Source organism: Burkholderia sp. Bp8963 (assembly GCF_003854275.1).
GTDB lineage: Bacteria > Pseudomonadota > Gammaproteobacteria > Burkholderiales > Burkholderiaceae > Burkholderia.
This window is the reverse complement of record NZ_QTQP01000049.1, coordinates 1-52,280: the sequence shown is the minus strand read 5'-3', so window position 1 is coordinate 52,280 and position 52,280 is coordinate 1. Positions and strand designations below refer to the sequence as shown.

Here is a 52,280-nt window from a genome sequence, read left to right as displayed (position 1 = left end):
ACTTTTTTTCTGAGAACCAGCAGCGCCGCCGCTTCGGCCAGTGCCTTCTCCTTGCGCTGCAATTCCTTCTCGAGTTGCTTGATGCGTCGCTTGTCTTCTTTGGAATGTTGACGTTGCTCGCGCGCCTGCTCCGCAGCATTCGCGTTGGCGCCCATACAGGCCGCTCGCCACGCAGCAATCTGCTCGGGATATAGACCTTTGCGACGGCAGTACTCGGCCAGCTCCGCTGCATTGAGCGGAGCTGTTTCCAACACGACGGCAAACTTGTCTTCCGAAGACCATCCTTCGGGATTCTTTCCATCGCCCGGCACGGCCAGTCCTTGCCCTTTCGCCTGTCGGCGCCACGTGTACAACGTCTGTTCGGTGATGCCCGTTTCTCGCGCCAGCGCGGATACCGGAGCGTTTTCCGGCGGCATCATGCGACGCACCAGAGCTTCTCTTCTTTCTGCTGAGTAGGCTTTCATTCATGCCGATTCTACCGCCCCGGACCATGTCTAAGAATCAAACGACACGACAACTATTCTGACGCCGGGGGTGACCGCCGGCTCGTAACTTCTGCAATGTCTTGGCAGCGACATGAACCTCTTTGAGTCCCGGCCAGATGGCTTTTGCGCCGGGTTCGCCGTCGCCCTTGCGGCCGAGGAATCCGCCCAGGCGCAGCACCTCGTTGAGCTTGGGCTTGGCCGGCTGCTTGACGTCGGTCAGCAAATACGCGCCGCGAATTTCATCGGCATCGAAACACAGTTCGGCATCCAGAATCGGGGCAGCTTCGGCCCATATGCATCAGATGGGTGATCCGCCAAGCCACGACCAGATACAGTGCCAACGCGCGTTCGAGCCGTTCGATCGCGCCCAATTGCAGCGCCTCGACACGGCAACGTTCTTCAGCACATTGAACAGAATCTGTCGGGTAAGGAACTGGCGCGGTACGGGTGAGCCCGGCCCGTTTCCAGCCCCTCCCCATAAGAACTGATCGTGAGGTTTTCCCTCAAGCAGCTCACCCAGTAAGATTCATCGCAGGGGTTATGGGTCCTGTCGGTGCGACGGCCACTTTTACGCGAACTCCTCCGCGCCCGACAGCGGACGCGTTTTCCAGTCCCAGTACAAGCCCAAGACACCGTAGAGGTACTCGTTACTCCATCGCCGCCACCCGACACTCCGCTTCTGGCGTCGCTTGCGCCGCGTCAGCAGAGTTCGCACCTTCATCTCCAGATAGTCGCGCACCTCACTGAAGGCGCGACTGGCGTTGCCGACCCGAAAGTAGTTGACCCAACCCGCTACTGCGGCGTTGAGTTTCGCGATCAGCTTCACGGCCGGAGTCGAGCCTCCGTGCCTGATGATGTCGCGAATCTTCGCCTTGATGGCTTGGCGGGCCTTCTTCTTGGTGGTCATCCGAATGAAGTATCCGTTCCCCGCTCGTTTGCGCACGCGACGCAGGTCGAACCCCAGGAACCCAAAGGCGTCCCCGTGCAGCTTGTCCACCACCGTGGTTTTCTCCGTGTTCAACTCGACGCCAAGTGGCACGAGTTGTTCCCGCAGACGCAGCAGGGCGCATTCTGCCCAGCCGCGTTTCGTGTGGTGGCCGCTGACGGTGACGACGATATCGTCAGCAAACCGGTGATAGTTCACTGCCTCGAAAGGTCCCTGCGCCGTCTTGCGGCGAATCTCGTCGAACATCCAGTCGATCTCGTTCAAGTAGATGTTCGCGGCGAGCGGGCTGAACGGACCTCCTTGCGGGACACAGACTTTACCTGCTGTTTTGATAACTTTTCTTATCTCGACAGAATGATTGCATGCCCAAACTCGCGATCGGAGCAACGCATGACCAAGACCACACTTTAGCGGAGCAGACATGCACAGCACGTCCGTTGCACTTGGAACCAGAGATTAAGCAAGTCCCATCCCACGAGTCCGACCGGATGGATCGCCACACCCACCTGGCGCGGGAACTGCCTGAATCACACGTTCAGTAGCCGGTAGACATTTTTCACAGTCCCACGAAATAACGCCTCGCGTTCCTGCGCGCTCGCCTGTGCGGTCAAACGCTTGAACGCATTCCAGCCGTTGCTGTAAGGGTATGAGCCTTTATCGACGGGGAAATTGCTTTCGAACATGCACCTCTCCGCGCCGAAAGCCTCGATACACGTGTACATCCACGGTTTCCACGTCTCGGCGAGGTGGCTCGATGAAGGCGGCCGCTCGCCTCTCTCGAAGTCAAACCCGTTGATGCGCATGCCCAGGCCACCGAGCTTCACATACACGTTGGGCAACTGCGCCAGTTCGCGCATCGAACGTGACCATGCGTCGAACACTTCCTTGCGTTTGTCTGCGTAGCTGGCGATCCGCACGACGCCGCCGCAATGGTTGATGATGAACGGCGTGTCGGGATAGGCCTTCGCCAGATCGAACAGCTCGGGCAATTGGGGGAAGAAAAGCCATGCATCATAGGAGAGACCCAGTGCCCCGAGTTGCGCAACGCCTGCGCGATAGTTCGGATCGAGCAGCAGTCCACGCGGCGCGGCCGACAATGGATTCACGAGCGTTGGGTCTGCGTCCCACGTCACAAGGTGCCGCACGCCACGCAAGCGGTCATCGCCGGCCTGAAGCTCCGCCTCAAGAACCTCGCGCACCTCTGCACCACGACGAAGGTCTGCGTACCCCACGATACCCTTTGCGACCTGTGGCTTGCCGTTCTGCAACGGTGCGGTTGCTTCGACCACGTATTCGATTTCGCCGACCGGGCGCAATGGGTCGGGACCGGATTTCCGGTACCGCGTCAGTGCCTGCATGTACACCGACGCGGTGATGTTGTGGCCCGATCTCGCGTCCTCTAGATATTCGTCGAGCAAGTACGTCCATCCCGAGCGCTCATAGAAGTGATGATGCGCGTCGATGATCGGCATGTCCGGTTCGAGTGCGGCTTCGGTCCCCGAGGCGAGCCACGCCGCGCGAACGGGAAGGTAGTTGCTGGTCGTGCTCATGCTGCGCGTTTCCTCTTTTGCGAGCCCCTGCCGCGCAGTAACGGCGGGGATCATGATCGATGCCGCCGCCACGCCGAGGAGTCGGCGTCGTCGGGGCGAACGAAGCTGTGTCATCGTCACTTCTCCGTGTTGAAGGCGTAGAGCGAGAGGGTCAGCAAGGTCGTGACGAGCAGTACGACCGACAGACCGATCATCCCGGCCGTGAACGTACCGAAGCTGTCCTTGAGATAGCCCACGAGGTACGGTCCCGCAAACCCGCCCAGCGCGCCAATCGAATTGATCAGCGCCAGGCCGCCGGCAGCGGCCTGCCCCGAGAGAAACCTCGCCGGCAACGTATAGAAAATCGTGCGCCCTGCGATCGTACCGATGAGCGCCAGTGTGATGCCGGTCATGGCGGGCACCAATTGATGGAAGTGGGTCGACACGCCTAGCGCCACGGCCCCGATCAAAAGACCCGCCGCCAGATTCGCGACGTGTCCACCGCGTCGATCAACACGCCTGGCCCACCAGAGCAATGCAATGGTTGCAAAGAAATACGGTACCGCCGAAACCCAGCCGGTCTGCGTCACGCTCATGCCGTGAGCCTTGAGCATCTGCGGCAGCCAGATGCCGATACCGTATGAGCCCATCGTGAAACCGAACGAGATCATCGCGAGGATGTACGTGCGCACATCCTTCAACGCGGCAGCGAAGTCCTTCTTCTTCTGACTGGCTGTGCCCTCGCGATCGAAAGCGCTCTGCAGCGCTTGCCGCTCCTGTGCCGAAAGCCACGCGGCATCGGCGGGCTTGTCCGCGAGCATTTTCAGCACGAGGAAGCCGAGCACGCACGCCGGCAAACCCTCCACAATGAACATCCATTTCCAGCCAGCCAGCCCAAGGAAGCCGTCCAACTTGAGCAGCCAGGTCGAAAGCGGACCGCCCACGAGTGACGAGAGCGGCGTGGAGACGGTGAACCATGCGAGCACGCGGGTCCGATAGCTTGCCGGAAACCAGACTGCGAGGAAGAAAATCACGCCGGGAAAAAAGCCGGCTTCGCCGATGCCCAGCAAAAGGCGGATCGCATAGAAGCTGGTCGGTCCCACCGCAAGCGCCGTGGCCGCCGCGAAAAAACCCCACGTGATCATGATGCGCGCCAGCCAGCGCCGCGCGCCGAAGCGATACAGCGCAAGGTTGCTCGGCACTTCGCAGAGACAGTAGCCAGCGAACATGATGCCGGCACCCCAGCCGAACTGCGTGGCGGTCAGACCAAGGTCGCGGTTCATTGTCAGCGCAGCGAAGCCAACACTGGTGCGATCCAGGTAATTGAAGAAGTATGCGAGCGCGAGAAGCGGGATAAAGCGCCACGCAGCCTTTTTCACTGCCTGCTGTTCAAGACTGGAATCGGCAGGACTGTCGGTTGCCAGATTCGAGGATATGGATGTCATGTGTCGTCTCCTGTCGAATCACTGGCCGAGTTGAACCATACCGCCCACGCGCGGCGCAGCGATTCTTTGTGTGCTGTTCGCGTGTCAGGCACTGGCGAGTTCGTTCGCCGACGGGCTCGCCGCATCGCCAGGCTGCCGGTTCTGACACCTGACGACGCCCGCTTCGGTCAGTTGCCTGAGGTCCTCTGACGTGTAACCAAGTTGCATGAGAAGCGCTCGCGTGTCCTGACCGAGTGAGGGCGGTGCTGCACGCAGTTGCAGCCGCTCCCCGCCAAGCGTCAGGGGCAGCAACGCTGTTTTCGTGGATACGGGTTGGCCAGCGCCACTGGCGTCGGACGGCAACGTCACATCGGCAAGCCCCCCGGTTGCAAGCAGATGGGGATCGTCAAACAGATCCTGAGGCTTGGTAATCGGCGCGTACGGCAATCCGCAGCGCTCGAAGATCGCGCTGATCTCGGCTGCAGTGAATGCTTCCATGTGCTTGCGAAGCTGCGGAAGTAACCAGTCGCGCGCCTGCACCCGCTGATTATTCGTCCCGATGCGCTCGTCCGCCTTCAGTGCTGACAGACCAAACGCGTCACAGAAGATCGCCCATTGTGTATCGGACACAACCGCCAGGAAGATCTGTTCGCCGTTCCTGACTGAAAACACGTCGTAGATGGCCCAGGCGGAGATCCGGCTCGGCATCGGCGCTGCAGCTTTTCCTGTCACGGCGAACTGCATCATGTGTTGCGCGACGAGAAACACGTTGTTCTCGAATAGCGCGCTTTGGACCTCCTGGCCGTGTCCGGTGCGATCGCGTTGAGCGAGCGCCGCCATCGCGCCGATTGCGCCAAACATGCCGCCCATGATGTCGTTGACACTCGTGCCAGCCCGCAGCGGACGCCCTTCCGGTCCCGTCATGTAGGCGAGGCCACCCATCATCTGCACGACCTCGTCGAGCGCAGTGCGGTGATCGTAAGGGCCGGGCAGGAACCCCTTGTGCGACACATAGACGAGACGCGGATTGAGCCTGGAAAGCGCCGCATATCCGAGGCCCAGTTTGTCCATCGTGCCGCTCTTGAAGTTTTCGCTGAAGACGTCCGCACCGGCAAGCAGCTTGTGCACGATCTCGACCCCGCGCGCATCCTTCACATCGACGGCAATGCTCTTCTTGTTCCGATTGAAGGTACTGAAGAAGCCGGCTCCGGACCCTCGAAGAGCGCGCGTGCTGTCACCGGCGATCGGTTCAACCTTGATCACTTCCGCACCCAGATCAGCCAGGACCATGCCGCATGTCGGTCCCATTACCATGTGCGTCATCTCGACTACACGTACGCCGCTGTACGGCAGAGATTGATTCGCTTGCACTTCGCTCATTGCGCAACTCCCAACAAACAGCCTTCCGGTTGCGGCGCGCTCGGTACGCGCCCGTCTGAGTACGTGAATCCCTTGGGCAGCCCGGCATCCGGCACGTGTCCGTACAAAGACTCTTCCGGCAAAGATTCGGCCAGAATCGCGCGCGCTGCGATCAGTTTGTCGATGTCCACGCCCGTGTCATAGCCCATGGCTTCCAGCAAGAAGGCAAGATCCTCCGTGACGATGTTTCCGGTAGCGCCCGGCGCATACGGACAGCCGCCAAGACCAGCCTGGCTCGAATCGATCGTGGTGACGCCAACGTCAAGCGCGGCAATCACATTGGCCAGTCCCTGACCGCGCGTGTTATGAAAGTGCGCCCCGCCCGCCTTGGCCCCGAGTTCAGATTGCAATCGGCGGAACAGGCGACGAACCTGCGCCGGGTTGGCGTAGCCGCTGGTATCGGAAAGACCGATCTCGTCCACGCCGCACTCGGCCATCGCGACGCACATGCGCATCGTCTCGTCGTCGGTGACCGTCCCAGCGATCGTGCAGCCAAATGCGACCGACACACCCGCTTCGATCTGCACGCCGGGAAACTGCTCGTTGCGCAATGCGACGATGCTGCGAACCTCTTCGATCATCTGCGCCGTCGTCTTGCGGATATTGGCCATCGAGTGCTCGTTGGTCACGGAGACGGGCAGCGTTACCTTGTGTACACCGGCCTCGAACGCACCTTGCGAACCACGCAGATTCGGCGCGAGGACCGCCACATGCAGGCCCGGAATCGACAGCGCATGAGCCACAACCTCACGGATGTCGGCCATTTGCGGCAGCAGCTTCGGCGGTACGAACGAGCCCACCTCGATCTCCTTCAGCCCAGCGGCGGCCAGCGCGGCGATCCATCGCAGCTTGGCCTCTGTCGGCATGACGCGCTTAATGCTTTGCAGGCCGTCGCGCGGCCCCACTTCGCTGATCAACACCTTGGGATTAGACATACTCACCACCGACTCCTTGTTCTATCTGACAGACCAATGTTCTATCTGAAAGAACTATATGCGTACACTCGTGGTGGGTTAAGGCGGGTAAACCCCCGAATTTCGCAAATAATAGAACTTGAGTTCTGTCAGACGGAACTGTAGAGTGATGCTACGAGCAAGGAGGAAAAACGTGCCTATCAATACGCTTACGACGACAGAGTCGCCGGTCGACGCGTCTGAAACGTCGAGTGGCGTTGCCGTCCTGGATCGAGCGTTCGCGATTCTCAACGCCTTTGGAGCGACTGATGACCAGTTGACGCTAACCGAACTCTCGCGTCGAACCGGCTTGTACAAGAGCACGGTATTGCGCCTGCTCGGTGCTTTGGAGCATGGCGGATTCATACGGAAGCTGAAGGACGGGCAATACGCGATCGGCCACCAACCACTTCGCCTAGCAACGCTCTATCAACGGTCTTTTCAAGTCGGTCCGGTTGTCGAACCTATCCTCCAGCAGTTGAGTCGGGACCTGGGCGAGACGGCATCCTTCTACGTCAGGCAGGGTGACCATCGGTTAGTGCTGTACCGCGTCGAGCCGTCAAGAAGCGTACGGGTCTCGATACGTGTTGGCGAGGAATTCGCGATCGACAAGGGCGCGTCCGGCAAAGTGCTGCTCGCATTCACTGAGTCGCTGGACTCGCGCTGGAATGACGTGCGCGAGCAACTCTGGGCGGTGTCATTCGGCGAACGCGATCCTGAGACAGCGTCAGCATCGGTGCCTGTGTTCGATTCGACAGGTGAACTGGTGGGCGCTCTGACTCTATCAGGACCGAAAGGCAGATTCGACGTTCCATCCACCATCAACGTTGCGCTGAGGGCTTTGCTTGACAGCGCGAAGCGTGCGACGGTCACCCTGGGTGGTACGGGAGCGAGATACGATGCGAGTATCGCCAGATTCGCTCATGAAGACTCTGTCGACAGCAAAACACGGGATGCCGATGCCGGTGGCTAACTTTAGCCGAACGCCGCTGCGTCCGCGACGACGAGGGCAACGCAAGCTGCGTCCGTTAGCTCCTTAACATGTCGCTATCGACCATGGCACTTCGGTTGCTTTACACAGTGGTAGTCGTCCACCCTCATCTGTCAAAGCGCCCCGATGTGCCGAACCCCTTGTATCAACTGGGCTCTGGCTATCTTGAAAAAATCCTGGTGGCGTTACCTGGCAAAATAATAGTGAGATTGACAAGCACAAAAGTAGTGTCATCGCTACAAGATATAAAATAACCGTTTGCGATGACGGCTTGAAGCAGGCTGGGCCATACTCGCTGAACTTTGGGGTAGTCCATGGGAATACGCGTGATGTCCCCAGAAAATTCGTCGGTCTCAAGTCCTTTACGCACCGACGTGCTGATCGTCGGCGCAGGTCCCGTTGGCCTGTTTGCCGCGTTCGAGGCAGGTGTGATCGGTCTCTCGTGCCGGATCGTCGACGGGATCGAATACCCCGGCGGCCAGTGTATCGAGCTATATCCGGACAAGCCGATCTACGATATTCCTGCCATACCATCGTGCACCGCGCGCGATCTCGTCGATCGTCTCGTCGAACAATGCCGGCCCTTCGATCCCCCGATGCATCTCGGGCAGCGCATCGAGACGCTCGATCCGCTCGAGGGCGGTCGATGGCTTGCCCGTACCGATAGGGGCTGCGCGTTTGACGCCGCGGCGATCTTGATTGCTGCCGGCAACGGCGCGTTCGTGCCGCAGCGGCTCACCCTCGACGAGGCTGCGCTCCTTGAGGGCCGGTCCGTCCATTACAGCGTCTCCGACATGAACAGCTTTGCCGGAAAGAACGTCGTGGTCGCGGGCGGCGGTGACTCCGCGCTCGACTGGGCGCTGACGCTGCGCTCGGTCGCGCGACACGTCACGCTCGTCCACCGACGCAGCGGCTTCAGCGCGATGGACTCGAGCGTCGCCCGATTGCATCAGGCGGTCGCGGCAGGTGAGATGGATTTCGTGGTCGGCACGATCGCCGGGCTGAACGCACCAGGGGGAACGCTCGAATCGCTGGAGGTTCGCCAGATCGGCGGCTCGGTGTGCCTCGACGCCGATCAATTACTCGTGCTGTATGGACTCGTCGCGAACCTCGGTCCAATCGCCAACTGGGGGATCGCCGTGCAGGCCGGACGGATCGTCGTCGATACGTCGTGCTACGAGAGCTCACGCCCAGGCATCTTCGCGGCAGGCGACATCGCCGGCTACCCGAACAAACAAAAACTCATCCTGTCCGGGTTTCATGAGGCTTCGCTCGCGCTGCGCAAGGCATACACCTATGCATTTCCCGACAGGAAGCGGGTGCATGTGCATTCGAGCTACGACGCAAAGCTTGCCGAGCGCGTGGCCGCCGTTCGCCCCTGGCAGGGCACCCGGGATTGAGGATGCAGAGACTGAGCCGAAACGAGAGACGACGGCGCGGCTGCGTGCCGCCTGCGCCGTCGCCGTACCTGAGGTTGACTTCGGTCCTCACGGACCGCGTTAGCTGATGGTCTTCGTTCCACTCACGTCTGTCTCCCTCCTTTCGAGACGCAGATAGGTGTCTGCCGCTACCAGTCCGAACACGATGTGGCCAACGAGGCTCATCCAGCCCCTGGCCTCTGCAAACCACGGAAACCACCGGGTCATTCCGTAGAAGTTGACCAGGTATACGGCGGCACCGAATACAGCACCCACCAACGAGGCCATTCCGACGCTCGAATCAAAGCTGAACGGCGCCACGATCACTGACAGAATGAGCGCGAAGACAATCGAAAGTGCAAAGTGGACAACGAGCGCCAGCAGCATGATGCCCAGGTCAAACGTGGCAGGCTGCGCAAGCGCATCACGTCCCAGAGCGATTGCCGCGATCATTCGCGGCGGGCCCCATGGGCTCTGACCCGTGACCCACATGGCAAGGAGTTCGAGCACCACAAGCACCACGCCGGCTGCACATCCGCCGATCACGGCTGTGCGCCAGTCGGGCGTACGGCGAGTGAAATGGTGCGAATGCATGTGAAGTTCCATAGCGACCTCCTTACAGTAAAGCGGCTCACTTGTGCCGCTTGCGCGAGCCATCCTGGACGACAAATGGCGCGTGCTTCCTGATTGGACGAAAACCTACTGCGGCTGCTCGATCATCAGATAGCGAACGACCAGCGCCGGATCGACGATTTCCAGGATAAGGCGACGCACAATGCGATTGCGCATATGGTCCTCATCAAGCATCCATGGACCGCCGACGTCACTCAGATGACGGGAAATCGCGTCGCGCATGGCGTCGGCTTCCAAAGGCGCGTCCAGCCGTACCGCCAGCAGCCTGGCGAGTACATCATCAAGCTCAATGCTCAACGGCGTGGAATCGATCGTCAGATTCAGCTTCATGTTCACCAATCACGCAAATCGTGTCCGACGCACAAGCTGACGGCTCGGACTGGCAACCACGTGATGTCCGCCCGCCGGCTCGCCCGCCACAACCTCGGAACTGCACCAAAGCACGGCATTGCAGTGTCTGCTTACCGCTTCACCTCCTTGAACTCCGCATCCACAACATCGTCCTCTTTTGTCCCGCCATCGGCTGCTTGATCGGTCGGACCACCCGAGCCGCCGGCTGCCTGCGCCTGCACGTCGGCATACAGCTTTTCGCCGAGTTTCTGTGAGCTCGTGGCGAGCGCATGCACTCGGGCATCAATCTCGGTCTTGTCGGATCCCTTGAGCGCCCCTTCAAGCTCCTTGATTGCGGCTTCGATCTTTTCTTTCTCGCCCGGCTCCAGCTTGTCGCCGTACTCGGTGAGCGCCTTCTTCGTGCTGTGCACCAGAGCGTCACCGCGGTTGCGCGCGTCGGCCAGCTCACGCATCCGGTGGTCTTCGGTCGCGTGCGCCTCGGCGTCCTTCACCATCTTCTGTATTTCGTCCTCGGACAGACCTGAATTGGCCCGGATGGTGATCCGTTTTTCCTTGCCAGTCGCCTTGTCTCTGGCCGATACGTGCAGGATGCCATTCGCGTCGATGTCGAACGTCACCTCGATCTGTGGCATGCCACGCGGTGCGGGCGGAATGCCTTCGAGGCTGAACTCGCCCAGCAGCTTGTTGCCGGTGACCATCTCACGCTCGCCCTGATAGACCTTGATCGTCACTGCAGGCTGGTTGTCGTCGGCGGTGGAGAAAGTCTCCGAGAACTTGGTCGGGATGGTCGTGTTCTTCTCGATCATCCTGGTCATCACCCCGCCCTGTGTTTCGATGCCGAGCGACAGCGGGGTAACGTCGAGCAGCAGCACGTCTTTGCGTTCGCCTGTAAGCACCGCGCCCTGGATGGCCGCGCCCACCGCCACGGCTTCGTCCGGGTTGACGTCCCTGCGCGGCTCGCGGCCGAAGAACGCCCTGACCTTGTCCTGCACCCGCGGCATGCGGGTCATCCCGCCCACCAGAATCACGTCATCGATCCGGTCCACCGCCACACCAGCGTCCTTGATGGCGATGCGGCACGGCTCCATCGTGCGCTCGATCAGGTCTTCGACCAGTGCTTCGAGCTTGGCGCGCGTGAGCTTCAGCGTTAGATGCTTTGGCCCACTGGCGTCGGCCGTGATATACGGCAGGTTGATTTCGGTCTGCTGGGTCGACGAGAGTTCGATCTTGGCTTTCTCCGCGGCTTCCTTCAGGCGTTGTAGCGCCAGCACGTCCCTGGACAGATCGACACCCTGGTCTTTTCTGAACTCGCCGATGATGTAGTCGATAACGCGCTGGTCGAAGTCCTCACCGCCCAGAAACGTATCGCCATTGGTCGAGAGCACTTCGAACTGCTTCTCGCCTTGCACGTCGGCGATCTCGATGATGGAGATATCAAAGGTGCCGCCGCCGAGGTCGAACACGGCGATCTTGCGGTCACGGTTTTCCTTCTTGTCCAGGCCGAACGCGAGCGCGGCCGCGGTCGGCTCGTTGATGATCCGCTTCACTTCGAGGCCGGCGATGCGACCGGCGTCCTTGGTGGCCTGGCGCTGGCTGTCATTGAAATAGGCCGGCACCGTGATGACGGCTTCGGTGACGGGTTCGCCCAGGTAATCCTCGGCGGTCTTCTTCATCTTGCGCAGCACCTCCGCCGAAACCTGCGGCGGGGCAAGCTTCTTGTCCTGCGCCTCGACCCATGCGTCGCCGTTGTCAGCCTTGAAAATTCTGAAGGGCATCAGGCCGATGTCCTTCTGCACTTCTTTTTCCTCGTAGCGACGGCCGATCAGCCGCTTGACGGCAAACAGCGTATTCTTTGGATTGGTCACGGCCTGGCGCTTCGCCGGCGCGCCGACGAGCACTTCGTCCTCGTCCATGTAGGCGACGATCGATGGCGTGGTGCGTGCGCCTTCAGAGTTTTCGATCACCTTGACCTGATTGCCTTCCATCAGCGCCACACAGGAGTTCGTGGTGCCGAGGTCAATGCCGATGATCTTTCCCATGATGCCCTCCGCTCCGTACACGCTGCCGCGCGACATCGTGAAACTGCACGTCTTTGGCTGCCATAGGTCCTCCTTGACACGTTGACGACCATCGCCTGATCGCCGGTCGATAAGCCGGATCGGACGCCCTGTTCGAGCCGCCTGATCAACACTCGATCGGGCAATGGAGTCAGTCTCATAAGCGTGCTCCCATGCATTCAACGAGTTTGGCCTTCAGAAACGCATCGGCATGCGCGAGCCAGGTCACGACGTCCTGTTCGCGCGTGCCGAGCGCTTGAGCCGCCGCCGCGGGCGAGAGCGCCTCGATCCGGCAAAGCGCCACGGCGCGGCGCCACGGCGTCGGCAGGTCCGCGAGCAGCGTGTTCACGAGTTGGCGCATCTCCTTGGCGCTCGCAGCGTCCTCGGGAGTCTCATCCGGCGCCGGTACGAGGTCTTCGAGTCGTAGCACTTCGTCGGGCTGCCAATACTCGAAGACAATCTCGTCTTCTCCTTCCTCGGCCTCGTGCGATTGTATCGGCACCCGGCTTTCCAGGGAGACGAAACGTCCCGCGTCGCGCTGCCGGCGGGCGACCTCCTCCGCGAGGAAATCGATCGTGATCTGATAAAGCCATTGAAGCGGTTCGAGCCTGCGCGGGCGCTGTGGCAGCTGCTCGCAAGCACGGGCGAGCGCTTCGTCGATGACCTCGTCTGCAACGGGATCGCCGGGCGCGAGATCGCCGCAGGCCTGCAGGCGAGCCAGTTGGCGTTGAGTGAAGCGCTGGAGTGCAGGCAGCAGCGGACGCACCAGGTCGCGGAAAAGGGTGAACTCCGCTTCCCTGCGCTCGTCCAGCGCAGCCATGAGCTGTCGCAATCCGGTTCGGCGCCCCTTGCGGCGCCAGCTGTCCTGGCGCATTTGCGCACGGTGGTGCTCGAGCTGCCGGCCGAGTCCCACAAAGACGTGGTCGAGCACCTTGCTCAAATCGGGTGACGTGTATGCGCAAGCGAGGATGGCGCGCGGCAGTGCCAGGCGAAGCCTCGTGCGGTAGTGGCCGCGATGACCGCTTCGCTCGAGCGCCACGCGCAGCCGCGCGAGGTCGGGCGGATTGTGTAACAAATACCGCCGCAGGTAGCGAATCGCCAACTTGTCGATCAGACTCTCGCGCTCGGCTGGCCAAAGCGTCGACACGTTCCGATAACAGACTGCCGTTTTCATACAACCCTGCATGCGTCCCGGCGCGGCTCGCCGGGCGCTGCAGCCCAACCATGGTCAAATACACACCACGCTTGATCGGCCTTCCTGCCGCGTGGCGAAGAACAGCAATAGCCGCTTCGCTACGCTCACAACACGCAATAATAAAATTGATTTCGGAAATTTCAAGGTATCAGGACTTCGAAACCGGGATCGTCCATCCCCGCGCAGAGGATCTGTCAGAACCCGGCTTCCAGCTGGCCCGCTTCGTTGGGTTCATCTTCGAACCTGGCCCGACACCGTCTGCCTAACGTGATTTCATAAGACTTTTCCTGGCTGGACAGGTGCTGGACGCCACATCGTCAAGCGCGGGTCACGCCGGTCGCGGCCCCCTTGAAATTTCTGCCGTAGCTCCTATCTTATTTTTCGTCCAGGCAGTCGCGCGATCTGCGCGCGCTGCGTGTTTCGTTTGCCGACAGTCTGGCGGGCGAACAAAGGCGCGTACGTCCGTTCGCCTCCCAGATGCGGGCCAGGAGGATAGGACGATGAGCGATCTACACTTTGGCACTGACGTGTTCAGCGAGTTCGATCGTCTGCATCAGCAGATGATGAACCTGCTCGGCGGCTTCCCCTTCAGTATTCGCGCGAGCGGCTTAGGTGCCTTTCCCCAAGTCAACATCGGTGCGACCGACGAGTCGATCGAGGTCGTCGCGTTCGCCCCGGGCGTCGAAGCGAGCAAGCTCGACGTTTCCGTCGACAAGGGGCTTTTGACGATCAGCGGCGAGCGCGAGCCGGTGACACCGGAAGGCGACGAGGTGCGCACCTACGCGCAGGAACGCTTCAGCGGGAAGTTCCGGCGCATGGTCGAACTGCCGGAGAGCGCCGACCCCGACAAGGTCCAGGCCCGCTACGAAAACGGCTGCCTGATGATCCGCGTCGGCAAGCGCGAAGCGTCGAAGCCGCGGGCCATTACGATCCAGTAAGTCGACGGAGGGTCAGCCATGAACGACACGACTCAACTCACTCAGCGCGAGCAAGGCGCCGTCACGCGCGACGAGCGTGAGGGTGCTGCACGTCCGGTTACCGTAGTACCGGCTGTGGACATTTTCGAGGACAGCCAAGGGATTACGTTATGGGCTGACTTGCCCGGCGTGACGAAGGACAAGCTCGAGGTGAACGTGCACGACAGCAGCCTGTCGATCGAAGCGCAGGCGGTCGTGCCGACGCCGCAAGACTTGCGTCTGCAGTATGCGGAGGTTCGCGTGCCGCATTTCGCACGCACGTTCACGCTCTCACCGGACTTCGACACGTCGAGGATCGACGCCAGCCTTAAGGACGGCGTGATGAAACTTTCGATTCCACGGCGCGAAGAGGCTCGGCCACGGCGCATTGAGATCAAGGCCAGCTAAACAAGGCCAGCGAAAGAGCCTTGAGCAAGCAACACGGGGCCTGGGAGCGGCGCCGCATTCCGGCGCCGCGACGCCCCGAGGGCTGGACGCTGATCGATCGCGGTGCGCTGGGCGAACCCGGCTGCACCTCTGCGCCCGTGGCTTACGGTATCCATGACGTTAAAACCCGGTCACAGGGAAACGGAGGACATGATGAATATGGATCTGCAGAAGTGGAACCCGTTCAAGTTCCTGCGCAACACGGATGAAAAGCCCGATGCCGCCGGAAAGGGCAACTCGACTGCATTGACATCCTGGTTGTCCGACTGGCCCGACATCTCGCGGCTCATGTCACTCGATCCATGGCGCATGGCAAACGAGTTCTCCCATGACCCGTTTGCGGGCTTTGGTGCGCTCGACCGATGGTTCGGTGACTTTACGCCGACGCGTTTTCAGCCGCGAATCGATGTCGTTGACGACGGGGATGCCTTGCGCGTGACAGCAGAGTTGCCAGGCGTGGAGCGCGAAGACCTGCAAACGACGATTGAAAACGGCTCGCTCGTCGTGCGCGGTGAAAAAAAGGCCGATAAGCGCAGCGAGGAAAATGGCTGTTATCGGCTCGAACGCGCATATGGTGCCTTCATGCGCACGATTCCGCTGCCGGAAGACGTCGATTTCGAGAAGGTCGATGCCAAATTCGACAAGGGCGTGCTGACATTGCGCATGCCGAAGACCGGAGCGACCAAGTCGAGCGCACGCAAGATCGAGATCAAATAGAGAAAGCGCAGCGGAATCACGGAATCGTCCGCCATGTCCGGCATCTCGGCGCATGGGCGGCGTCGGAGGGCGGATCGCAAGCCTGAGCAAATGCGTCGCCCCGTCTCCGCTTACCTGGCGATGGAATGATCTGTGCCGATGCGGGACCCGGCAGAGCGTGCGCTGGGGTGTGGCACCTGGGCTACGCTCGACGCACGTAGTGGTCGGACACGACATTGCGGCGGTCGATCCATGCCATCGCAAGCTCGGTCGCCTGATCCCGGGCTTCGTCTGCTTCAGCGAAATCGCCGTCGACGCCGAGCGTTCGCGCCTCGCCCGTCCGGTCGGCGACGATGGCTGCAGCCGCGTAGCGGCCGCCTTCCATGAAAGTTACGAGCGAACGGACCAGGAAACCACGGTATTCCGTGACGTGTTCGATTTGCATTTCATTCTCCCGAGAGACAGCGCACACGCCGCGCTGATCTGCACCTCGAATTGCAATCCCATTCCTTGAGATTACGACCGAAATGAGACAAGGAGTTCCCTTGCGATGAGCGTGCGGTTCCTTGACACACCGGACACGGGGCGGACGCCACGCCAGGCGGCTGGTGCGCACGCTATCATCGGGGATCTCGGGGAAACATCAAGGCTGTCCGATCGTGCAATCCAACTCGGCGGTCAACGCATCAAGGGACGGGACATAAGTGAGTGTGTCAGAGCGCTCATTCTGCCCACTGTGCGCTTTCTCCAATTCATGGCTCAACACGAAGACCGGCAAAGGTAAGGCCGCACGCTGCACCAGGTTAATGAATCGCGCTTCGCCCCTCAATGCAGGCTCTATGTAGGCGACGATTGCAATATAGGGTCGCTTCCGCCGCGCGGGCCGTAACGCGCTTAACGTGCCAACGGCGTCTATCGTGTAGCCGCGGACCCGGAGCAACACCGCGAGCGAGCACCTGTATGCTTCCAGGCGGCTATAGACCAGCAGGCATTTTGACTGATGCAACGCACTCGTTCCGGCGATCTCGCCACTTCGTCTACGAAGTTCGTCTGACAAGCGTACCAGCCTGGCCAACTCGCGCGATTCGCGAACGCGATGGTCGTCAAGCGCCTCGTCAGGCCGTGTACGACTCGCGACCCGAGGTTCCACGGACTCCGCTTTCAGCTCTTTCGAACGGCCGGCAGATTGCCGTTCCTGCAATTGGTCATTGGCGGTCGACGTGCCCATGACTGTTCGGACGGTGCATACCTATAGATTGACTGTAGTAAGACCGTCTCAGTTTTCCATTTGGTCGTTTTGATCGCCGCATTGTTGCGATAAGGTCAAGCCGTTCGGTCCGCAATCGCTGTGCGGATGTCCTCTGCACGTCCGGCCGGATCGCTGCCATCAGTACGACCATTTCTGGCCGGACGACGAACTTCACGTTGCGATGTGTGAGCCGTTGGTCGACCGACACAACAAGCCGTGTTCGCGCTCGACAGTTTTGCCAATGATCAGACGGTGAAGAATAAAGCTCCGAAGAATCGCGTGCATCGTGGAGAGCAAATCCTCGGCAAGTTGCGTATCAAGTCCCGCCGCCCGGTGTCGCGCGATCCGGTCTTCCTGAGCCGAAATGAGGTAGACCGCGACGCGCAGATGATCGTTGGCAGCGTGCAGGTGAGAATGTTCGTCGGCAGGCGTGAACATCGAGGCTCCGCTCTCGCGGCATCTTTAGCCACTATGGCTTGCCAAGATTTCCGAGCATCGGAAGAACTCCGCTACTCCCCAGTACTTCGGGCAAGTGGCCATCCCACTTGGCGACTGCCTGCTGCTGAATGATCTCAGGCGTTATCGTCTGCTGGAGTAGTTTTTGCGCTTCGGCCTGCGCGTGCGCCTCGACTATCTTCTGATCAGCAAGCACCCGCGCTTTCTGCAACTCGTATTGCGCCTGCTGTGCGCGCTGCTGCGCTACCTGCTTTTGTTCGATAGCCTGCGCGAACTGCGTACTAAAGTGGAAGTCGGTGATGTTCACCGAATCCACCACCAGGCGATATGGTTTGAGTTCGGCGGTGATTTGCGCCTCGATCTGTCCACGCACGTGATCGCGGTGGGTAATCAGATCTTCGGCGTTGTAATGGGCAGTCACCGCTTTCACCGAGTTGCTGATCGCCGGCTTGATGATCTTGACGACTAGAGCGGATTCGTTGCCGATGCGCTGATAGACCCACTCTGCGTCGGCGGGCAGAATGTGCCAGTTCGTCGCTACCGTGGTCGTCACATCCTGCAGATCAAGGCTCGCCGCCGTTTCCGCATCCTGGGAGTTCTGCACCTGAACGTCCATCTTGGCGACCGACTGCGCGATTGGGACCTTCAAATGCAGGCCCGGGTCGAGTACGCCCGGTTCGACGGCCCCCCATGTCATAAGCACTCCGCGTTGCCCAGGGCCGACGGTCACGAAAGCGCCGGAAACCAGTGCGAAAACAAAAAAGACGATCACAGCGAAGCCGGCAGCGCGAGGCTTGGTTGGCATATTCACTTGTACGCTCATTGTTGTTTTCTCTATTTTGAAGTAGCGGAAACTTCGCTCACCTGCAGCCCAGTTGACCCGCGTTGATTTCAATTGCTTTCATGGTGAGATGAATTGAATGTCGATGTACGCGTTGTAGGGCCAATAGCGTGTCCGTTGCCATCGACATCATCGATACCCTTTCAGTTGCCATTCGATATCACGTCGGTACGCTGCCGCGATCACAAGTGGTAAAAATGATAGATGATCGATGACCGAAAAGGAAAGAAGTGCATGCGTCTCAGTTGGTCCGATTCACCGCCCGATTCGATCGCAGTGGCTGCTTCGCGCCGTTCGCGCGAGGAGACGTCCAGGTAGAGAAAGTCGGCGACGATCGCGCGTCACAGTCCGCTGCAGAAAATGGCCGTTAGCAAGAGGGGGACTACTTCGTGAATGACAGCGCTGCTGCCGGCCTTGCGCGCGTGCGCTTCGACTGACTCGGCGGCGCCGACTACTACCGCGCCATAGGCCGAGTCTGTAATTGGCTGACCATCTCCGCGTTTGAACAGTGCATCACCGTGCTCATACCCGAGGACCGCATAGACGCGAAATCCGAATGCCGTCAAGTTGCTACCGTGCGCCGGTCGAAATGCGTTGACTGAGTTCGCTTCGACGCGCATCGGTTTCGGATCGATATACCGATCCTTTACCAGCGGGGCGATGAACGCATGTGCGTTCGACCGACAGTCGAGTTGCGGATCGAGCTCGTAGGCGTAGGACGAGGCCGGCAGCAGGCCGGAGGCAAGCACAGTAAGCACCGCTGCCCATGCATAGATTGCAGACACCTTCATCAGCCTCTCCGCTTAATCGAGCTTGTTCCCCTGTGTGAGCGAACACGATCTGACACCAGCGTGTCATGTACCCGTTCCAATTTCACGGCCAGCGGCCAGATTCGCATTCCGGGTCCGAGTTTGAACCTCCTCAGCGCTCCGGCCATTTATTCAGGATGACGAAGGCTCCTCGCATAAGTCGATCCCACATCGACGCACATCGGACCCGTCAGCATTCGCCAACGCCGATTCCAAAGACTGTACGAAACGCTGGAATGCATCCAGGGTTCCATGGACGCTTCGGTACTCGGTTCGACCGATTCTGCCATCGAGGACGACCAGCATTCCGGCATCCGCCGCCAATTTCAGGATGTTCATTTCGTCCTCCTCAGGTCGCCTGAGTATCGACCGATCGGTCGCTCACGCCGCAAGCGGGTAAGCGCGCATCGCCGGCGTACTCGCCTTTGCCGGGAACACGTTCCACGAGCCGTCTTCGTGCCGGAAGAAGACGATAGTCAAACCTCCGTCCGCCCGCACCACGCCGATGCGTACGTAGCGCCTTCGATCCGTTTGTGTGCGACCGAATTCCATTACGCGTACCGTCGCCAACGCAGAAGGGCCAAACCACTTGCCGACCAGCGTTCGCAAGCACTTCTCGCCGGAACCCATCTCGCTCTCCTCTGACTGCCACGCGACCATCGTGCCCCGCCACTTCCTGGCTCGAACGTCTTGTCGGTTACCCTACCGTCAAATATAGGTTAGATAACCTATATGTAAACCCGAAAATTTCGGGATCCGGGTAAACGATGTCGACCGCGGCAGCCTTTATCCATAGGATGTTTGGTGTGTAGGTTCCTGGGAAAACCCGGTTCCCCAACCTATACTTGGGTAAGGTTGGATAACCTATTACGTGACGCGATTCCGGAGCAGCCGAAGCACCCGCGCAGCGCGCAATACACGATGCCCAGGAAATGCAGATCTGCGATGTTGATTGGTGACCCGCCGGGCAAGCGCGCCTCCACGGTCCGTTGCCGGACGCTAACTTTGAGCTGCACTGCGAAACAGTCAGTGCCTCAGAACGGAGTACACGTGAAAAAACTGACCCTCACTTCCGAAGCGCTATTTGACCCGAAAGCCGTCGCACCCGTACGACGGCGCGGCAATCGGGAGACCCGAGTGCCCGAGATCATCGATGTATCGATCAATGTCCTGATTGCCGCGGGGTACGCAGGGTACACGATCAACCGCGTGGCCAACGATGCGGGCATTCGTCTGAGCACGCTACAGCACTATTTTTCAACCCGGGAAGCACTGTTGCGCGCCACAATCGAGGAGATCGCAAGCCGGTACTTCGAACGCTTTCGAGGGTTTGCCGAGAACAGAAACCGTTCCCCGCAGGCGCGGCTCGAGTCGATCATCGACGACGCTTTCGCCGACTTTGTCGAACCGGGATTGGTAGCAGGCGTGATCGAAAGTTGGGGATTGGCACAGCACGAGCCATTCGCGCGCGATGTCGTCACGGAGGCACAGAAGCGGTTCACGAGTCTCTTTGCGCTGCTTATCGGCGAAATCAATCCGGAACTGTCGACGGAAGAGCGGGAATTGCGCGGCGCATTGATCGTGTCCAGTTGCCAAGGCCTCGCTATCTTCCTTCGCTGGAGCGAAGACGATGCTTCGCGATTGCATGCGTTCCGCAAAGCCGTCAAGGTCGTATGGAGTGGCATCGGCGTGGCTGGCGAATGAGCATAATTGTGCAGATAGCACCTGGCAACGCAAACGCGCCGTACCCCCACCCGAACTTGTATGCAGAAAACCATACGCTGGAATCTTGGCGTACGTCAGCGGAAGTGAGGCTCAGGCTCGAGCTGTTCATCATGTTTGCTGCCACGTGGGCCGAAGATACTTCGCGAGTATTGCATGGTGTTGGCCGACGCGGGCGCCTTTGGCAGGACAAAAAAGTGCTGCAGTCACGGTTTTCGCGTCCCTCGTCGTACCCGCTCCAGGTATTTTCCTGAGGCGACTTCGATTCGAACCGTGTCCTCTTCTTTAATGAACTGAGGAACGAGCACTTCCATGCCGTTTTCGAGCGTGGCTGTCTTGAAGGTGGAGGTTTCATGCTCGTGCAGGCCGGGCGGCGTGGATACGACGCTCAACTCGACCGCCGCGGGAAATGCAATGCTGACGGGCTCGCCCTCGTAGAGCTGCACCGGGATTCGCATATTGGGCTGAAGAAACTTTTCGTATGCGCCGATGGTTTCCGACGGAAAACTGATCTGTTCGAAGGTGTCGGGATTCATGAAGTAGAAGGCGACACCATCCGTGTACAGATATTCCATCTCCTTGCGATCGAGCGCGAACTCTTCGAGCTTGTCGCTCGTGTGAAGCCGCAGCTCCTTGATGTGACCGGTCTTCAGGTTCTTGACCTTGGCAAAGACTGCGCTACTCTGCTGGCCGCCGCCGGCGTGGTACCCAGCGCTGACGACGCTGTGAAGTTCACCTCCAAGCATGACGACCATGCCCGACTTCAGTTCGGAAGCTTCGACCATTTGCTTTTCTCCGCCTGGCTGGAAAGATGACGCCTTCAGCCTAGCACTGCAGCGGAGCGCCAACAACCGGTCCGCTGCCGCAGCTGTCGTTCGTTCAGGCGAGCGTCGAGAACCGAAAGCGGGACCCTGTCGATTCAGTTCGCCGTGCGGGACTCGATCGACGATCTCGGGATACCAGGCGGCGCACCCCGAGATACATCTTCATGGACGACGAGTGCGAATCAAGCAAACATCGCCGTTGCCATCACTCGATAGCCTCGTACGGCAAACCAACGTAGTTTTCCGCGATCGTCTTCAGTCCCGCTTCGGAAGTCCTGTAATAGTCGTAGTCGGTACGCTGCATGCGCTTGTCGAACGCGTCGCGCTCCGAGAACTCGTGCAGGAGATTCGTCATGAACCACGAGAAACGTTCTGCCTTCCACACGCGACGCAGTGCGATCTGCGAGTACTTTTCCAGTAGATCGGTGCGGCCATCGCGATAGACGCGGTTCAGAATCCGATACAGCGTGCTCACGTCGCTCGCAGCGAGATTCAGGCCCTTCGCGCCGGTCGGCGGCACGATATGTGCCGCGTCGCCAACGAGAAACAGCTTGCCGTACTGCATCGGCTCAACGACGTAACTGCGCAGCGGCGCGATGCTCTTCTCGAGCGACGGACCCGTGACCACCTTCTCCGCCACGTCCTCCGGCAGGCGCGTCTTCAACTCTTCCCAGAAGCGTTCGTCGGACCAGTCCTCGACCTTCTCGGTCAATGGCACTTGCAGGTAGTAACGGCTGCGCGTCGCCGAACGCTGGCTGCATAGCACAAAACCCCGTTCGTGATGCGCGTAAATCAGTTCGTGATTGACAGGCGGTGTGTCGGCGAGCAGGCCGAGCCAGCCAAATGGATAGACACGCTCATAGTGCGTGAGCACGTCCGCAGGAATCGTCTTGCGTGAAACGCCATGAAAGCCGTCGCAGCCCGCGATGTAATCGCAATCCAGACGGCATGTCTCGCCGTTTTTTTCGAATGTGACGTATGGCGCTTCGCCTTTCACGTCGTACAACTGAACGTTGGTCGCTTCATAAATCGTGGTCGCGCCGCTGGCCTCGCGCGCCGCCATCAGATCGCGCGTCACTTCGGTCTGGCCATATACCAATACCGACGAACCACCGGTGAGCGCCTTCAGGTCGATCCGGTCGCGTCGCCCACCGAAAACGAGTTCGATGCCGTCGTGAACCAACCCTTCCGCATCCATGCGCTCGCTCACACCCGCTTCGCGCATCAGGTCGACCGTGCCCTGCTCGAGCACGCCCGCGCGGATTCGGCCGAGCACGTATTCGCCGCTCTGGCGTTCAATAATGACGTTGTCGATGCCCGCCTTGTGCAGCAACTGTCCCAAAAGCAGGCCGGACGGCCCCGCACCGATGATCGCTACTTGGGTCTTCATGACCGATGTCTCCTGTATTCCTTTACACCGTGACCTTTCTGCCTTGCTCTTCGAGCCCCACTCATTGGCGCCACGGTTGAATTGCATTTTTCTGGAAAACTGAACCGCTGGTAAGGCAATTTTCTCGATTAAAATTGGACTTTTAGAAAGTCCCTTGCGGGCCGATATACGTGTGACGAAACCATGAAACAGCCAGCGCAACACGACATCCCCGTCTTCAAGCTATATGGAGAGGAACCTGACTGGAGCACGCTCGACTTGCTGCACTGCGAGTCGATACCTGAGCGCAGCAGCTTGCACGACTGGGAAATCCGGCGACACACGCACGCGGACCTCGTGCAACTCCTGTATGTCCAGAAAGGCGTCGCGGAGCTGGAAATCGAGGGCGAGAAAACCCGGATAAACACGCCATCCGTCCAGGTCGTACCGCCGATGTGCGTACACGGCTTCCAGTTCTCTCCGGAGGTCGACGGTTACGTGATCACGATCGCCGCGCCCCTGGTGAACTGGCTTCAGCAGCAGATCGATGCGCCTCGCCGCGTGCTGGAGCATCCGGGCTGCTATTCGGTCGGCAACGACCTGCCTTACCTGAACACCCTGTGCAGCCAGCTGAATCAGGAATACAGCTTCCCTGCGCCTTCAAGGGACTTGCTGCTTCGCTCGCTCGTGAGCGCGCTCGTCGTATGGGTCAGCCGCCAGGATCAACAGGGCGAGGAACGGGCCGAATCTCAGGATCGTGGCCAGGCCCACCTGAAGGCCTTCTCCGGCTTGATCGAGAAGCACTACCGCGAACATTTTCCCATCAGCCGCTACGCCGAACGCCTGGGCGTGACGCCGGTGTATTTGAATATGGTCTGCCAGCGAATGGCAGGCAAGAGCGCGCTCGCTCTGGTCCATCAGAGATTGTTGCTCGAGGCGAAGCGCAGTCTCACCTACACCTCGCTCAATATCAATCAGGTATCCGACTTTCTGGGCTTCACGGAGCCGGCGTATTTCACGCGATTCTTCAAGAGATTCACTGGCGTTACGCCAAACGCTTTCCGCAAGCGAAAATGACTTCGCTGTTGCCCGCCCGACGGGTTGGGTCGCACTAACGCGATCCGGTAGAACCTGTCGTACCGAAGTCGTATCGAAGCAGGCTTCGGAGGGCAGTCCACGGCCGGACTGCCCTGCCGCGCGATCAAGACGAGCGCGCATCCCGGCGCAAGGACACGCGCCCAAGCGATACCCCTGTTCGACTGGTGTAAGAATCGGCTTGTGCGTGCAGCGATGCGTCAGAACCGGTGGCGAATCGCGGCGCGCACGAGCGCCTGGCGGCTGTTCGACGAGTCGCCGGCATTGCCGATGTTGGCCACCGCAGGCGCACCGGTGGACGACGTACCCGCCGCGATCTGGTACGCGCCCTCGGCGTAGAGATCGGTTTGCTTCGAAAGAAAGTAATCGGCGATCACGCTGAACTGGTTGAAATGCTGATTGCCGACGTTTGCACCATCCGGCGTGCGGACGTTGCTGCCCTTCGCGTAATCGTAGGCCGCGCCGAGACTGAATGCCGGCGTGACCATCCACTTGACACCCGCATCAATGTTATTGAACCTCGCACTCGCCCCGCCCAGTGCCACGATATTGCCGTACTCGACGTTCGACCACGACGCGCCAATCTGCACCGGTCCGACTGTGTACAGCGCGCCCGCGACCGCCACCTGATAAGAATTCGCACTTGCATAACCCTTGTTCAGGATACCGATCAACTGCGTCCCGCTGCCGTTGCTCGTGAAGAAACCCTGGCCCGCGGTGGCGGCGGTCGGATTCTTGAAGTACAGGTAAGCGGCCGCGAGGGTCACCACGCCGTTGGAGTATGCCGCACCGGCCGAATAGCCGCCGTTACCGCTGATATTGCCGGGTTGGCCGCCCACGCTCCACTCGGCGCCAAACGTGAGTCCATTGATGTTCGGGCTCGCGTAGCGAATCGAGTTGTTGGTGCGCAGCGAGTTCGCGCTGTTGTCGAAGTCGCCTGGATGCTGGAAAACTTCGCTGGCCAGATAGCCCTGGATCGTGACGGCCTGCGCATAGTTGACGACCGAATCGTACTGCCGCCCGAGCGTGATGTCGCCGAAGCGACGGTCGCTCACGCCAACGGCCGCCTGCCGTCCGAACATGAGCCCACCTTGCCCGGCGGCTCCCGTATTCAGGTTCACGCCGGATTCAAGCGTGAAGATGGCACGCATCCCCCCGCCGAGGTCTTCGGCTCCCTTCATGCCCCAGCGGCTGCCATACATGCCATTGAGCGAGTCGAGGTACCACTTGTGCCCGCCCTGCGACGGGCCGGTGGCGACGTTGCTGTTGAACATGATCCCTTCGTCCAGCACGCCGTATAGTGTCAGACTGCTTTGCGCGCACGCCGATGCACCATACAGACAAAGCGGAGCCAATGCGAGAATCGCTTTTTTCATCCATGTATCTCCATAACCGATTTATTACTTTGTATATCTAATTTATTTTTATTCAGAATGAACGGCGGCGAATCAAACAGCGCCCCCTCGCTAGTGCATGGATACGCTTCCACGCGCGCCCGGCTGGGCCAGGCTGCCGCCGCGCCCGATCATCGCGAACAGCGCGAACGAGGACACGAGAGCCGGGAGCGCGAGCAGGCTGAATACCGATCCGAACTGCCAGCCGAAGCCCATCAACGCCGCACCGACCAGCGCTCCGGCCACCCCGCCGATGCGCCCGACGCCGAGCATCCATGCGACGCCTGTCGCCCGCCCATGCGTCGGATAAAAGGCGGCAGCGAGCGCGGACATCGACGTCACTGCGCTCGTCACCAGTGTGCCGGTCAAAAAGACGAGCGTGCCGAGCCACAACTGATGTCCGACACCGCGCCCCACCAGCAGGACCATCAGTGCGGCCAGCACATACGTTGCCGCAATCACGCGGTTGGCGTTGAGACGGTCCATGACCCAGCCCACGCAGAGGTTGCCGAGCACACCGCCGAGCGGGAACAGCGACGTCATGAGCGCAGCGCGCTCGCCGGAGAAGCCGGTGTCGCGAAAGAGCGTAGGCAGCCAATTGGTCAGCAGATAGTAGATCAGCAGGCCCATGAAGTACGCGAGCCACAACATCAGCGTGCCGAAGCGATACTGGCGCGACAGCACGACGCGAATGGCCGATTCGCACTTCGTGCTGTCGCTGCCCTCCGGGGTGACGAAACGGCAGCCTTCAAGTAACGCGCCACGTGCGATGCGGCCGAGAATGCGCGCGATTTTTGCGTCGGCGCGCCGACGCACCGCCATGAACTGAACCGACTCCGGCAACAGCAGAATCAGCAGAACCGTCAGCACGATCGGCCCGATACCGCCCGCGACCAGCACGCTTTGCCAGCCAAAATGCGGAATCATCCATGCGGACGCGAATCCGCCGAGCGCGAGGCCTGTGGAAAATCCACAAAACATCGCATTGACGACGACCGCGCGCACGCGCGTCGGCGCATATTCGGACATCAGCGTGACGGCGTTCGGCATCGCCGCGCCGAGTCCGAGCCCGGTGCAGAAGCGCAGGACGGTCAGTGACTCAACCGAGTTGGCGAATGCCGCCGCAAGACTCCACAGTCCGAAAAACGCCACGGAAAGCACCAGCACGGTCTTGCGCCCGAGACGGTCGGCGAGCGGGCCGGCCAGTACCGCACCGATGCCGAGCCCGACCAGCGCCGCGCTCATCACCGGACCGAGCGCGACTCGCGCAATGCCCCACTGCTGCACGAGCGACGGCGCGATGAAGCCGATGGCTGCCGTGTCGTAGCCGTCGGCCGCGACAACGAGAAAGCACAGCACGAGGATGACCCATTGAAATGGCGAGAACCGTTGGCCGTCAATGAAGGCCTGGGTATCGACGACGCGTTCGAAGGTCTTCATTGCTGCCCTCCAGCCACGTGATGGACGAACGGGGGCAGCGCGCCGGCGGGGCCGGTGCGATCGAGCATTTCCATTGCGATGTCTCCAGAGATTGATATGGTTTTATTGCGGCGCCGTAGCCGCGGGCGCCGTTCGTCGAGAACCTTGCCTTCGGCTTACCCTGCGACACTATCCAGCGCGGCGGCACGAACGAGTCGTGTCTCCTGTGCCGTGATCAGATGGCCCGATGCCTTCAGATAGGCCGGGAAATCCGGATGCGTATCGCGCGCAAGGCATCGTCGTTCGTAGTCCGCCAGATCGTCATACCCCCACAAGTGGGTGAACTGGTTCTGCGGCCCGACCAGACTTGTCCAAAAGCCGAGCGGATGTCCAAGCGTATCGAGCAGGATTGGCATGGCGAGCCTGTCAAACACCTCGAGAAACTCGGGCATCTTGCGCAGCGCGATGGTGTAGACCCGCAAATCGACGAGGGGCTTTGCCAGATACATCGGGTGGGTGCTCATGCGCATACCTTCTCTTTGCAGGCCCTGGCTTTGGCAGCGATGGCGCTACCTGTGACATAGCCGAAAGTCATATTGGGCCCATGGGTGATACCGGCGCCCGGATAGTTGCCGCCCATCACGCTACGCCGGTCATTGCCGACCGCGTAAAGGCCGTCGATCTGGCTGCCGTCGGCCCGCAGCACCTCGCCGGTGACGCTGGTCCTGAGGCCGTCGAACGTGCCCAGATCGCCCATCACCACCTTCACCGCATAGAAGGGGCCGGTCGCGATCGGCGCAACGCATGGATTGGGCTTGTTGTCCGGATCGGCGAGATAACGGTTGAACGATGTGCGACCGCGATGGAACGCCGGGTCTTCTCCGCGCTCGGCATCGAGGTTGTAGGCACGGACCGTCATCTCGAGCGCATCAGGCGCAATCCCGCAATTGCGCGCCAGCTCGCCGATCGTCTCGCCCTTGACGAGGTAGCCTTTGCGTAGCAACGGCCCCACCGGCATCGGTGCGGGCTTGGCATAGCCCAGTCCATACTTGCCCAGCGCCACCTTGTCGCAGATCAGCCACATCGCCGTCTCCCGCTCACCCTCGCAGGCGCGGATCAGCGCCGCGCCAACATCGTGGTAGGAGTTCGATTCATTGGTGAAGCGCTGGCCGTTCCGCAGTACGCCGATCACGCCGGGCTTATAGCGGTCGAGCAGATGCGGGAATACGCCTGTGCGGCCGTTGCCGAAGGGCACCTTCGAGACAGGCATCCAGGCCGACGCATCGGGGAAGCCGAGGTCCACGGCAGCCCCCACCTTCTCGGCCATGGTCAGCCCGTCGCCCGTATTGCCGACGGGCGTGGGCGACAGATGCTCGCCCCCACGCTTCACATGCGGATAGACCTGCGCGATGCGCCCGAGATCGTGCGGGAAGCCGCCACAAGCCAGCACGACGCCGTGCCGGGCGGTTATCCGAAGGTCACCTTCCGTTGCGCTCGCGTGCACACCGACCACCTGGCCGTTCTCGCTCAACAGTTCCTTGACGGGCGTCGAAGTGAGGATCGGAATGTCGATCGCCAGCGCCGACTTCGCGAGCCTCGCGGCGAGCGCGTTGCCGCTCGTTACGTTGATCCCGCGCCGGTAGAGCGCCAGCTCCTTGACGTGCGTAGCCAGACGCCGGGCCACGTAGAAGAACGAAACAATGGACTTGGTCGCACGGAAGAAGTGCTTGAGGTCCGCATTCGAGGAATTGAACATCATTCCCATGAAGGTGATCGTCTCGAGCGGCGGCTTGAGGCGGCGCATGTCCTTGCCCAGCCCGCGAATGTCATAGGGCGCGGCGAGGATCGAGCGGCCGATGTCGACGCCGCCGGGCGCATCCGGGTGATAGTCCGGATAGAGCGTGGGCACGAACTTCATCTCGGTCTCGCGCTCGAAGAACTCGACCATTCCCGGCCCGTTCTCGATAAAGCACTGAACCGAGGCGGCATCGTAGTGGTTGCCCGTCTCGCTCATCATGTATTCGCGCACACGCTCGACCGTGTCCGCCGGGTTCTGCTGTCGGCCATATTTGCTCAGCGGAATCCACAAGACCCCGCCCGACAGCGCGGTGGTACCACCGAACACGGGCTCCTTTTCCAGCACGATGACATCGAGGCCGCGCTTGCGTGCCGTGATTGCGGTGGCGAGGCCCGCAGCACCCGATCCGACCACGACCAGATCGCAAGTGATCTCCTTGGCCATATCCACTCTCCTTTTCGTTATGGTGTGATGGAACTCACGCAGCCTGGGTGGCGTTGAAGCCCGGGCGCGGGACCATGTCCATCAGCATGCAATCGAGCCCGCCGTCGACAAGCACCTCCGCGCCATTGACGTAGGCAGCCAGGTCAGAGGCGAGAAACAGGGCCGGGCCGGCGAGGTCCTCCGGCTCGCCGATGCGGCGGCTCGCGGTGGCGGCGGCGCGGCGAGCCTCGAAGCCGGGCTCCTCGTAGAACTTCGCGGACAGCGCGGTGCGGATCATGCCGGGCAGCACGCAGTTGCTGCGCACGCCGCGTGGCCCCCACTCCGCCGCCAACTGCCGCGAGAGCAGCAGCACGCCCGCCTTGCTCGGGCTATAGGAACCGCTATTGGTCTGCGGACTGAGCGCCGCAATCGACGCAACGTGGACGATACTGCCCTTGCCTGCCGCCAGCATGTCGCGCCCGAAAGCTCGAGCACACAGTAGATAGCCGGTCAGGTTCACGGCGATGGCCTGGTTCCAGTCCTCGATCGAGACCGTCTCGAGCGGTCCGGCGCGCAGAAGCCCTGCATTGTTGACGAGCACGCTGGCCGGCCCGAGCGCTGCGCGAACCTCGCCGGCAGCTGCGGCAACCGAGGCTTCGTCCGACACGTCGCAGCCGATCGCCTGTGCCACCGCACCGGCCTTCCGAAGTTCGGCGGCGACTGCTTCAGCGCCGGCAAGATTCCGATCCACGAGTGCCACATGCGCGCCGACATCGGCGAACGCGCGCGCGATGCCGGCTCCAATGCCACTGCCCGCCCCCGTGACCACGCAGACCTTTCCGTCCAGGTTCAGCCGGTATGGGGTCGAGGCCGCGGTGCGATTTTCAAGTTCCTGTCCCATGTAGTTAACGCTCCTAATATTTTCTGTGCGATTACGCGTCGCGAAATTGGTATCGTCATTGAACGCTTCAAGCGCCTATGGAACAATGGACAGAGATCACATACAGCAGGACATAACGTGCATCATGGCCCATGATCAACAGCAACGCCGCACCGTTCTCCATTTCGCACTCTATGGTGCGGAAGCCGACTCATCCTGGGTCGACATGGTCCATTACGAACGCATTCCCCTGCGTGCCGGCCGTTTCGACTTCGACATCAAGCCGCACGTCCACGACGCGCTGATCCAGGTGCTCTACGTCACCGCCGGGGGCGGCAAGACCTTCATCGACGGCAAGACCTGGGCAGTCGAAGCGCCATGCCTGGTCGTCGTGCCAGCGCGCTCGGTCCACGGCTTTCACTTCCGCAGCGACATCGACGGTCACGTCATCACCGCCGCGCAGTCCGCGCTGGAATCGCTGGCGATGACGGCCGCGCCCGAGCTGCTGGAATTCATTCGCACGCCTACGGTGCTGTCGATCGATCCCGCCGTCGAGCGCGGCACATCGTTGGACACCCTGTTTCAGTCGATCGGACACGAGGCGGAGAGCCACGAGCGCTGGCAGTTCACCGCAGGCGCAGCCCTGACGATCATCCTGTTCGTCAAGATCGGGCGCCTCAGCGAGAGCGCACGGCTTTCGGCCAGTTCCGAGCAACGGACGATGGCCGCGCGGATCGAGCGGTTCCGCGCGCTGCTCGACCGCCATTGCCGCGAGCGGCGGCCGGTCGCCAGCTATGCCGACGAGATGGGCGTGACCACCGGCCAGCTCTCCCGCATCTGCCGTGCCACCTTCGGGGTCTCGGCAATCGAGGCAATCGATGCACGCTCGATTCACGAGGCCAAGCGGCTGCTCGGCTATTCGACGCTCAGCGTGAAACAGATCGCCAGTGAGCTGGGCTTTCAGGACGAGGCCTATTTCGGCCGCTTCTTCCGCAAACAGACGGGGCTCCGGCCGACCGAATACCGCTCTGCGGCCCACGACCGATCCTTGCCGCATGAAAAGGGGGGAGCGGGCTGACCCAGCCTCGCCCCCGTCATCCGGTTCAGGCCGACAAGCCGCGGAGCTTGACGAACAGGTGTTCCGGCCCGGAGTTGGTCAGGTTGTTGCCCCGCACATACTGGATCGGCCTTGCCGGATCGAGCGCGATATCGCCAATCTTGCGGGCCAGTGCCTTCGCCGCAGTCAGCGTCTCCAGCTTGGCGAGCGGCGCGCCAAGGCATTTGTGCATGCCGTTGCCGAAACCCAGATGGCCGCTGGAATCGCGGTCGATGTCGAACGTCTCGCCCTCGGCAAACTTGCGGCTGTCGCGGTTCGCAGCCGACAGCAGCAATCGCACCACCGCACCCTTGGGCAGATCGACACCCGCGATGGTGGTCGGCTCAGTGGTGATGCGGCTTACGCGCTGGACGGTACCCCGATAGCGCGCCACCTCCTCGACGAATCGGTCGGCGTCGGCGGGGTTTTCGCGGATACGTCCCAGCAGAGTCGGCTGCTCGGCGAACATGCGAAACGCGTTGGCGACAAGGATGGTCGTCGTGTCGTGCCCGGCGATGAAGACGAACGCGCACAGCTCCTTCGCTTCCTTTTCCGACAGCAACCCGTCCTTCCACATGCGCGCGATATGCCCGCCAATCGACTGGCTGTCGGTGAGCGCAAGCCGCTCCATCGCTTCCTTCAGGTAAGCGAAGAAAGCCTGCGCACTCTGCTCGTCGGTGCCGGTCCCCGGCGCATTGCGGGCGAGACGCCCGAAGTAGCTAAAGGTCTCGTCCGACCAGAACTTCATCTTCTCCTCATCCTCGTTCGGCACATCGATCATCGCGGAGATGGTCGAGATGCTGAGCGGAATGGCGAAATCGTTGACGACATCACCGCCGCCCTTCGCGATCATTGCGTCAAGCAGATCCTCCGCCCGTTGCGCGATCTGGTCGACAAAGGGATCGAGCGCCAGCGGCAGGAAGGACGGCTGGACGACCTTGCGTAACCGCGAATGGTCAGGCGCATCGAACAGCGTCAGGAACGTCAGCGGTGGCGGGCTGACGACCTCGGAGGAAAACAGCTTCGGATTACGGATCGCCTGGTAGACATCGTCGTAGCGCGAGAGGAACCACACGTCCGAAGTCGCCGACTGGCAACGCAGCACCGGCGCGTGCTCCCGCATCCAGCGGTAGTGCTCGTAAGGGTCGCCTTGCGAGCCGTCATCGACCACCTTGAATGGCTCCAGCCCATCGGGCCAGTCCAGTTCGTGTGAATAGGCCGGAAGGGTCCTGGCCGTGAACGGGCAGATCTGTGGCGCACTCTCCGGCACGGCAGACGGGAGAGAGACAGGCGCCGCGGCCGTGGGTGCCGTCTTGCCCATCGCCATACGCTCCAGCGCCCGGCTCATCGTGGCCTTGGAATGGCGCGCATGCAGCGCAATCACATCCCGCGCCGCGTTCAGGTCGCCCAGCTCGAAGGCGGCGACAATGTCCCGGTGCTGCTGGACGATATCGCCGACGATCTCGATCTGGTCGGTCAGCGCGCGCGCGATGTAGTCCTGCACGGCCAGTTGCCGGTAGAGCGCGATCAGCTGGGCGTTCCCCGAAGCTTCGATCGTGAACATGTGGAACGCGTGGTTTGCGTCGATGTAGCGCGGAACGTCAGTAAAGCGCCGCCCGGACACGAACTGCGCCGTTGCCTCCGCGAGCTGGCGGAAGATGATCAATTGCTCGCTCGACAGCCGGCCCATGGTCAGCTGAGCCGCCCCCAGTTCGAGAGCCATGCGCAGGTCGAACGCTTCATCGACGTCAACAGGAGCAATGCGCTCCTCGCCAGTCTGGACCACCAGGCCGGTGCCGGCGAACTTCTCATAATAGAAATTGCGCGGCGTCAGCCCTTCGGACGACAGAAAATTGCGCACCGCATCAACCATCGGCGGCGGGCCGCAGAGGTAGACATCCGCATCGCCACCGTTGAGCTGCGACGCGCTGATGTGGTGAGTCACATAGCCCTTGTTGGGATGGGCACTGTCGGGGCTGGAGACGGTGCAGGCATAGGTAAAGTTCGACAGGCGCTGCGCATAGACCTCGAGCCGGTCGACGCCGACGAGATCCTCGTCACTGTTCACGCCCAGGATCATATGGATCGGATACGGGCTGCCGCCGTCCTCGACGATCTTGTCCAGCATCGAGAGAAACGGCGCGAGGCCCGTGCCACCTGCCAGAAACAGCACCGGCCGCTCAATGGGGCGCAGGTAGAAGCTTCCCATCGGGCCGCGAAACTCGATCAGGTCCCCTGCTTTGGCGGTTTCGCAGAGCCAGGTCGACATCACCCCTTGACGCACGTTGCGCACAAGGAAGGACAAATGCGGCTCGGACGGCCCCGAGCTGAAGGAGTAGGAGCGTGTCTGATCGGTGCCGGGCACCCGGATGTTGACATACTGCCCAGGAAGGAAGCCGAGATCTGCGCGGTTCTCGAGCTCGACCGAGAAGGCGATCGTGCTGTCGGACGCGCGTTGGCAGGCGACGATCCGTCCCCTGTGGGAGCACGGGCCGGTACCCGAGACATCGGAGTTCGTTGCGATCTGGATCACGCAGTCCGAACGTGGGCTCATCTGGCAGGTGAGCACCTTGCGGGCGCTCGCCTCCTCCGGGCTAAGCGCATCTTCCACGCAGTCGCCCAGCACATACTCGCCGGACTCGCAGACCGCCTTGCAGGTGCCACACACACCATCACGGCAATCGAGTGGAATATTGAGCTTGGCGCGAATGGCGGCATCGGTGACGCGCTCGCCCTCCTCGCACTCGATGAAGCGGGTCACTCCGTCCTCAAAACGGAGGGTTATCTGATGGGCCATGGCGGTGTCTCCTCTAAAGCCGCCCGGGCATACCGTTGCGCTGACGGCATGCCCGGGCGGGCGGCGCGCGAGATAACGTTGTTACTCGCAAGCGCCCGGTGGGTTTAATGACGCCAATTTAGAGCCTGAGCCGCGTTCCCCTCAATGGACAGAGACGACGTTATCCCGGACAAAACGTGCATGGTGACGAACGCCCGATGACCGTAGGCATCTCGATACCGGCGCAGAATCTACAACGTGATGTCTGCAGGGTGGCGAGAATCGCGGGGAGGGCTCGCTGGCCTATTTGCCAATTGCGTTGTAATTTTTCTGAACGACCACGATGCGCTGACGCGTTCCGCCCCGCTTTGTCAGGATGCCGAACGCATTCGTATGTCGAGACGGCCCCCCATTTGCAAAGCCCCTTGCACTGGCGCCGCCCCGCATGCCGCCAGGCAACCGCGACGGTGCGTGGGCCTTTCGCATTCATGTGACGAGCATGCGGGAGCGCGAATTGCTTCATCGTTTCCATCAAGCGCAACCTGGGAGTGAACAATGCGCATCGGCCACACCGTCGGCAAGACGGCCGCGTGGCTTTCCGTTATCGTCGCCCTGGCAATTGCGGCGCTGGTCGTCTTCATTGCGACGTTCGACTGGAACCGCGCGCGGCCTTGGGTCGATGACAAGGTGTCGGACGCGATCGGACGACAGTTCACCATCAACGGCGATCTACGTATCGGGTGGCGCCGGCCCGTGAGCGAGCAGGGTTGGCGGGCCTGGGTGCCGTGGCCGCGATTTAGCGCACACGATGTCACGATCGCCAACCCGGACTGGGCGCGCACGAAGTATTTCGTCACGCTGGATGCAATCAGCTTCGAAATCGAGGCGCTGCCGCTGATCGCACACCACATCGTGATTCCGGCAGTCGATCTGGTCAATCCATCGGTCGATCTCGAACGCCTCAAGGACGGGCGCGCCAACTGGACGTTCAAGCTCAAGCGGTTCGGGCATCCGGGCCAATGGACCCTCGACTTGCACGATATCGCGTTCGCACAAGGCAATCTCGGCTACTACGACCAACAAAAACAATTCGATCTGAGTGCCGTGATCGACACGCTCGGCCAGCCGATCCCGTTCGGCGATGCCGTAAGACAGCAGCAGGCGCTGGCGCGTCACGAATCGGCCCAGGCCGTCGGCCAGGCGGGCCAAAAGAAGCTCGCGGCCCAGGCCCATCGAGGTTCGGCGCGATCGGGTGTGCCTGCCTCCGGTGCCGAGGCGGCATCCCGCGCATCGGCCGCGGCTTCGCAGGCGTTGGCTGCGGCTTCGCATGCGCCGACGAAGAGATCCGGTGCTGCAACGGCCTCGACGGCTTCGACGGCATCAGGCGCAGCGGCTTCGTCGAACGCGCCCGCGCCAGCCGCACCGGGCGTACCGGCCTCGGCGACAACGAGCGCGTCAGCAGGCTCCGCGTCTGGTGTGGCAAGTGTGCAGCCGCCCACAGTATCCGCAGGCGTCGGCGCCTATACGATCGGCTTGACCGTCAAGGGAACCTACAGGAAGGGCCGTGTGGACGGCAACGGAAAGATCGGCAGTGTGCTGGCGGTGCAGGACGCGCAACGCCCGTTCCCGATTCAGGCCGATCTGCGCTTTGGCGACACCCGGCTGGCGCTCGTCGGCACACTCACCGATCCGGCGCACCTGGCAGCGGTCGATCTGCGTCTGTGGATCGCGGGCACCAGCGCGGCCCATCTGTATGAGGTCACCGGCATCACGCTACCCGAGACGCCGCCCTATGCGACCGACGGCCGGCTGATCGGGCAATTCCGTGCGTCCGGCAATGTCTTCAAGTACGAGGATTTCACGGGACGCGTCGGTGGCAGCGATGTCAACGGCTCGCTGACATACGTCTCGCGCGAACCGAGGCCGCTCTTGTCGGGCACGCTGGAGTCGAAGCTGCTGCAGTTCTCCGATCTTGCGCCGCTCATCGGCGCCGACACGAATGCGAGCAAAACCCGGCGGGGCGCCGCCGCAGCGCAGCCCGCGAACAAAGCGCTGCCGGTCGAGGCGTTCCGCACGGCGCGCTGGAAGAAGATCGACGCGGACGTCCGGTTCACCGGACGGCGCATCGTCAAGACCGCGAGCCTGCCGATTACCGACCTGTCGACCCACGTCATCATGCAGGACGGTGTGCTGACGCTCGACCCGCTGAACTTCGGCGTCGCGGGCGGTACGCTCGCCGCGAACATCCACCTGGACGGCAGCGGCGAGCCGCTCAAGGGGCGGTTCTCATTGCAGGCGCGACATCTGAAACTCAAGCAGTTGTTCCCGACATTCGCGGTGATGCAGACAGCGCTCGGCGAGGTCAATGGCAATGCGGCGCTATCGGCCACCGGCAACTCGCCGGCGGCACTCGCCGCGACTTCCAACGGCGAGGTGAAGACGTTGGTCACCGACGGCACGGTGAGCCTCTTGCTGATGGAAGCCGCCGGGCTGAATGTAGCAAACGTGGTGTACGAGAAGTTGTTCGGCACGCGTGACGTGAAGATCAACTGCGGGGTGGCCGACTTCGTCGCCACCAATGGCGTGCTCGACTCGCGCGTATTTGCGCTTGACACCGACGATGCGGTGATCGGCATGGACGGTAACGTGGACCTGCGAGACGAGACCATGAATCTGACGGTTCATCCGCATACCAAGGGGTTCAGGGTGATATCGCTGCGCTCGCCGCTGGTTGTCACCGGAACATTCAAGCAGCCGCACGTCGGGGTGAAGGCCGAGGCACTGATCGCGCGTGGTGGCGCGGCGGTTGGGCTGGGCTTGCTGAATCCGCTCGCCAGTCTGCTCGCGCTGCTGCAGCCAGGCCGCAATCGGCCGTTGCCGTGCCAGCAGATGCTGACCGACATGGCGCGGCGCCCGACGGCGCCACCGCCGGGAATACGCGAGAAAACGAAGGCGGCACCGGCATACATGAGCGCGCCGTCGGCTGCTTCAGCGGCTTCCGCGCCCGCGAGTGCAGGACGCGAGCATGCGGGGCGAGCGAACGGGGCCGCCTCTCCCGACCGGTGATGTTGCCGCCTCGACGCCGGCCTCCTCCGGGTCTTCGCCACATACTGCTCAGACACCCGTGCTTGCCGCGAGCGATCACGCCGTGTGCAGATGTCAAGTGCTGGCGGCGAGACGCGGGCCCGTGCTACAGGAAATAGACTCGGCTTCAGGCCGTTGCGACGGCAGCGGGTGTACCCACGGATCGATTCCCTGCTGCTGCACTTCCTCGAGGAACGCAACGCGCGTGCGCCAGTAGTCGGCTTGTAATTTTGCATCGATGACGCGCTGCTCGGCGGCGAACAACTCCATGCGTGCAGTCACCAGCATTGACGCCGCGGTTTTCTCCGGCGTCGGGGCGTGCCGCATCGCCCAACGACTGAACCAGTTCACCATACTCACCCCCGTGAAAATGGACGAACCCGCATCGGGCAATCGAGATCGGCTGCGCGCCTGACTCAAGCGCCGCGACCGCTGCCAAACCTTGGCACCCGGGTTCCACGCGTCACCGACACCCCGTATCGATGGCGATCGCCGCGGCATGTGTGCCCGCAGTTTACTTATCCTAGGAATACTTGCCGGTTTGCGCGATACGGGTTTGCCTGCTTTCACACCTCCCGCGGCGCACGATCGCGCTGGCGGTATCGACGCAGGCGGCCAGCACGAGCATCGCGAAGACGACCGTGCATGCCTCGGGCAGACGGAAAAGGGAGAGTTCGTAGTACAGCATTTGCCCGAGTCCGCCGGCGCCGACGAAGCCCAGGATTGCCGCCATGCGGATGTTCGTTTCCCAGCGATACATGATGTAGGCGACGAACTGCTCCCGCACGCAAGGCAACGTCCCGTACACAAAGGCCAGCGCCGAGGAGGTCCCGGCTTCCGCCAGGGCGCGCGCGGGCGCGGGCGGCGCATTCTCCAGCGATTCCGCGAACAGGCGGCCCAGCACGCCGGCGGTGTGCAGCGCCAGCGCAAGCGTGCCGGCGAACGGCCCGAGACCGGCAGCGAGCACGGTGACGGTCGCCCACACGAGCTCGGGAATCGAGCGCAACAGGTTCAGCAGGAAACGCGACACCGCGCGCAGCGCAGCGCCGTACATGCCGGAAGCCGGCAGCGCCAGCACGAAGGCCAGCACCGCCGCGCAGAGCGTGCCGATGGCGGAGACCGCGAAGGTTTCGAGCATGCTGCCGGCCGTCCTGGCGAGGAACCCGGCCGACAGCTCGGGCGGGAAGAACGACAGCAGGAAGCGCAGCATCTGGCGGGCCGCGTCGCGGGAAACGAGTTGACCGAGATCGAGCGACAGATAGGCAAAGCTGAGCGAGATCGCAATCGCGATGGCGATCATCGTGAGCACGCAGCTCATGCAGATCTGGACGGCTTTGGCCTTGTTCGTCATGGTTCAGGCCATCAGCTTGCGCAGCCGGGCGCTGAGCGTGTCCGCCAGCAGGACCAGCAACAGGAAGACCAGCAGAATCGTCGCGGTCTCGCCGCCATCGAGCATCTTCATCGCCTGGTCCATCAGCTGGCCGAGCCCGCCGGCGCCGACGAAGCCCATGACCACTGACGCGCGGATCGCGCACTCCCAGCGATAGACCGTATACGAGACCAGCTCCTGCGCCGCGTTCGGCAGCAGCCCGTAGGCCAGCGCCGCGAGGCGTCCGCTGCCGCCGCCGAGCAATGCGTCCACCGCGCGCTTGTCGCTGGATTCGAGAATCTCGGCGTAGACCTTCGCCAGCATGCCGCCGTAGGTGACCGCGAGCGCCAACACGCCCGCCGTCGCGCCGAGGCCCAGCGCGCGCACGAAGACCAGCGCCCACACCAGCTCCGGGACGCCGCGCAGCAGGAGCACGAGGCCGCGCACGCCGACGCGCAATGCCGCACGTGGCCGGTGCCCCGGGCCCGGACCGATGCGCGAAATCGAGAGGCTGCCGGTCATCGCCACCGCCAGCGGCGCGGCAATGACAAACGCGAGGGTGATGCCGGCGGTGGCAATCGCAAGCGTCTCAAGCGTCGCCTTCGCGATGTAGCCGAGAAACTCCGCCGACACCTCCGGCGGCAAGAACGTGCGCAGAAAGCCGCCGATGACTTTCAGGTTGCCGGCCTCGAACAGGGTCGACGGGCTGAACCGGGACAGCGTCAGCAGCGGCCACAGCACGAGCAGTGCCACGAGCAGGCCGCTGGCCCGCCGAAGCGCGTGCGGGTCGCGAGGGTGGACGATCATCGGCAGGCGGCCCGATTGGCCGGGGCCCTGCCCACCGCCGCCAAGGGAAAGTCGTCCTTGCCCTGCACCGGCGGCAGCTCGCTTTCGGACGCGTAGAGCTCGCGCAGCAGCGCGTCGGTGACGCGCTCGGCCGGCAGATCGAAGGCAACCTCGCCGGCCTTCAGGCCGACGATGCGGGGAAACCAGCGCAATGCGAGATCCACCGCGTGCAGGCTGGCGATCATCGTCACGGAGCGCGTGCCGGCTTGCCGGCACAGTTCGCCCAGCGCAAGGTTGGCCAGCGCGGGATCCATCGCCGAGACGGGCTCGTCGGCCAGAATCAGCTCCGGGCTCTGGTACAGCACGCGCGCGATGCCCACGCGCTGCAGCTGGCCGCCAGACAGCTGGTCGCAGCGCTCGAACAGGCGGTCGGCCAGCTCGAGGCGAGCGAGCTGCTCGCCGGCGCCGGTGATATCCGCCGGGTAGATCAACGAAAGCACGGACTTCCACGCAGGCCATACGCCGAGGCGCCCGGCCAGGACGGCGGTCACGACACGCTGGCGCGGCGGCATCGGCGGCGCCTGGTGCACCATGCCGATGCGGCAGCGCAGCCGCCGCAGGCGCGCGGCGGACAAGGCCCACGGGCTGAGCCCGAGCACCTCGACGCGACCCTCGGTCGGACGCAGCGACGTCGCCAGCAGGCGCAGCATCGAAGTCTTGCCGGCGCCCGACGGACCGATCAGCGCGATGCGTTCGCCGCTGTCCGCGGACAACGCAATCTGGCTGAGTGCGCGCTGCCCGTTCGGGTAGCTGACGCTGGCGGCGTCGAGCAGGAAGCTCACTTGATCAGGCCTGCGGTGCGCGCCGCAGCCTCGATGCCGGCATAGTTCTCCGCCTTGGTGGGGATATATTTGACCGTGCGCTGCAATGACATGATTTCCCGCTGTTCCGGATTGCGCGGGTCGAGGCGGAGGAACGCGTCGGTCAACGTCTTGCGCAACGCCGGATCGAGCCCGCCGCGCACGGTCCAGTTGTAGTCGTAGTATGGCGGGGTGACCGCAAACACCCGGACCTTGTCGGGGTCGATCTTGTGTTGCTCGACCAGCTTGTCCCACACCGACGCGTTGAGCACGCCGGCGTCGGCCCGGCCGGACTGGACGAAGGCGGCCGTCGCGTCGTGCGCGCCCGAAAAGGCGACGGTCTTGAAGTCCTTGTCCGGATCGATGCCGGCCTGCAGCAGGAAGTAGCGCGGCATCAGGTGACCGGACGTCGAGGACGGCGCACCGAACACGAACGTGTGGCCCTTGAGATCCGGGAGCAATTTGATCTTCGGGTCGGCGGTGATGAACTTGCTGGTAAACGTCGCGTCTTCCTGCCGCTGGACGATCGGAATGGTGGCGCCGTTCGTCCGGATCTTGCTCTGGATATAGGTGAAGCCGCCCAACCAGGCCATATCGATCTTGCCGGTCGCCAGCGACTCGACGACCGCTGCGTAGTCCGTGACGGGCACGAACTCCACCTTCATCCCGGTTTCCTTTTCCAGATACTTGCCGAGCGGCGCGAACTTGCGCTGCAGCTCGGTCGGCGCCTCGTCGGGGATGGCGGAGACCCTCAGTACGCCTTGCTCCGCCCGCACCGACGGGAGACAGGCAAGACCCAGCAGGGCGATCGCGGCGAAGCGCTTCAGGAAACGCGGGATGGAGATCGGGAACATGTCTGGACGTGTCGGATGTTGGAAGTACGAAAGGTGGAATCGATAACCGCGCTACGACGCGCCTGGCGGATCGCGCTGGCATGGCACCGGTCGGCTCTGCATACGCCGGCGTGGTCAGAGAAGCGGATTCTAGCGCTGTCTGGCTGGTCCACGGCAGAGGTTCCCGGTTATGCCGATCGAAGGGCTCCGGCGACAAGTTTAATCGCTTCTGCGCGCCGCCGATGTGGGGCAGGCGCACGCGCGAAATTTCTTGCCGCGTCTGACCTTCGCAGCCAGATCGGGCAACGCCGGTAAAGCGCACCAAAATCGCGGGTAGGCCTACTCGTGCCCTTCCAGCTCCGCAAACAGCCAGTCCTGGAAGCACCTCAGCTTCGGCAAATCTGCGCGCGACTTCAGCAGATTGAGCGTGTAGCCATTCACTCTCAATCCCTCCAACCCTAACGGTGCCACCAGCGTGCCCATCTCCAGTTCGCGCTGCACGAGCAGCAGGCTTTCCAGGCACACGCCCATCCCGTCCACCGCTGCGCTGATTGCCATGAACGAACGATCGAAACGCGGCCCGCGCGTGATATCGAGCACGACCTTGCGATGCAGCCGCATCCAGTCCCGCCATCCCACGAGGCAGCCTTCGCTGTGGATCAGCGCGTGATGCCGCAAATCCGCGACCGTGCGGATCGGATGCTCGCCATTCACGAGTCGTGGCGAGCATAGCGGCACGATCGTTTCGAGCGGCAGGTCCAGCACCATCGTGCCGGCCGGCTGCAGTCGGCGCGCGCCGTAGCGGATATCGATATCGACGGATTCCTTGATCAGGTCGACCGGCGCCGACGACGCATTGAGGCGCACGTCGATATCCGGATGCAACGCACTGAAACGGGCGAGCCGCGGCATCAGCCATTGCGTTGCGATGCTCGGCGTCGCATGCACGGTCAGGATGTCGCTCTTCTCGACGCGCCCGATGTCGCGCGTCGCCTTGTCGATGCGCGCGAACGCCGCGCCGATTTCCTCCGCATATTGCCGCCCCGTGTCGGTGAGGACCACCGCGCGATGCACGCGATGAAAGAGCCGCACGCTCAACTGGTCCTCCAGCAGCTTGATCTGATGGCTGATCGCGGAGGGTGTCACGAACAGTTCGTCTGCTGCGAGCGCGAACGACGAAAGCCGCGCCGCGGCCTCGAACGCCTGTATCGACTTGAGTGTGACCCGATTGTGCATTGCAGCGCTCACATGAATTGAATTCAGCGATGAGCCACTTTAATTCGTTTGAGCCCATCGATTCAAGCAGATACGCTTTTCCTCACTCGCAGCACACCTGAAGCAAGGGATTACCCGAATCTGCGAGCAGGACGAAACATCCCGCCACGAATCACCGGGCGTCCGGCCGTCAACAGGCCGGACGCCGCAAGAAGGAGACACGCGTGAATACGAGCGAAGCCGGGCGCACCGCCCAACTCGCGGCACACGCCTACCGCATCCGCCGCAATGCGCTGCTGATGGGCGAAGTACAGGGCCAAGGCTATATCGGCCAGGCGCTCGACATCGCGGACGTGCTGTCCGTCGCCTACTTCGGCGCGATGCGCTACCGCCCCGACGATCCCGAATGGGAAGGACGCGACCGCTTCCTGCTGTCGAACGGTCACTACGCGATCGCGCTGTACGCCGCGCTGTTCGAAGCCGGCATCCTGCCCGCCGACGAACTCGAAACCTATGGCAGCGACGACAGCCGCCTGCCGATGTCCGGCATGGCGAGCTACACGCCCGGCATGGAAATGTCCGGCGGCTCGCTCGGCCAGGGCCTGACGATCGCCGTCGGCCGCTGTCTCGGCCTCAAGCGCAAGGGCTCGGACGCGTTCGTCTACACGCTCTTCTCCGACGGCGAACTCGATGAAGGCGCGATCTGGGAAGGCCTCATGTCGGCCGCGCACTGGAAGCTCGACAACCTGATCGCGATCGTCGACGTGAACAACCAGCAGGCCGACGGTCCGTCGACGCAGATCATGGCGTTCGAGCCGCTCGTCGACAAACTCGAAGCGTTCGGCTGGTACACGCAACGCGTGAACGGCAACGACATCGAAGCCGTCGCGCGCGCGTTCGACAACGCCCGCCAGCACACGGGGGCGCAGCCCCGCATCATCGTCTGCGATACGAAGATGGGCTGCGGCGTGCCGTTCCTCGAAGCACGCGAGAAGAACCATTTCATCCGCGTCGACGCGCACGAGTGGCAGCTCGCGCTCGACGCGCTCGACGCCGGGAGGCAAGCATGAGCACCGTCGCGAAGAAGCCGCGCCTGAAAACCTCCGCGATGATCGCGTCGATCGCGGGCGAAGGCCAGATCACGCGCGCGGCGCCGTTCGGTCATGCGCTGTCGCAACTGGCGCGCGTGAAGACGAACGTGATCGGCATGACGGCCGACCTCGGCAAGTACACCGACCTGCACATCTTCGCGAAGGCGTTTCCCGAGCGTTACTACCAGATGGGCATGGCCGAACAGTTGCTGATGGGCGCGGCGGCCGGTTTCGCGCACGAAGGCGCGCAGCCGTTCGTCACGACCTACGCCGTGTTCGCGACGCGCCGCGCCTACGACTTCATCCATCAGACCATCGCGGAAGACAACCTCGACGTGAAGATCGTCTGCGCGCTGCCGGGTCTCACGACCGGCTACGGCCCGAGCCACCAGGCCGCCGAAGACCTCGCGCTGATGCGCGCGATGCCGAACATGACGGTGATCGATCCGTGCGATGCGCTCGACATCGAGCAGATGGTGCCAGCGATCGCCGCGCACAAGGGCCCCGTGTACGCGCGCCTGTTGCGCGGCAACGTGCCCGCCGTGCTCGACGAGTACGACTACCGGTTCGAGCTCGGCAAGGCGAAGCTGCTGCGCGACGGCAACGATGTGCTGCTGATCTCGTCCGGGATCATGACGATGCGCTCGCTGGAAGTCGCGAAGGCGCTGGAGGAAGACAACATCGGCGTCGGCGTGCTGCATGTGCCGACCATCAAGCCACTCGATACCGCAACCATCCTGCGCGAAGCGAAGCGCACGGGCCGCATGGTGATCGTTGCCGAGAACCATACGGTGATCGGCGGCCTCGGCGAAGCGGTCGCGCGCGCGTTGCTCGGCGCCGGCGTCACGCCGCCGTTCCGGCAGATCGCGCTGCCCGACGCATTCCTCGACGCGGGCGCACTGCCGACGCTGCACGACCGCTACGGCATCTCGACGGAAACGATGAGCGACACCATCAAGGGCTGGCTCGGCTGAACCGTGCAACCCGCGATCACGACAACCCATACCGAACGCAATATCAGGAGAACCGCATCATGTCAGAGTTTCGTCTTCTCGACGGCAAGGTCGCCGTCATTTCCGGCGCGGCATCGCCGCGCGGCATCGGCATGGCCACCGCGCGCATGTTCGCGAAGCACGGCGCGAAGATCGCGATCCTCGATCTCGACGCATCGGCGGCACGCGATGCGGCCGCGTCGATCGGCGCCGAGCATCGCGGCTACGCGTGCAACGTGACCGACCGGCAGGCTTGCCAGGCCGCCGTCGAGCAGATCGTCGCCGATTTCGGCTCGATCGACGTGCTGATCAACAACGCGGGTATCACGCAAGCCGTGAAACTGCTCGACATCGATTCCGAGAGCTGGGATCGCGTCCTCGACGTGAACCTGCGCGGCGTGCTGTATCTGTCGCAGGCCGTCGTGCCGCAGATGAAGAAGCAGAAGAGCGGATCGATCGGCTGCATGTCGTCGGTCTCCGCGCAGCGCGGCGGCGGCATTCTCGGTGGCCCGCATTACTCGGCGGCGAAGGCGGGCGTGCTCGGCCTCGCGAAAGCGATGGCGCGCGAACTCGGCGCCGACGGCATTCGCGTGAACTGCGTGACGCCCGGCCTGATCCAGACCGACATCAACGCCGGCAAGATCAGCGACGACAAGCGCGACGAGATCCTCGCCGGCATTCCGCTGAACCGTCTCGGCGTGCCCGACGACGTTGCGGGCGCATTCCTGTTTCTCGCGTCGCCGATCTCGTCGTACATCACGGGCGCCGTCATCGACGTGAATGGCGGCATGCTGATTCACGGATGATTCACGGCTGACATACACAAGACACGCGGCCGGGGTCCGGCCGGCCGCGCGCGACAGGCAGTCGCCGGGCGAAGGCAAACGCGCCAGAGAGCGTGTTGTCCGGGTAAAACGAACCGATACATCACAAATCCGTATTGGAGGAGCACATCATGAGCAATCGCTCGACCACCCGCAGCGGCATCGACCGACGCGCCTTCCTGAAAGCAGGTGCGACCGTCGCCGCGGCGGCGCCGCTCTGGGGCCTGTCGATTCGCAGTGCGGCGGCCGCCGAATTCTCGTACAAGCTCGCGACGGGCCAGGACCCGACGCACCCGGTCAACATCCGCGCGCAACAGGCCTGCGACAAGATTCGCGCGGCGACGGGCGGCAAGCTCGACATCAAGGTCTTCCCCGCGAACCAGCTCGGCTCGGATACCGACCTGCTGTCGCAAGTGCGAAGCGGCGGCGTCGAGTTCTTCAACCAGGCGTCGTCGGTGCTCGCGACGCTCGCGCCCGCCGCCGGCATCGTCAACACGGGCTTCGCGTTCCCCGACTACGACACCGTCTGGAAAGCAATGGACGGCGATCTCGGCGCCTACGTCCGCGCGCAGATCGAGAAGACCGGCATCGTCACCGTGTCGCGCCCGTGGGACAACGGCTTCCGCCAGGTCAGTTCGTCGACGCGCGTGATCCGCAAGCCGGAAGACCTGAAGGGCTTCAAGATCCGCGTGCCGCAGGCGCCGATGCTCACGTCGCTGTTCAAGGCGCTCGATGCCGGCCCTGCCCCGATCAACTTCAACGAGCTGTATTCGGCGTTGCAAACGGGTGTCGTCGAGGGACAGGAAAACGCGCTGCCGATCATCGCGACGGCCAAGCTCTACGAAGTGCAGAAATCGATCAGCCTCACGTCGCATGTGTGGGACGGCTACTGGATTCTCGGCAATCGCCGCGCGTGGGAAAAGCTGCCTGCCGACATGCGCGCGATCGTCACCCGCGAATTCGAAGCGGCCGGGATGCTGCAGCGCGCGGACATCGCGAAGCTGAACGGCACCTTGCGCAACGACCTGAAGGCCAAGGGCATCAACGTCGTCGACGTAGACCGCCAGGCGTTCCGCGACGCGTTGCGCAAGACGAGCTTCTATGGCGACTGGAAAGCGAAGTACGGTGACCAGGGCTGGAACCTGCTCGAAAAGTACGTCGGCAAACTGGTATGAACACCATGCATACGATTACTTTCCCTCACCCGTCGCCGCGCCGCATCGTCGACGCGATCGACACCGTGCTCGGGCACCTCGTCGAAATTCCGGCCGCGCTGCTGGTGGTTGCCGAGATCGTCGTGCTGCTGGCGGGCGTCACGAGCCGCTACCTGCTGCATACGCCGCTCGTCTGGTCCGACGAACTCGCGTCGATGCTGTTCTTGTGGCTTGCGATGCTCGGCGCGGCAGTTGCATTGCGGCGCGGCGAGCATATGCGGATGACGGCGCTGGTCGGCAAGGCTTCGCCCTCCGCTCGCGCATTTCTCGACGTGGTCGCGATCGCCGCGCCGGTCGCGTTCCTCGTGCTGGTGATCGGCCCGGCCGTCGAGTTCGCGCAGGACGAAGGCATCATCACGACGCCCGCGCTCGACATCTCGAACACGTGGCGCGCCGCGGCACTGCCGGTCGGCTCGATCTTGATGCTCGCCGTCGCGTGCCTGCGGCTGATCCGCACGGCCAACTGGCAGATGACGCTCGCAGCGCTCGCGCTGGTGACGGCGATCGGCGGTGGCTTCGTGGCCGTGAGCCCGTTGCTGCAGGATCTCGGCAACCTGAACCTGCTGATCTTCTTCGTCGGCCTCGTTGCGCTGTGCGTGCTGTCCGGCGTGCCGATCGCGTTCTCGTTCGGGCTCGCGACCTTCGGCTATCTGGCGCTCACGACGAGCACGCCGCTCAGCGTGGTGGTCGGCCGGATGGACGAAGGCATGTCGCACCTGATCCTGCTGTCGGTGCCGCTCTTCGTGTTTCTCGGGCAACTGATCGAGATGACGGGGATGGCCAACGCGATGATCGCCTTCCTCGCGAGCCTGCTCGGCCACGTGCGCGGCGGTCTGTCGTACGTGCTGGTCGGCGCGATGTACCTGGTGTCGGGCATCTCCGGCTCGAAGGCCGCCGACATGGCCGCCGTCGCGCCCGTGCTGTTCCCGGAGATGAAGGCACGCGGCGCGAAGCCCGGCGACCTGGTCGCGCTGCTCGCGGCCACCGGCGCACAGACAGAGACGATTCCGCCTAGTCTCGTGCTGATCACGCTTGGCTCGGTGACGGGCGTGTCGATCTCGGCGCTCTTCACGGGCGGCATGCTGCCGGGCATCGTGCTCGGGATCACGCTGTGCACCGTCGTCTGGTGGCGCTATCGCGGCGACGACCTGTCGGGCGTGCGCCGTGCGACACGCGGCGAGATCCTGCGCAAGCTGGTCGTCGCGCTGCCCGCACTGGCGTTGCCGTTCGTGATTCGGCTTGCTGTCGTCGAAGGCGTCGCGACGGCGACGGAAGTGTCGACGATCGGCATCGCGTATGCCGTGCTCGCTGGCCTGCTGATCTACCGGCGCTTCGAGTGGGCGCGCCTGAAGCCGATGCTGATCGACACCGCCGCATTGTCCGGTGCGATCCTGCTGATCATCGGCGCAGCCACGAGCATGGCATGGGCGCTCACGCAGTCCGGCTTCTCCGGGCAGCTCGCGCAATCGATGGCGGCCCTGCCTGGTGGCGCGATGATGTTCATGGCGGCGTCGATCCTCGTCTTCGTCGTGCTCGGCAGCGTGCTCGAAGGCATTCCCGCGATTGTCCTGTTCGGCCCGCTGATGTTCCCGATCGCGCGGCAGATGGGCATTCACGACGTCCACTACGCGATGGTCGTGATCCTGTCGATGGGCGTGGGCCTCTTCGCGCCGCCGTTCGGCGTCGGCTACTACTCGGCCTGCGCGGTCAGCCGCATCCATCCGGACGAAGGCATGAAGCCGATCGTCGGCTATATCGTAGCGCTCGTGATCGGCCTGATCGTCGTCGCCGCCGTGCCGTGGATCTCGATCGGGTTCCTGCACTGACGCATTGTGCTGCATCCGGAAAACGGACGCAGCACGCTTCCCTCTTTCCACTCTTGCTCATGCGATAGCCGCCGCCTGACAGGCGACGCGGCAAGGAGAAGTCATGTCCGCAATCATGCCGTTGCGCGAAACGCGACCGCTCGCCAACGCGATCCGGTTTCTTGCCATCGATGCCATCGTGCGCGCCGGCGAAGGCCATCAGGGCGTGCCGCTCGGCATGGCCGAAATCGCGACGGCGCTGTTCACGCAGCATCTGAAGTTCAATCCCGCCGACCCGCAATGGCCCGACCGCGACCGTTTCGTGCTGTCCAACGGGCACGGCTCGATGCTCCTGTATGCCCTGCTGCATCTGACGGGTTACGCGCAATTCGGCATCGATCAGATCAGGACCTTCCGCGAGATGGGCTCGCATTGCGAGGGGCATCCCGAATTCGATCCGGCCGCGGGCATCGAAGTCACGACCGGCCCGCTTGGACAGGGTATTGCAAACGCATTCGGCATGGCCGTCGCCGAGGCCTACCTGAACGCCAGATTCGGCGACGGCATCGTGAATCATCACACGTATGCGTTTGTCGGCGACGGCTGTCTGCAAGAAGGCGTCGGCCAGGAGATGATTTCGCTCGCCGGGCACCTGAAGCTCGGCAAGCTGATTCTCTGCTGGGATGACAATCGCATCACCGATGACGGCAGCACGTCGCTGTCGATCAGCGAGGACGTGAGCGAGCGGTTTCGCATCGCGGGCTGGCACGTAATCGAAGTCGACGGGCATGACATCGAAGCCGTCGCGACGGCGCTCGCCGAAGCCAGGCGCGATCCACGCCCGTCGCTGCTCGCGTGCCGCACGGTCATTGCGCGCGGCATCGCGCGGCTGCAGGGGCAACGCGGCGGACACAGCGGCAAGCTGTTCGAAACCGACGCCGATGCCGCACGCAACGAACTCGGCTGGCCGCATGCGCCGTTCGACATTCCGCGCGACGTGCTCGAAAGCTGGCGCGCAGCCGGCCGGCGCAGCGAGGCCGAATATCTCGCGTGGCACGAACGGCTCGCCGCATTGCCCGGCGATGCGCGTGCCGAATTCGAGCGCATTCAGGCAGGTCGATTGCCCGACGGATGGCAACGCGTGCTCGACGACTATCGAAAACAGGCTATCGACCGCGGCGAAGGCCAGGCAGGCATCATGATTTCCGCAGAGATCAACGACCTGCTTGCTCAGTTGCCGGAACGCATGGTCGGTTGCGCGGACCTCGAGGCGCCGACGAGCCACAAGCGCAGCCTGCAGGCGTTCACCGCCGAGGATCGCGGCGGCGCGTACGTGCATTGCGGCGTGCGCGAGCACGTGATGGGCGCGATGGCAAACGGCATGGCCGCCCACGGTGGCGTGATCCCGCTTGCCGTCACCTACCTCGCCTTTTCCGACTACGAGCGGCCCGCGATGCGCATGGCCGCACTGATGGGGCTCCCCGTGAAGTTCGTGTTCAGCCACGATTCGATCGGCGTCGGCAGGAATGGGCCGACGCATCAGCCGGTGGAAATCCTTGCTTCGTTGCGCGCGATGCCGAACATGCGCGTCTTCCGGCCCGCCGACGCTGTCGAGGCGGCCGAATGCTGGGCGCTTGCCTACGAACATCGCAGCGGACCCAGCACGATGGTGTTCGCGCGTCAGACGCTGCCGCTCGTGCGCACGCGCCACGTCACCGACAATCTGTGTGCGCGCGGCGGCTATGTGCTTGCGGAAGCCGAAGGCGGCAGGCGTCTCGTCACATTGCTGGCGACGGGCTCGGAAGTGGCGCTGGCGGTTGCGGCGCGCGAACGTCTGCAACAGGACGGCATTCCGACAGCCGTCGTCTCGCTGCCGTGCTGGGAATTGTTTGACGAGCAGGACGGCGCCTATCGTCACGCCGTGCTCGGCGCGGACACGGTGCGCATCGGTGTCGAAGCCGCGGTGCGGTTCGGCTGGGATCGCTACCTCGGCGAGCGCGGCGGGTTTGTCGGCATGACGGGGTTCGGTGCATCGGGCCCCGCGGAAGCGCTGTATGAACACTTCGGCATCACGCCCGCGCATATCGTCGCCGAAGCGAAACGCCGTCTCTGAACCGCCCCGACTCATTTCCTTCCGCTCAACAGGAATCGACATGCAGAAGATCGTCTTTCTCGACCGGGCGACGCTTGCACCGCAAGTCAAGCTCGCGCGCCCGGCATTCGAACACGAACTCGTCGAGTACGACCATACGCAAGCCGACCAGGTCGCCGCGCGTCTGGACGGCGCGACCATCGCGATCACCAACAAGGTGCCGTTGACGGCAGACGTGATCGCGCAACTGCCTGCGCTGAAACTCGTTGCCGTCGCCGCGACGGGCACCGATTGCCTCGACAAGGCCGCGTGCGAACGGCACGGCATCCGGGTTTCGAATATTCGCGGATACGCGGTGAACACCGTGCCCGAGCATACGTTCGCGTTGATGCTCGCGTTGCGGCGCAACTTGATCGCGTATCGCGACGACGTGCTGAATGGCGAATGGCAGAAATCCGGCCAGTTCTGCTTCTTCAATCACGCGATACACGACCTGGGCGGCATGACGCTCGGCATCATCGGCGAAGGCGTGCTCGGTCAGCGCGTGGCGGAGATTGCGAAAGCGTTCGGCATGCGCGCGCTTTTCGCCGCACACAAGGGCCGCGAGGGGCTCGGTCCGCTCTACACGCCGTGGGACGAGCTACTCGAAACCAGCGATGTCATCACGATCCACAGTCCGCTCACGCCGCAAACGCGCGGCATGCTCGCGATGCCCGAGTTTCGCAAGATGAAGCGCAAGCCACTCATCATCAATACGGCGCGAGGCGGACTGGTCGATGAAGCCGCGCTCGTGAACGCACTCGATGAAGGGCTGATTGGCGGCATTGGCTTCGATGTGCTGTCGACCGAGCCGCCCGGTGACGACAATCCGCTGATGCGGATCGCGCAACGGCCGAACGTGATCGTGACGCCACATGTCGCGTGGGCGTCGGACGAGGCGCAACAGTCGCTTGCCGATCAGTTGATGCGCAACATCGAGAGCTTCGTGAACGGTACACCGGTGAATGTCGTGGTGTGACGTGAGATCGACCGCGCGCGTTGGCGGGTATTCGATCCAGGTACGCGGCGCCGCACGGTCGGTCGATCGTATGACTTGCCGTCGCGGAGCCGTTCGAGCCGCTCCATTGCTTCCGCGAAGCGACGCCCGACGATGAATGACACAGCGTTCAACTGGGTGATCGGAACGGATTGACTACGGTCAGCCGGTCAAAGATCACTTGGCCGTGTTGCATGTCTTCGCTGTAGAGAACTTCGCAATCTTCAAGCAACGCGAAGGCGATGATGCACGAATCGTAGAACCGGAATCCGTAGTGTGCGGCGACAATGCGTGCTTCCTTGTGGACTTCGAGCGTCAGTGGCACGATCTCGCAAAACGCCTCCAGATCACCCAGGAGGACGTTGATCTCCGGCCACGACAGGCCCATCTTACGGCTCATGACGAGCGTGACCTCGTTCATGACCTGCGTGCTGATGACGGGCTTCGGAGTCCCCTGCACCACCAGCGCCTCGGCCCTGTCAGCCTTCGCGGCGTCGCCGGAGAACAGATAGGCAATGACGTTGCTGTCGACGGCAAATCGAGTCGGTGCCTCAACGGTCATTCAGCGTTTCCCCTTTCGCTGAGCGATTCCCGATCAAACTTGAAGTCGGCAGGCAGTCGACCGCGGTACTTGCGCAGCCGCTCGATCCGCTCATCGACTGTCGGCTTTTTGCTGATCGAGAATGCGCCGGATTGGTCGGCATAGATCTCGATGTCGTCGCCCTCCTTCAAACCGAGTGCATCGACGACGCTCGCGGGCAGCCGGACGGCAAGGCTGTTGCCCCATTTTGCGACTTGCATGATCACCCCTCCATTGGATACACGTAAGTCACATTGTATATCCATCCCGATGTTTTTCAAGTCCGATGGCGGTTCCGTTGATCACCCCGGAGGCGACCAGCCGGCACGTCGCTCGCAAGCGTACGAATAGCACAATCCGGCCGAGACGAACTCAGCGCCTAGTACAACATCCCTCAAATAAGTTTAATAATTATCGGGCTGTAAATATGGCTGCAGGAGCGTGACGATCACATCGGCCATTTCGTCGAGTGAACCCATGCCCGGCAGCGGCTCCCAACGCCCACTGTGGCTGCGAAAGGCGGCGCCATATCGATTGCGGCCGAGTTCGGTTAGCCGCGCCACGACAGTTGACTCATCGTCGTCCAGACGTTTGATCAGCAAGTGACGCCCGTAGGCTTGTGTGACGATCTGCTCATGGCCGAGCAGGCTGCGCAGTTGACGCTGCAGTTCAGCGGCGTGGTGTTTGGCGGGTAAAGCTGGCATCTGCGTCTCTCGATTACGAAGCATCGCCTTGCAGCGGATAGCCCCGGAAACTCCATTTGAAGGGGCGGGCGACCTGATTGTGCTCGCCGACGAACTGCTCGGTGCGCTCGCGCAGGTGCGCGGTGCTGGTGTGGCTGGCATGGC

General features: G+C 62.5%; 50 protein-coding genes and 1 pseudogene. 16 read left to right on the top strand and 35 right to left on the bottom strand.

The features are described from left to right. The 7 genes and pseudogenes from DID96_RS29815 to DID96_RS29785 all read right to left on the bottom strand — a co-directional run. A partial coding sequence (locus DID96_RS29815; RefSeq protein ID WP_148094521.1) for a transposase occupies positions 1–464 on the bottom strand: 464 nt, incomplete at its 3' end. A 37-nt stretch (positions 465–501) separates the two neighbouring features. Continuing rightward, positions 502–906 (bottom strand): annotated as a pseudogene (locus DID96_RS29810) (IS4 family transposase); the annotation flags it as partial. A gap of 147 nt (positions 907–1,053) precedes the next feature. Further along, entirely contained in the window at positions 1,054–1,854 is an 801-nt protein-coding gene (locus tag DID96_RS29805; protein ID WP_260464044.1) for a group II intron maturase-specific domain-containing protein, read from the bottom strand. A 104-nt stretch (positions 1,855–1,958) separates the two neighbouring features. Beyond that, complete coding sequence (locus DID96_RS29800) at positions 1,959–3,095, bottom strand: amidohydrolase (RefSeq protein ID WP_185732403.1); 1,137 nt, start codon at positions 3,093–3,095, stop codon at positions 1,959–1,961. A gap of 2 nt (positions 3,096–3,097) precedes the next feature. Next, positions 3,098–4,405 carry an MFS transporter gene (locus DID96_RS29795; RefSeq protein WP_124602817.1) on the bottom strand — a complete coding sequence of 436 codons (1,308 nt, stop codon included), beginning with the start codon at positions 4,403–4,405 and terminating at the stop codon, positions 3,098–3,100. Between the two features lie 84 nt (positions 4,406–4,489). Continuing rightward, entirely contained in the window at positions 4,490–5,764 is a 1,275-nt protein-coding gene (locus tag DID96_RS29790) for a CaiB/BaiF CoA-transferase family protein (protein ID WP_124602816.1), read from the bottom strand. Beyond that, on the bottom strand, positions 5,761–6,738 hold the full coding sequence (locus DID96_RS29785) for a hydroxymethylglutaryl-CoA lyase (protein WP_124602815.1): 978 nt from the start codon (positions 6,736–6,738) through the stop codon (positions 5,761–5,763). Before DID96_RS29785 ends, DID96_RS29790 begins: the two co-directional genes overlap by 4 nt. Positions 6,739–6,910: 172 nt before the next feature. On the opposite strand from DID96_RS29785, the gene DID96_RS29780 reads away from it, so the two are divergent. Together DID96_RS29780 and DID96_RS29775 are read left to right on the top strand one after the other, a co-directional pair. After that, positions 6,911–7,729 carry an IclR family transcriptional regulator gene (locus DID96_RS29780; protein WP_409333827.1) on the top strand — a complete coding sequence of 273 codons (819 nt, stop codon included), beginning with the start codon at positions 6,911–6,913 and terminating at the stop codon, positions 7,727–7,729. A gap of 344 nt (positions 7,730–8,073) precedes the next feature. Further along, on the top strand, positions 8,074–9,147 hold the full coding sequence (locus tag DID96_RS29775) for an NAD(P)/FAD-dependent oxidoreductase (protein ID WP_124602814.1): 1,074 nt from the start codon (positions 8,074–8,076) through the stop codon (positions 9,145–9,147). A 99-nt stretch (positions 9,148–9,246) separates the two neighbouring features. On the opposite strand, the gene DID96_RS29770 is transcribed toward DID96_RS29775, so the two are convergent. From DID96_RS29770 to DID96_RS29755, 4 genes are all read right to left on the bottom strand, one after another. Further along, positions 9,247–9,771, bottom strand: coding sequence for a hypothetical protein (locus DID96_RS29770; protein ID WP_124602813.1), 525 nt, complete (start codon positions 9,769–9,771; stop codon positions 9,247–9,249). Between the two features lie 93 nt (positions 9,772–9,864). Then, positions 9,865–10,128 (bottom strand): hypothetical protein, encoded by a 264-nt coding sequence (locus DID96_RS29765; protein ID WP_124602812.1) that lies wholly within the window; start codon positions 10,126–10,128, stop codon positions 9,865–9,867. 131 nt (positions 10,129–10,259) lie between these two features. Then, entirely contained in the window at positions 10,260–12,188 is a 1,929-nt protein-coding gene (gene dnaK / locus DID96_RS29760; protein WP_124602811.1) for a molecular chaperone DnaK, read from the bottom strand. A 175-nt stretch (positions 12,189–12,363) separates the two neighbouring features. Then, positions 12,364–13,380, bottom strand: a complete 1,017-nt coding sequence (locus tag DID96_RS29755) for an RNA polymerase sigma factor (protein ID WP_124602810.1) — start codon at positions 13,378–13,380, stop codon at positions 12,364–12,366. 521 nt (positions 13,381–13,901) lie between these two features. Between DID96_RS29755 and DID96_RS29750 the strand changes: the two genes are divergently transcribed. From DID96_RS29750 to DID96_RS29740, 3 genes are all read left to right on the top strand, one after another. Next, positions 13,902–14,339, top strand: coding sequence for an Hsp20/alpha crystallin family protein (locus DID96_RS29750; RefSeq protein ID WP_124602809.1), 438 nt, complete (start codon positions 13,902–13,904; stop codon positions 14,337–14,339). A gap of 18 nt (positions 14,340–14,357) precedes the next feature. Further along, positions 14,358–14,765, top strand: a complete 408-nt coding sequence (locus DID96_RS29745; protein ID WP_124602808.1) for an Hsp20/alpha crystallin family protein — start codon at positions 14,358–14,360, stop codon at positions 14,763–14,765. Between the two features lie 192 nt (positions 14,766–14,957). Then, positions 14,958–15,521: an Hsp20/alpha crystallin family protein gene (locus DID96_RS29740; protein ID WP_124602807.1), complete on the top strand. Its 564-nt coding sequence runs from the start codon at positions 14,958–14,960 to the stop codon at positions 15,519–15,521. A 181-nt stretch (positions 15,522–15,702) separates the two neighbouring features. Here DID96_RS29740 and DID96_RS29735 read toward each other — a convergent pair whose 3' ends face one another. The 7 genes from DID96_RS29735 to DID96_RS29705 form a co-directional block, all read right to left on the bottom strand. Beyond that, positions 15,703–15,945, bottom strand: a complete 243-nt coding sequence (locus tag DID96_RS29735; RefSeq protein WP_124602806.1) for a hypothetical protein — start codon at positions 15,943–15,945, stop codon at positions 15,703–15,705. Between the two features lie 198 nt (positions 15,946–16,143). Then, positions 16,144–16,728: a hypothetical protein gene (locus DID96_RS29730; RefSeq protein WP_124602805.1), complete on the bottom strand. Its 585-nt coding sequence runs from the start codon at positions 16,726–16,728 to the stop codon at positions 16,144–16,146. 192 nt (positions 16,729–16,920) lie between these two features. Continuing rightward, entirely contained in the window at positions 16,921–17,187 is a 267-nt protein-coding gene (locus tag DID96_RS29725; RefSeq protein ID WP_124602804.1) for a hypothetical protein, read from the bottom strand. A 31-nt stretch (positions 17,188–17,218) separates the two neighbouring features. Next, a complete protein-coding gene (locus DID96_RS29720) occupies positions 17,219–18,028 on the bottom strand; it encodes a prohibitin family protein (protein ID WP_124602803.1) in 810 nt (269 codons plus the stop codon). A gap of 359 nt (positions 18,029–18,387) precedes the next feature. Then, positions 18,388–18,837: a hypothetical protein gene (locus DID96_RS29715; RefSeq protein WP_124602802.1), complete on the bottom strand. Its 450-nt coding sequence runs from the start codon at positions 18,835–18,837 to the stop codon at positions 18,388–18,390. 150 nt (positions 18,838–18,987) lie between these two features. After that, a complete protein-coding gene (locus DID96_RS29710) occupies positions 18,988–19,194 on the bottom strand; it encodes a hypothetical protein (protein WP_124602801.1) in 207 nt (68 codons plus the stop codon). A 42-nt stretch (positions 19,195–19,236) separates the two neighbouring features. Continuing rightward, the gene (locus DID96_RS29705) at positions 19,237–19,485 is read right to left on the bottom strand and encodes a hypothetical protein (RefSeq protein ID WP_124602800.1); all 249 of its coding nucleotides are present in this window, start codon (positions 19,483–19,485) and stop codon (positions 19,237–19,239) included. A gap of 420 nt (positions 19,486–19,905) precedes the next feature. Between DID96_RS29705 and DID96_RS29700 the strand changes: the two genes are divergently transcribed. Further along, the gene (locus DID96_RS29700) at positions 19,906–20,559 is read left to right on the top strand and encodes a TetR/AcrR family transcriptional regulator (RefSeq protein WP_124602799.1); all 654 of its coding nucleotides are present in this window, start codon (positions 19,906–19,908) and stop codon (positions 20,557–20,559) included. A gap of 224 nt (positions 20,560–20,783) precedes the next feature. Here DID96_RS29700 and DID96_RS29695 read toward each other — a convergent pair whose 3' ends face one another. Both DID96_RS29695 and pobA read right to left on the bottom strand, forming a co-directional pair. Beyond that, positions 20,784–21,362, bottom strand: a complete 579-nt coding sequence (locus DID96_RS29695) for an elongation factor P (RefSeq protein ID WP_124602798.1) — start codon at positions 21,360–21,362, stop codon at positions 20,784–20,786. 244 nt (positions 21,363–21,606) lie between these two features. Continuing rightward, positions 21,607–22,791: a 4-hydroxybenzoate 3-monooxygenase gene (gene pobA / locus DID96_RS29690; protein WP_124602821.1), complete on the bottom strand. Its 1,185-nt coding sequence runs from the start codon at positions 22,789–22,791 to the stop codon at positions 21,607–21,609. Positions 22,792–22,974: 183 nt separating this feature from the next. On the opposite strand from pobA, the gene DID96_RS29685 reads away from it, so the two are divergent. After that, positions 22,975–23,847: a helix-turn-helix domain-containing protein gene (locus tag DID96_RS29685; RefSeq protein WP_124602797.1), complete on the top strand. Its 873-nt coding sequence runs from the start codon at positions 22,975–22,977 to the stop codon at positions 23,845–23,847. Between the two features lie 218 nt (positions 23,848–24,065). On the opposite strand, the gene DID96_RS29680 is transcribed toward DID96_RS29685, so the two are convergent. The 5 genes from DID96_RS29680 to DID96_RS29660 form a co-directional block, all read right to left on the bottom strand. Then, positions 24,066–25,241, bottom strand: coding sequence for a porin (locus tag DID96_RS29680; RefSeq protein ID WP_124602796.1), 1,176 nt, complete (start codon positions 25,239–25,241; stop codon positions 24,066–24,068). A gap of 90 nt (positions 25,242–25,331) precedes the next feature. Then, the gene (locus DID96_RS29675; RefSeq protein WP_124602795.1) at positions 25,332–26,699 is read right to left on the bottom strand and encodes an aromatic acid/H+ symport family MFS transporter; all 1,368 of its coding nucleotides are present in this window, start codon (positions 26,697–26,699) and stop codon (positions 25,332–25,334) included. A 155-nt stretch (positions 26,700–26,854) separates the two neighbouring features. Then, the gene (locus DID96_RS29670) at positions 26,855–27,202 is read right to left on the bottom strand and encodes an NIPSNAP family protein (protein ID WP_124602794.1); all 348 of its coding nucleotides are present in this window, start codon (positions 27,200–27,202) and stop codon (positions 26,855–26,857) included. Then, positions 27,199–28,941 (bottom strand): FAD-dependent oxidoreductase, encoded by a 1,743-nt coding sequence (locus DID96_RS29665; RefSeq protein ID WP_260464045.1) that lies wholly within the window; start codon positions 28,939–28,941, stop codon positions 27,199–27,201. Before DID96_RS29665 ends, DID96_RS29670 begins: the two co-directional genes overlap by 4 nt. Before the next feature lie 13 nt (positions 28,942–28,954). Then, positions 28,955–29,800 (bottom strand): SDR family NAD(P)-dependent oxidoreductase, encoded by an 846-nt coding sequence (locus DID96_RS29660; RefSeq protein ID WP_124602792.1) that lies wholly within the window; start codon positions 29,798–29,800, stop codon positions 28,955–28,957. 124 nt (positions 29,801–29,924) lie between these two features. Between DID96_RS29660 and DID96_RS29655 the strand changes: the two genes are divergently transcribed. Continuing rightward, complete coding sequence (locus DID96_RS29655) at positions 29,925–30,857, top strand: helix-turn-helix domain-containing protein (RefSeq protein WP_124602791.1); 933 nt, start codon at positions 29,925–29,927, stop codon at positions 30,855–30,857. 25 nt (positions 30,858–30,882) lie between these two features. Here DID96_RS29655 and benC read toward each other — a convergent pair whose 3' ends face one another. Then, on the bottom strand, positions 30,883–33,672 hold the full coding sequence (gene benC / locus DID96_RS29650; protein ID WP_124602790.1) for a benzoate 1,2-dioxygenase electron transfer component BenC: 2,790 nt from the start codon (positions 33,670–33,672) through the stop codon (positions 30,883–30,885). Positions 33,673–34,206: 534 nt separating this feature from the next. Between benC and DID96_RS29645 the strand changes: the two genes are divergently transcribed. Beyond that, a complete protein-coding gene (locus DID96_RS29645) occupies positions 34,207–36,717 on the top strand; it encodes an AsmA family protein (protein ID WP_124602789.1) in 2,511 nt (836 codons plus the stop codon). A gap of 93 nt (positions 36,718–36,810) precedes the next feature. Here DID96_RS29645 and DID96_RS29640 read toward each other — a convergent pair whose 3' ends face one another. From DID96_RS29640 to gcvA, 6 genes are all read right to left on the bottom strand, one after another. After that, a complete protein-coding gene (locus DID96_RS29640) occupies positions 36,811–37,089 on the bottom strand; it encodes a hypothetical protein (RefSeq protein WP_124602788.1) in 279 nt (92 codons plus the stop codon). A 169-nt stretch (positions 37,090–37,258) separates the two neighbouring features. After that, the gene (gene phnE, locus DID96_RS29635; RefSeq protein WP_221624623.1) at positions 37,259–38,086 is read right to left on the bottom strand and encodes a phosphonate ABC transporter, permease protein PhnE; all 828 of its coding nucleotides are present in this window, start codon (positions 38,084–38,086) and stop codon (positions 37,259–37,261) included. Positions 38,087–38,089: 3 nt separating this feature from the next. Further along, on the bottom strand, positions 38,090–38,911 hold the full coding sequence (locus DID96_RS29630; RefSeq protein WP_124602787.1) for an ABC transporter permease: 822 nt from the start codon (positions 38,909–38,911) through the stop codon (positions 38,090–38,092). Continuing rightward, positions 38,908–39,732, bottom strand: coding sequence for a phosphonate ABC transporter ATP-binding protein (locus DID96_RS29625; RefSeq protein ID WP_124602786.1), 825 nt, complete (start codon positions 39,730–39,732; stop codon positions 38,908–38,910). The genes DID96_RS29630 and DID96_RS29625 overlap by 4 nt, the downstream gene beginning before the upstream one ends. Beyond that, on the bottom strand, positions 39,729–40,604 hold the full coding sequence (locus tag DID96_RS29620; RefSeq protein ID WP_124602785.1) for a putative selenate ABC transporter substrate-binding protein: 876 nt from the start codon (positions 40,602–40,604) through the stop codon (positions 39,729–39,731). Before DID96_RS29620 ends, DID96_RS29625 begins: the two co-directional genes overlap by 4 nt. 318 nt (positions 40,605–40,922) lie before the next feature. Beyond that, a complete protein-coding gene (gene gcvA, locus DID96_RS29615; RefSeq protein ID WP_185732402.1) occupies positions 40,923–41,819 on the bottom strand; it encodes a transcriptional regulator GcvA in 897 nt (298 codons plus the stop codon). A gap of 203 nt (positions 41,820–42,022) precedes the next feature. Between gcvA and DID96_RS29610 the strand changes: the two genes are divergently transcribed. The 7 genes from DID96_RS29610 (at position 42,023) to DID96_RS29580 (ending at position 50,834) form a co-directional block, all read left to right on the top strand. Then, a complete protein-coding gene (locus tag DID96_RS29610; RefSeq protein ID WP_124602783.1) occupies positions 42,023–42,868 on the top strand; it encodes a transketolase in 846 nt (281 codons plus the stop codon). Continuing rightward, complete coding sequence (locus DID96_RS29605) at positions 42,865–43,863, top strand: transketolase family protein (RefSeq protein ID WP_124602782.1); 999 nt, start codon at positions 42,865–42,867, stop codon at positions 43,861–43,863. The genes DID96_RS29610 and DID96_RS29605 overlap by 4 nt, the downstream gene beginning before the upstream one ends. 59 nt (positions 43,864–43,922) lie before the next feature. Further along, on the top strand, positions 43,923–44,687 hold the full coding sequence (locus tag DID96_RS29600) for an SDR family NAD(P)-dependent oxidoreductase (RefSeq protein WP_124602781.1): 765 nt from the start codon (positions 43,923–43,925) through the stop codon (positions 44,685–44,687). Between the two features lie 149 nt (positions 44,688–44,836). After that, positions 44,837–45,880 (top strand): TRAP transporter substrate-binding protein, encoded by a 1,044-nt coding sequence (locus tag DID96_RS29595; protein ID WP_124602780.1) that lies wholly within the window; start codon positions 44,837–44,839, stop codon positions 45,878–45,880. A gap of 5 nt (positions 45,881–45,885) precedes the next feature. Beyond that, positions 45,886–47,745, top strand: a complete 1,860-nt coding sequence (locus tag DID96_RS29590) for a TRAP transporter large permease subunit (protein WP_124602779.1) — start codon at positions 45,886–45,888, stop codon at positions 47,743–47,745. A 115-nt stretch (positions 47,746–47,860) separates the two neighbouring features. Further along, positions 47,861–49,837 (top strand): transketolase, encoded by a 1,977-nt coding sequence (tkt, locus tag DID96_RS29585; RefSeq protein ID WP_124602819.1) that lies wholly within the window; start codon positions 47,861–47,863, stop codon positions 49,835–49,837. A 40-nt stretch (positions 49,838–49,877) separates the two neighbouring features. Beyond that, on the top strand, positions 49,878–50,834 hold the full coding sequence (locus DID96_RS29580) for a D-2-hydroxyacid dehydrogenase (protein WP_124602778.1): 957 nt from the start codon (positions 49,878–49,880) through the stop codon (positions 50,832–50,834). A gap of 148 nt (positions 50,835–50,982) precedes the next feature. Here the strand turns inward: DID96_RS29580 and DID96_RS29575 are convergent, their stop codons facing one another. From DID96_RS29575 to DID96_RS29565, 3 genes are all read right to left on the bottom strand, one after another. Then, a complete protein-coding gene (locus tag DID96_RS29575) occupies positions 50,983–51,414 on the bottom strand; it encodes a PIN domain-containing protein (RefSeq protein WP_124602777.1) in 432 nt (143 codons plus the stop codon). Next, entirely contained in the window at positions 51,411–51,653 is a 243-nt protein-coding gene (locus DID96_RS29570; protein WP_124602776.1) for an AbrB/MazE/SpoVT family DNA-binding domain-containing protein, read from the bottom strand. The genes DID96_RS29575 and DID96_RS29570 overlap by 4 nt, the downstream gene beginning before the upstream one ends. 183 nt (positions 51,654–51,836) lie before the next feature. Then, entirely contained in the window at positions 51,837–52,136 is a 300-nt protein-coding gene (locus DID96_RS29565) for a hypothetical protein (protein WP_124602775.1), read from the bottom strand. Positions 52,137–52,280 lie beyond the last annotated feature (144 nt).

What these genes read in the sequence shown, in the direction of transcription:
- DID96_RS29805 (WP_260464044.1), bottom strand. Translation starts at nt 1,854, where the DNA reads ATGTCTGCTCCGCTAAAGTGTGGTCTTGGTCATGCGTTGCTCCGATCG.
- DID96_RS29710 (WP_124602801.1), bottom strand. Translation starts at nt 19,194, where the DNA reads ATGAACATCCTGAAATTGGCGGCGGATGCCGGAATGCTGGTCGTCCTC.
- DID96_RS29735 (WP_124602806.1), bottom strand. Translation starts at nt 15,945, where the DNA reads ATGCAAATCGAACACGTCACGGAATACCGTGGTTTCCTGGTCCGTTCG.
- DID96_RS29675 (WP_124602795.1), bottom strand. Translation starts at nt 26,699, where the DNA reads ATGAAGACCTTCGAACGCGTCGTCGATACCCAGGCCTTCATTGACGGC.
- DID96_RS29745 (WP_124602808.1), top strand. Translation starts at nt 14,358, where the DNA reads ATGAACGACACGACTCAACTCACTCAGCGCGAGCAAGGCGCCGTCACG.
- DID96_RS29795 (WP_124602817.1), bottom strand. Translation starts at nt 4,405, where the DNA reads ATGACATCCATATCCTCGAATCTGGCAACCGACAGTCCTGCCGATTCC.
- DID96_RS29705 (WP_124602800.1), bottom strand. Translation starts at nt 19,485, where the DNA reads ATGGGTTCCGGCGAGAAGTGCTTGCGAACGCTGGTCGGCAAGTGGTTT.
- tkt (WP_124602819.1), top strand. Translation starts at nt 47,861, where the DNA reads ATGCCGTTGCGCGAAACGCGACCGCTCGCCAACGCGATCCGGTTTCTT.
- DID96_RS29765 (WP_124602812.1), bottom strand. Translation starts at nt 10,128, where the DNA reads ATGAAGCTGAATCTGACGATCGATTCCACGCCGTTGAGCATTGAGCTT.
- gcvA (WP_185732402.1), bottom strand. Translation starts at nt 41,819, where the DNA reads ATGCACAATCGGGTCACACTCAAGTCGATACAGGCGTTCGAGGCCGCG.
- DID96_RS29575 (WP_124602777.1), bottom strand. Translation starts at nt 51,414, where the DNA reads ATGACCGTTGAGGCACCGACTCGATTTGCCGTCGACAGCAACGTCATT.
- DID96_RS29655 (WP_124602791.1), top strand. Translation starts at nt 29,925, where the DNA reads ATGGCCCATGATCAACAGCAACGCCGCACCGTTCTCCATTTCGCACTC.
- DID96_RS29695 (WP_124602798.1), bottom strand. Translation starts at nt 21,362, where the DNA reads ATGGTCGAAGCTTCCGAACTGAAGTCGGGCATGGTCGTCATGCTTGGA.
- DID96_RS29630 (WP_124602787.1), bottom strand. Translation starts at nt 38,911, where the DNA reads ATGATCGTCCACCCTCGCGACCCGCACGCGCTTCGGCGGGCCAGCGGC.
- benC (WP_124602790.1), bottom strand. Translation starts at nt 33,672, where the DNA reads ATGGCCCATCAGATAACCCTCCGTTTTGAGGACGGAGTGACCCGCTTC.
- DID96_RS29570 (WP_124602776.1), bottom strand. Translation starts at nt 51,653, where the DNA reads ATGCAAGTCGCAAAATGGGGCAACAGCCTTGCCGTCCGGCTGCCCGCG.
- DID96_RS29725 (WP_124602804.1), bottom strand. Translation starts at nt 17,187, where the DNA reads ATGTTCACGCCTGCCGACGAACATTCTCACCTGCACGCTGCCAACGAT.
- DID96_RS29645 (WP_124602789.1), top strand. Translation starts at nt 34,207, where the DNA reads ATGCGCATCGGCCACACCGTCGGCAAGACGGCCGCGTGGCTTTCCGTT.
- DID96_RS29590 (WP_124602779.1), top strand. Translation starts at nt 45,886, where the DNA reads ATGCATACGATTACTTTCCCTCACCCGTCGCCGCGCCGCATCGTCGAC.
- DID96_RS29565 (WP_124602775.1), bottom strand. Translation starts at nt 52,136, where the DNA reads ATGCCAGCTTTACCCGCCAAACACCACGCCGCTGAACTGCAGCGTCAA.
- DID96_RS29785 (WP_124602815.1), bottom strand. Translation starts at nt 6,738, where the DNA reads ATGTCTAATCCCAAGGTGTTGATCAGCGAAGTGGGGCCGCGCGACGGC.
- phnE (WP_221624623.1), bottom strand. Translation starts at nt 38,086, where the DNA reads ATGACGAACAAGGCCAAAGCCGTCCAGATCTGCATGAGCTGCGTGCTC.
- DID96_RS29580 (WP_124602778.1), top strand. Translation starts at nt 49,878, where the DNA reads ATGCAGAAGATCGTCTTTCTCGACCGGGCGACGCTTGCACCGCAAGTC.
- DID96_RS29670 (WP_124602794.1), bottom strand. Translation starts at nt 27,202, where the DNA reads ATGAGCACCCACCCGATGTATCTGGCAAAGCCCCTCGTCGATTTGCGG.
- dnaK (WP_124602811.1), bottom strand. Translation starts at nt 12,188, where the DNA reads ATGGGAAAGATCATCGGCATTGACCTCGGCACCACGAACTCCTGTGTG.
- DID96_RS29720 (WP_124602803.1), bottom strand. Translation starts at nt 18,028, where the DNA reads ATGAGCGTACAAGTGAATATGCCAACCAAGCCTCGCGCTGCCGGCTTC.
- DID96_RS29660 (WP_124602792.1), bottom strand. Translation starts at nt 29,800, where the DNA reads ATGGGACAGGAACTTGAAAATCGCACCGCGGCCTCGACCCCATACCGG.
- DID96_RS29770 (WP_124602813.1), bottom strand. Translation starts at nt 9,771, where the DNA reads ATGGAACTTCACATGCATTCGCACCATTTCACTCGCCGTACGCCCGAC.
- DID96_RS29620 (WP_124602785.1), bottom strand. Translation starts at nt 40,604, where the DNA reads ATGTTCCCGATCTCCATCCCGCGTTTCCTGAAGCGCTTCGCCGCGATC.
- DID96_RS29595 (WP_124602780.1), top strand. Translation starts at nt 44,837, where the DNA reads ATGAGCAATCGCTCGACCACCCGCAGCGGCATCGACCGACGCGCCTTC.
- pobA (WP_124602821.1), bottom strand. Translation starts at nt 22,791, where the DNA reads ATGAAGACCCAAGTAGCGATCATCGGTGCGGGGCCGTCCGGCCTGCTT.
- DID96_RS29730 (WP_124602805.1), bottom strand. Translation starts at nt 16,728, where the DNA reads ATGGGCACGTCGACCGCCAATGACCAATTGCAGGAACGGCAATCTGCC.
- DID96_RS29790 (WP_124602816.1), bottom strand. Translation starts at nt 5,764, where the DNA reads ATGAGCGAAGTGCAAGCGAATCAATCTCTGCCGTACAGCGGCGTACGT.
- DID96_RS29680 (WP_124602796.1), bottom strand. Translation starts at nt 25,241, where the DNA reads ATGAAAAAAGCGATTCTCGCATTGGCTCCGCTTTGTCTGTATGGTGCA.
- DID96_RS29605 (WP_124602782.1), top strand. Translation starts at nt 42,865, where the DNA reads ATGAGCACCGTCGCGAAGAAGCCGCGCCTGAAAACCTCCGCGATGATC.
- DID96_RS29600 (WP_124602781.1), top strand. Translation starts at nt 43,923, where the DNA reads ATGTCAGAGTTTCGTCTTCTCGACGGCAAGGTCGCCGTCATTTCCGGC.
- DID96_RS29640 (WP_124602788.1), bottom strand. Translation starts at nt 37,089, where the DNA reads ATGGTGAACTGGTTCAGTCGTTGGGCGATGCGGCACGCCCCGACGCCG.
- DID96_RS29800 (WP_185732403.1), bottom strand. Translation starts at nt 3,095, where the DNA reads ATGACACAGCTTCGTTCGCCCCGACGACGCCGACTCCTCGGCGTGGCG.
- DID96_RS29685 (WP_124602797.1), top strand. Translation starts at nt 22,975, where the DNA reads ATGAAACAGCCAGCGCAACACGACATCCCCGTCTTCAAGCTATATGGA.
- DID96_RS29750 (WP_124602809.1), top strand. Translation starts at nt 13,902, where the DNA reads ATGAGCGATCTACACTTTGGCACTGACGTGTTCAGCGAGTTCGATCGT.
- DID96_RS29715 (WP_124602802.1), bottom strand. Translation starts at nt 18,837, where the DNA reads ATGAAGGTGTCTGCAATCTATGCATGGGCAGCGGTGCTTACTGTGCTT.
- DID96_RS29755 (WP_124602810.1), bottom strand. Translation starts at nt 13,380, where the DNA reads ATGAAAACGGCAGTCTGTTATCGGAACGTGTCGACGCTTTGGCCAGCC.
- DID96_RS29740 (WP_124602807.1), top strand. Translation starts at nt 14,958, where the DNA reads ATGAATATGGATCTGCAGAAGTGGAACCCGTTCAAGTTCCTGCGCAAC.